The 56440-nt window shown below is 44.8% G+C and carries 59 protein-coding genes, 2 pseudogenes and 1 riboswitch (1 of these 62 cut by a window edge); of the genes and pseudogenes, 37 read left to right on the top strand and 24 right to left on the bottom strand.

Annotated elements, in window-relative coordinates; genetic code table 11:
* Positions 1-160 precede the first annotated feature (160 nt).
* The 7 genes from ACKA06_RS16540 to ACKA06_RS16570 all read left to right on the top strand — a co-directional run bounded on the left by ACKA06_RS16540 (position 161) and on the right by ACKA06_RS16570 (position 8701).
* Positions 161-1759, top strand: a complete 1599-nt coding sequence (locus ACKA06_RS16540) for a sensor histidine kinase (protein WP_214873711.1) — start codon at positions 161-163, stop codon at positions 1757-1759.
* 2 nt (positions 1760-1761) lie between these two features.
* Positions 1762-2457, top strand: a complete 696-nt coding sequence (locus ACKA06_RS16545) for a response regulator (protein WP_198258558.1) — start codon at positions 1762-1764, stop codon at positions 2455-2457.
* A gap of 252 nt (positions 2458-2709) precedes the next feature.
* Complete coding sequence (locus tag ACKA06_RS16550) at positions 2710-3687, top strand: tripartite tricarboxylate transporter substrate binding protein (protein ID WP_058298044.1); 978 nt, start codon at positions 2710-2712, stop codon at positions 3685-3687.
* Between the two features lie 69 nt (positions 3688-3756).
* Complete coding sequence (locus ACKA06_RS16555) at positions 3757-4203, top strand: tripartite tricarboxylate transporter TctB family protein (RefSeq protein ID WP_214873712.1); 447 nt, start codon at positions 3757-3759, stop codon at positions 4201-4203.
* A 12-nt stretch (positions 4204-4215) separates the two neighbouring features.
* Positions 4216-5730 (top strand): tripartite tricarboxylate transporter permease, encoded by a 1515-nt coding sequence (locus tag ACKA06_RS16560; protein WP_411160205.1) that lies wholly within the window; start codon positions 4216-4218, stop codon positions 5728-5730.
* Between the two features lie 18 nt (positions 5731-5748).
* Positions 5749-7263, top strand: a complete 1515-nt coding sequence (gene tcuA, locus ACKA06_RS16565) for an FAD-dependent tricarballylate dehydrogenase TcuA (protein WP_214873715.1) — start codon at positions 5749-5751, stop codon at positions 7261-7263.
* 76 nt (positions 7264-7339) lie between these two features.
* Positions 7340-8701, top strand: a complete 1362-nt coding sequence (locus ACKA06_RS16570; RefSeq protein WP_198258555.1) for an SLC13 family permease — start codon at positions 7340-7342, stop codon at positions 8699-8701.
* 491 nt (positions 8702-9192) lie between these two features.
* Here ACKA06_RS16570 and ACKA06_RS16575 read toward each other — a convergent pair whose 3' ends face one another.
* The gene (locus tag ACKA06_RS16575) at positions 9193-9666 is read right to left on the bottom strand and encodes an acyl-CoA thioesterase (protein ID WP_198258554.1); all 474 of its coding nucleotides are present in this window, start codon (positions 9664-9666) and stop codon (positions 9193-9195) included.
* 147 nt (positions 9667-9813) lie between these two features.
* Positions 9814-10009, bottom strand: a riboswitch (cobalamin riboswitch).
* Between the two features lie 181 nt (positions 10010-10190).
* Between ACKA06_RS16575 and ACKA06_RS16580 the strand changes: the two genes are divergently transcribed.
* From ACKA06_RS16580 to ACKA06_RS16610, 7 genes are all read left to right on the top strand, one after another.
* A complete protein-coding gene (locus ACKA06_RS16580) occupies positions 10191-11720 on the top strand; it encodes a flotillin family protein (protein WP_411160206.1) in 1530 nt (509 codons plus the stop codon).
* Between the two features lie 413 nt (positions 11721-12133).
* A complete protein-coding gene (locus ACKA06_RS16585) occupies positions 12134-12469 on the top strand; it encodes a DUF4397 domain-containing protein (protein ID WP_411160207.1) in 336 nt (111 codons plus the stop codon).
* 39 nt (positions 12470-12508) lie between these two features.
* Complete coding sequence (locus ACKA06_RS16590) at positions 12509-12751, top strand: DUF4397 domain-containing protein (RefSeq protein ID WP_411160208.1); 243 nt, start codon at positions 12509-12511, stop codon at positions 12749-12751.
* Positions 12684-12929 (top strand): hypothetical protein, encoded by a 246-nt coding sequence (locus tag ACKA06_RS16595; protein ID WP_411160209.1) that lies wholly within the window; start codon positions 12684-12686, stop codon positions 12927-12929. The genes ACKA06_RS16590 and ACKA06_RS16595 overlap by 68 nt, the downstream gene beginning before the upstream one ends.
* Entirely contained in the window at positions 12929-13561 is a 633-nt protein-coding gene (locus ACKA06_RS16600; protein ID WP_032086263.1) for a class F sortase, read from the top strand. The genes ACKA06_RS16595 and ACKA06_RS16600 overlap by 1 nt, the downstream gene beginning before the upstream one ends.
* A 135-nt stretch (positions 13562-13696) precedes the next feature.
* Positions 13697-15085 carry a bifunctional metallophosphatase/5'-nucleotidase gene (locus ACKA06_RS16605; protein ID WP_411160210.1) on the top strand — a complete coding sequence of 463 codons (1389 nt, stop codon included), beginning with the start codon at positions 13697-13699 and terminating at the stop codon, positions 15083-15085.
* Between the two features lie 289 nt (positions 15086-15374).
* Entirely contained in the window at positions 15375-16340 is a 966-nt protein-coding gene (locus tag ACKA06_RS16610; RefSeq protein WP_032086265.1) for an alpha/beta hydrolase, read from the top strand.
* A gap of 43 nt (positions 16341-16383) precedes the next feature.
* Here the strand turns inward: ACKA06_RS16610 and ACKA06_RS16615 are convergent, their stop codons facing one another.
* The gene (locus ACKA06_RS16615; protein WP_032086266.1) at positions 16384-16647 is read right to left on the bottom strand and encodes a hypothetical protein; all 264 of its coding nucleotides are present in this window, start codon (positions 16645-16647) and stop codon (positions 16384-16386) included.
* A 165-nt stretch (positions 16648-16812) separates the two neighbouring features.
* Between ACKA06_RS16615 and ACKA06_RS16620 the strand changes: the two genes are divergently transcribed.
* Both ACKA06_RS16620 and ACKA06_RS16625 read left to right on the top strand, forming a co-directional pair.
* Positions 16813-18210, top strand: coding sequence for an FAD-binding oxidoreductase (locus ACKA06_RS16620; protein ID WP_411160211.1), 1398 nt, complete (start codon positions 16813-16815; stop codon positions 18208-18210).
* On the top strand, positions 18207-19190 hold the full coding sequence (locus ACKA06_RS16625; RefSeq protein ID WP_411160212.1) for a bile acid:sodium symporter family protein: 984 nt from the start codon (positions 18207-18209) through the stop codon (positions 19188-19190). Before ACKA06_RS16620 ends, ACKA06_RS16625 begins: the two co-directional genes overlap by 4 nt.
* Positions 19191-19413: 223 nt before the next feature.
* Here the strand turns inward: ACKA06_RS16625 and ACKA06_RS16630 are convergent, their stop codons facing one another.
* The 5 genes from ACKA06_RS16630 to ACKA06_RS16650 all read right to left on the bottom strand — a co-directional run bounded on the left by ACKA06_RS16630 (position 19414) and on the right by ACKA06_RS16650 (position 24686).
* On the bottom strand, positions 19414-20727 hold the full coding sequence (locus tag ACKA06_RS16630) for a short-chain fatty acid transporter (protein WP_411160213.1): 1314 nt from the start codon (positions 20725-20727) through the stop codon (positions 19414-19416).
* A gap of 149 nt (positions 20728-20876) precedes the next feature.
* Complete coding sequence (locus ACKA06_RS16635) at positions 20877-21884, bottom strand: FecCD family ABC transporter permease (protein ID WP_411160214.1); 1008 nt, start codon at positions 21882-21884, stop codon at positions 20877-20879.
* Positions 21884-22891 (bottom strand): FecCD family ABC transporter permease, encoded by a 1008-nt coding sequence (locus ACKA06_RS16640; protein ID WP_411160215.1) that lies wholly within the window; start codon positions 22889-22891, stop codon positions 21884-21886. Before ACKA06_RS16640 ends, ACKA06_RS16635 begins: the two co-directional genes overlap by 1 nt.
* Positions 22892-22963: 72 nt before the next feature.
* Positions 22964-23890, bottom strand: a complete 927-nt coding sequence (locus ACKA06_RS16645) for an iron-hydroxamate ABC transporter substrate-binding protein (RefSeq protein WP_411160216.1) — start codon at positions 23888-23890, stop codon at positions 22964-22966.
* The gene (locus ACKA06_RS16650; protein ID WP_214873729.1) at positions 23841-24686 is read right to left on the bottom strand and encodes an ABC transporter ATP-binding protein; all 846 of its coding nucleotides are present in this window, start codon (positions 24684-24686) and stop codon (positions 23841-23843) included. The genes ACKA06_RS16645 and ACKA06_RS16650 overlap by 50 nt, the downstream gene beginning before the upstream one ends.
* Positions 24687-24865: 179 nt before the next feature.
* Here ACKA06_RS16650 and ACKA06_RS16655 point away from each other — a divergent pair, with 179 nt between their 5' ends.
* The gene (locus tag ACKA06_RS16655) at positions 24866-25915 is read left to right on the top strand and encodes an NAD(P)/FAD-dependent oxidoreductase (RefSeq protein ID WP_032086274.1); all 1050 of its coding nucleotides are present in this window, start codon (positions 24866-24868) and stop codon (positions 25913-25915) included.
* 69 nt (positions 25916-25984) lie between these two features.
* Here ACKA06_RS16655 and ACKA06_RS16660 read toward each other — a convergent pair whose 3' ends face one another.
* Positions 25985-26710, bottom strand: a complete 726-nt coding sequence (locus tag ACKA06_RS16660) for a TerC family protein (protein ID WP_032086275.1) — start codon at positions 26708-26710, stop codon at positions 25985-25987.
* A 174-nt stretch (positions 26711-26884) separates the two neighbouring features.
* On the opposite strand from ACKA06_RS16660, the gene ACKA06_RS16665 reads away from it, so the two are divergent.
* Positions 26885-27283: an ion channel gene (locus tag ACKA06_RS16665; protein WP_032086276.1), complete on the top strand. Its 399-nt coding sequence runs from the start codon at positions 26885-26887 to the stop codon at positions 27281-27283.
* A gap of 135 nt (positions 27284-27418) precedes the next feature.
* The gene (locus ACKA06_RS16670; RefSeq protein ID WP_032086277.1) at positions 27419-27802 is read left to right on the top strand and encodes a YbaN family protein; all 384 of its coding nucleotides are present in this window, start codon (positions 27419-27421) and stop codon (positions 27800-27802) included.
* An 82-nt stretch (positions 27803-27884) separates the two neighbouring features.
* Here the strand turns inward: ACKA06_RS16670 and ACKA06_RS16675 are convergent, their stop codons facing one another.
* Together ACKA06_RS16675 and ACKA06_RS16680 are read right to left on the bottom strand one after the other, a co-directional pair.
* Positions 27885-28325 carry a hypothetical protein gene (locus ACKA06_RS16675; protein WP_214873735.1) on the bottom strand — a complete coding sequence of 147 codons (441 nt, stop codon included), beginning with the start codon at positions 28323-28325 and terminating at the stop codon, positions 27885-27887.
* Between the two features lie 10 nt (positions 28326-28335).
* The gene (locus tag ACKA06_RS16680; RefSeq protein WP_064566458.1) at positions 28336-28674 is read right to left on the bottom strand and encodes an ASCH domain-containing protein; all 339 of its coding nucleotides are present in this window, start codon (positions 28672-28674) and stop codon (positions 28336-28338) included.
* A gap of 229 nt (positions 28675-28903) precedes the next feature.
* Here ACKA06_RS16680 and ACKA06_RS16685 point away from each other — a divergent pair, with 229 nt between their 5' ends.
* From ACKA06_RS16685 to ACKA06_RS16700, 4 genes and pseudogenes are all read left to right on the top strand, one after another.
* Positions 28904-29845: a DMT family transporter gene (locus ACKA06_RS16685; protein WP_411160236.1), complete on the top strand. Its 942-nt coding sequence runs from the start codon at positions 28904-28906 to the stop codon at positions 29843-29845.
* 49 nt (positions 29846-29894) lie between these two features.
* Positions 29895-30338 (top strand): annotated as a pseudogene (locus tag ACKA06_RS16690) (ferritin); the annotation flags it as partial.
* A 313-nt stretch (positions 30339-30651) separates the two neighbouring features.
* A complete protein-coding gene (locus tag ACKA06_RS16695; protein WP_197670553.1) occupies positions 30652-30795 on the top strand; it encodes a hypothetical protein in 144 nt (47 codons plus the stop codon).
* 287 nt (positions 30796-31082) lie between these two features.
* A complete protein-coding gene (locus ACKA06_RS16700) occupies positions 31083-31718 on the top strand; it encodes an FMN-dependent NADH-azoreductase (RefSeq protein WP_058297006.1) in 636 nt (211 codons plus the stop codon).
* A 50-nt stretch (positions 31719-31768) separates the two neighbouring features.
* On the opposite strand, the gene ACKA06_RS16705 is transcribed toward ACKA06_RS16700, so the two are convergent.
* Positions 31769-33043 (bottom strand): MFS transporter, encoded by a 1275-nt coding sequence (locus tag ACKA06_RS16705; protein ID WP_214873737.1) that lies wholly within the window; start codon positions 33041-33043, stop codon positions 31769-31771.
* A 40-nt stretch (positions 33044-33083) separates the two neighbouring features.
* Entirely contained in the window at positions 33084-34382 is a 1299-nt protein-coding gene (locus tag ACKA06_RS16710) for an alkaline phosphatase family protein (RefSeq protein ID WP_198258538.1), read from the bottom strand.
* 350 nt (positions 34383-34732) lie between these two features.
* On the opposite strand from ACKA06_RS16710, the gene ACKA06_RS16715 reads away from it, so the two are divergent.
* From ACKA06_RS16715 to ACKA06_RS16725, 3 genes are read left to right on the top strand one after another with little or no spacing between them, the layout of a single operon-like run.
* A complete protein-coding gene (locus tag ACKA06_RS16715) occupies positions 34733-35353 on the top strand; it encodes a polysaccharide deacetylase family protein (protein ID WP_098151180.1) in 621 nt (206 codons plus the stop codon).
* Positions 35354-35366: 13 nt separating this feature from the next.
* Positions 35367-35969 carry a DedA family protein gene (locus ACKA06_RS16720; RefSeq protein ID WP_198258537.1) on the top strand — a complete coding sequence of 201 codons (603 nt, stop codon included), beginning with the start codon at positions 35367-35369 and terminating at the stop codon, positions 35967-35969.
* Positions 35966-37135: an MGDG synthase family glycosyltransferase gene (locus ACKA06_RS16725; RefSeq protein ID WP_411160217.1), complete on the top strand. Its 1170-nt coding sequence runs from the start codon at positions 35966-35968 to the stop codon at positions 37133-37135. The genes ACKA06_RS16720 and ACKA06_RS16725 overlap by 4 nt, the downstream gene beginning before the upstream one ends.
* Before the next feature lie 51 nt (positions 37136-37186).
* Here the strand turns inward: ACKA06_RS16725 and ACKA06_RS16730 are convergent, their stop codons facing one another.
* The 3 genes from ACKA06_RS16730 to ACKA06_RS16740 form a co-directional block, all read right to left on the bottom strand.
* A complete protein-coding gene (locus tag ACKA06_RS16730) occupies positions 37187-37978 on the bottom strand; it encodes a polymer-forming cytoskeletal protein (RefSeq protein ID WP_411160218.1) in 792 nt (263 codons plus the stop codon).
* Positions 37979-37994: 16 nt separating this feature from the next.
* The gene (locus tag ACKA06_RS16735; RefSeq protein ID WP_411160219.1) at positions 37995-38627 is read right to left on the bottom strand and encodes a DUF4004 family protein; all 633 of its coding nucleotides are present in this window, start codon (positions 38625-38627) and stop codon (positions 37995-37997) included.
* A 169-nt stretch (positions 38628-38796) separates the two neighbouring features.
* Positions 38797-39201 (bottom strand): HIT family protein, encoded by a 405-nt coding sequence (locus ACKA06_RS16740; RefSeq protein ID WP_411160220.1) that lies wholly within the window; start codon positions 39199-39201, stop codon positions 38797-38799.
* Between the two features lie 205 nt (positions 39202-39406).
* Between ACKA06_RS16740 and ACKA06_RS16745 the strand changes: the two genes are divergently transcribed.
* The 4 genes and pseudogenes from ACKA06_RS16745 (at position 39407) to ACKA06_RS16760 (ending at position 45092) form a co-directional block, all read left to right on the top strand.
* Positions 39407-41461 (top strand): catalase, encoded by a 2055-nt coding sequence (locus ACKA06_RS16745; RefSeq protein WP_058296997.1) that lies wholly within the window; start codon positions 39407-39409, stop codon positions 41459-41461.
* A gap of 388 nt (positions 41462-41849) precedes the next feature.
* A complete protein-coding gene (locus ACKA06_RS16750; protein ID WP_156416127.1) occupies positions 41850-42020 on the top strand; it encodes a hypothetical protein in 171 nt (56 codons plus the stop codon).
* Between the two features lie 83 nt (positions 42021-42103).
* Positions 42104-42724: a hypothetical protein gene (locus ACKA06_RS16755; protein ID WP_411160221.1), complete on the top strand. Its 621-nt coding sequence runs from the start codon at positions 42104-42106 to the stop codon at positions 42722-42724.
* Between the two features lie 234 nt (positions 42725-42958).
* Positions 42959-45092 (top strand): annotated as a pseudogene (locus ACKA06_RS16760) (AAA family ATPase).
* A 75-nt stretch (positions 45093-45167) separates the two neighbouring features.
* Here ACKA06_RS16760 and ACKA06_RS16765 read toward each other — a convergent pair.
* Positions 45168-45917, bottom strand: a complete 750-nt coding sequence (locus tag ACKA06_RS16765; RefSeq protein ID WP_032086291.1) for a Cof-type HAD-IIB family hydrolase — start codon at positions 45915-45917, stop codon at positions 45168-45170.
* Between the two features lie 219 nt (positions 45918-46136).
* Between ACKA06_RS16765 and ACKA06_RS16770 the strand changes: the two genes are divergently transcribed.
* Together ACKA06_RS16770 and ACKA06_RS16775 are read left to right on the top strand one after the other, a co-directional pair.
* Positions 46137-46385, top strand: coding sequence for an MGMT family protein (locus ACKA06_RS16770; RefSeq protein WP_052011374.1), 249 nt, complete (start codon positions 46137-46139; stop codon positions 46383-46385).
* A gap of 453 nt (positions 46386-46838) precedes the next feature.
* Positions 46839-47933, top strand: coding sequence for a diguanylate cyclase (locus ACKA06_RS16775; protein ID WP_411160222.1), 1095 nt, complete (start codon positions 46839-46841; stop codon positions 47931-47933).
* A 45-nt stretch (positions 47934-47978) separates the two neighbouring features.
* Here the strand turns inward: ACKA06_RS16775 and ACKA06_RS16780 are convergent, their stop codons facing one another.
* On the bottom strand, positions 47979-49595 hold the full coding sequence (locus ACKA06_RS16780; protein ID WP_411160223.1) for an ABC1 kinase family protein: 1617 nt from the start codon (positions 49593-49595) through the stop codon (positions 47979-47981).
* A 169-nt stretch (positions 49596-49764) separates the two neighbouring features.
* Here ACKA06_RS16780 and ACKA06_RS16785 point away from each other — a divergent pair, with 169 nt between their 5' ends.
* Both ACKA06_RS16785 and ACKA06_RS16790 read left to right on the top strand, forming a co-directional pair.
* Positions 49765-50919, top strand: coding sequence for a nucleotidyltransferase domain-containing protein (locus ACKA06_RS16785; protein WP_411160224.1), 1155 nt, complete (start codon positions 49765-49767; stop codon positions 50917-50919).
* A gap of 282 nt (positions 50920-51201) precedes the next feature.
* On the top strand, positions 51202-51705 hold the full coding sequence (locus ACKA06_RS16790; protein WP_032086295.1) for a DoxX family protein: 504 nt from the start codon (positions 51202-51204) through the stop codon (positions 51703-51705).
* Between the two features lie 85 nt (positions 51706-51790).
* Here the strand turns inward: ACKA06_RS16790 and ACKA06_RS16795 are convergent, their stop codons facing one another.
* From ACKA06_RS16795 to ACKA06_RS16805, 3 genes are all read right to left on the bottom strand, one after another.
* Positions 51791-51979: a YfhD family protein gene (locus tag ACKA06_RS16795; protein WP_032086296.1), complete on the bottom strand. Its 189-nt coding sequence runs from the start codon at positions 51977-51979 to the stop codon at positions 51791-51793.
* 113 nt (positions 51980-52092) lie between these two features.
* Entirely contained in the window at positions 52093-52218 is a 126-nt protein-coding gene (locus ACKA06_RS16800) for a YfhE family protein (protein WP_074439932.1), read from the bottom strand.
* 64 nt (positions 52219-52282) lie between these two features.
* Entirely contained in the window at positions 52283-53194 is a 912-nt protein-coding gene (locus tag ACKA06_RS16805; protein ID WP_411160225.1) for a TIGR01777 family oxidoreductase, read from the bottom strand.
* 90 nt (positions 53195-53284) lie between these two features.
* Between ACKA06_RS16805 and recX the strand changes: the two genes are divergently transcribed.
* Complete coding sequence (gene recX, locus ACKA06_RS16810; protein WP_411160226.1) at positions 53285-54088, top strand: recombination regulator RecX; 804 nt, start codon at positions 53285-53287, stop codon at positions 54086-54088.
* A gap of 42 nt (positions 54089-54130) precedes the next feature.
* On the opposite strand, the gene ACKA06_RS16815 is transcribed toward recX, so the two are convergent.
* Positions 54131-54802 (bottom strand): SDR family NAD(P)-dependent oxidoreductase, encoded by a 672-nt coding sequence (locus ACKA06_RS16815; protein WP_411160227.1) that lies wholly within the window; start codon positions 54800-54802, stop codon positions 54131-54133.
* Positions 54803-55119: 317 nt separating this feature from the next.
* On the opposite strand from ACKA06_RS16815, the gene ACKA06_RS16820 reads away from it, so the two are divergent.
* Complete coding sequence (locus tag ACKA06_RS16820) at positions 55120-55449, top strand: YfhH family protein (RefSeq protein ID WP_411160228.1); 330 nt, start codon at positions 55120-55122, stop codon at positions 55447-55449.
* 53 nt (positions 55450-55502) lie between these two features.
* Here the strand turns inward: ACKA06_RS16820 and ACKA06_RS16825 are convergent, their stop codons facing one another.
* Together ACKA06_RS16825 and ACKA06_RS16830 are read right to left on the bottom strand one after the other, a co-directional pair.
* Positions 55503-55661: a YpzG family protein gene (locus ACKA06_RS16825; RefSeq protein ID WP_071620246.1), complete on the bottom strand. Its 159-nt coding sequence runs from the start codon at positions 55659-55661 to the stop codon at positions 55503-55505.
* A gap of 30 nt (positions 55662-55691) precedes the next feature.
* Entirely contained in the window at positions 55692-55856 is a 165-nt protein-coding gene (locus ACKA06_RS16830; protein WP_032086301.1) for a small, acid-soluble spore protein K, read from the bottom strand.
* A gap of 135 nt (positions 55857-55991) precedes the next feature.
* Here ACKA06_RS16830 and ACKA06_RS16835 point away from each other — a divergent pair, with 135 nt between their 5' ends.
* Positions 55992-56270: a YfhJ family protein gene (locus ACKA06_RS16835; RefSeq protein ID WP_032086302.1), complete on the top strand. Its 279-nt coding sequence runs from the start codon at positions 55992-55994 to the stop codon at positions 56268-56270.
* A gap of 50 nt (positions 56271-56320) precedes the next feature.
* On the opposite strand, the gene ACKA06_RS16840 is transcribed toward ACKA06_RS16835, so the two are convergent.
* Positions 56321-56440 carry the end of a metal-dependent hydrolase gene (locus tag ACKA06_RS16840; RefSeq protein WP_411160229.1) on the bottom strand. The gene runs 867 nt beyond the window's last position, so 120 of the gene's 987 nt are visible here — the last part of the coding sequence; its start codon lies off the right edge, out of view; its stop codon occupies positions 56321-56323.

The raw sequence follows: 56440 nt of genomic DNA on the forward strand, positions 1-56440 counted from the left end.
ATGAAACCGCCGTATACGGAACCGTACGTACGGTGGTGTGAGAGGTCGGGGGTTAGTCACCCCCTCCTACTCGATTGTAAAGGTTTTTTAAGTTCCTCACCCTGCGAGGAGTATGATATATTAATATAATAGAAAATTCAGTATAATCAGGGGTATTTGGATGAATAGACTTCTTAGGGTCCCGCTTCAAATTAAAATATTGGGCTTGGTCATTTCGCTTCTGTTGATCGTGATAGGACTGCTTACATGGATGTTTGCATACCGGGAATCAGAGGAAGACGTTGAGCAGGCGGAAGATCTCGCGATGCAGACGGCCAAGACACTTTCTTATATGCCGGTGATTCAGGATTCTTTTAAGAATGAGGAGCCTGTAGGGGATTTAAGTGCGGTCACGGAACAGATCCGGGACCAGGTGGATGCTTCTGCTGTCCTCATTGAAAACAGGGACGGACAGATATTTAGTTTTGTCGGACAATCGATTGGGAATGGTGATCCCGCCGACCGTTATCGGGCACTGGTATTCGGAAGTAATAATCTAATCCATACCGGGGACGGCGACGAAGAAGTGTTAAAGGGGATTGTCCCGGTTATGATCAGGTACGACAATTACAAAAAAGTCGAAGGCACCGTAACGGTGGAGTTTGATATGAAAACCATAAGGAATAAGATCGCGTATGAAATCCGAACCATGCTTGCTCTTTCAGGGGGAGTGCTGATCCTCGGGGTGTTTGGCAGTCTATTTTTGGCCAGAAGTATCCGAAGGGATACACTCGGTCTCGAACCCTATCAGATCAGTGCGCTCTTCAGAGAAAGAAATGCGGTTCTGGAATCTGTAAGGGAAGGGATTTTAGCCATAGACACACAAGGTGTGATTACGATGATGAATCAATCCGCCCGTGAATTACTGGACATTGATGAAAAGATCGAGGGCAAATTCGTGACCGATGTCATTTCTTCTCAAACGATGTCCGAAATGCTGGCTTCTTCTTTGCATAATTCCAACATCGAACTTCAATATAAGAAAAAAACGATGATTGTAAATGCCCAGCCTATCATTGAAAATAACCAAAAGGCAGGCACTGTGTTCAGCTTCAGGGACCGGACAGAAATTAAACAAATGGTCGATGCCCTTTCGGAAGTACAGCAATATTCGCAGGATTTAAGGGCTCAAACGCACGAATTCAAAAACAAACTCCATGTCCTTCTAGGGCTGCTTCAGCTGCACAAATATGATAAAGCCATTGCCTTCCTCACAGAGGAATCGGATCTCCAGGAGTATCATTCGACGATATTTTTTCAAAGTATCCTGGATGAGAAAGTTCAAGCCATTCTATTAGGGAAGATTGCAAAAGCATCAGAAAAGAAAATTGATTTCCAAATCGACGGTGAAAGTTCACTTTCCCCGCTCCCTGGATTCATCGGTCTTTCACCCCTTATCGTCATATTGGGTAACTTGATTGATAATGCATTCGAAGCGGTAATGGACCAAAAGATCAAAGTTGTTTCTTTTTTCGTTACCGACATTGGCAGCGATATCATCTTTGAAATTGCAGATAACGGAAAAGGGATATCTGAAGAAGAAGAAGCACGTATCCTGCTGAAAGGAATCTCATCAAAAGGCGACCACCGCGGTTATGGACTAGCCAACGTCGAGGAAGAACTGTCCCAGCTGGGAGGGACAATCGAATGGGATTCCAAAAAGGATAAAGGGACGGTTTTCACTGTCATCCTGCCGAAATCACACACAAAAGGGGAATAGGTATGATTAAAGTTGTCATTGCCGAAGATGACTTTCGGATTGCACAGATACATGAAGAATTCTTGGCGAAAAATGAGCAGCTGACATTAGTCGGCAAAGCGATGAATGCGAAAGATACATTGACTATTCTTGATGAACATCATGTTGACCTGCTATTACTTGATGTATACATGCCTGATCAGCTTGGCACTGAATTATTGCATAATATCCGATCCGAGTATCCCTGCGTAGATATCATTATGATCACAGCTGCAAAAGATAAAGCCTTTTTAGAAAAGGCACTTCGTTATGGTGTCGAACACTACTTGATCAAACCGGTAACATTGGAGAAATTCCAAGAAGCAATCACGTCCTATCTTCAGAAAAAAGCGGCGCTTGATTCTGCCGAAGAGGTCAATCAACAGGTCCTGGATCAATTTTTTGGCAGAGAAAAAAAGAAAGCTGCCGAAAAAAGGTACGATCTTCCGCCGGGCATCGACTATTTGACTCTTCATAAAGTGACAGCGATCCTGCAAGAGGAAAAAGAAGGGATCACCTCTGAAAGAGTCGGCGAAAAAATGGGGGCGTCCCGGACCACCGCCAGGAGATATCTCGAATATCTGGTTGGGATAAAGGATGCCACGGTCGAGCATGTCTACGGGATAGTCGGGCGTCCCGAAAGAAGATACCGAATCGGAAGTGAGAATGCAGTGAAATAGTTCCCGGGAAAAATAGTGTCTGCCACCTAGGCTAAAGTGATCACTTTAACCTAGGTGGCAGACTTCTTTATTTAAAGCTGAAGAAACCGGTGAACAAAATGAACAAAATCCCCATAAGTTTTTTAAAACATAATATTTTGGAAACGTTTACATAGACTCGTTCGGCAACTAGGATTAGATTAACGTATTTCACCTTTTTGACAGGGGATGTTTCTGGTGAGTACAAACAAGATAAAAGGGGTGCAGAAAAATATGAAAAGGTTTGGCTTCGTATTGATTATTTGTGTAATGGCATTGATGACAGCTTGTTCAAGCTCTGCTTCGGGTGACAAGGAATTTCCGTCGAAGAATATCGAAATCATCGCACCGGCTTCTCCGGGCGGAGGCTGGGATTTAACGGCGCGTTCTGTCCAGAAGGTTTTGCGTGACAACGACATTGTGGATAAAAACATCAATGTCATCAATAAACCGGGCGGAGGCGGAGAAGCGGGATGGAAATATCTCGAGAAGAAGGATGCCCACCATCTTGCAATCAATTCAAGTCTGGTACTGACAAATAAATTATTGGGACAAAGCGATCTATCACATGAACAATTCACTCCGATTGCCACATTGGCAACAGAATGGCAGGCACTCGCGGTTCCTGTTGATTCAAAATATGAAACCGCTTCTGAACTGCTGGATCAGATGAAGAAAGATCCAAAGTCTCTCAAAATCGGAGTAGGTCCGGGACTCGGGAACGATGACCACCTGTCAATTGTACAGGCAGCAAGCGAGAAGGGAATCGATCCCACTAAACTCGACTTTCTTGTCTATGAAGGCGGCGGCGACGTCGTGACGGCGCTGCTCGGAGGACATGTTGATGCAGTGACGACATCCCTTTCAGAAGTGAAAGAGCAGCACTTGGCAGGGAAGCTGAAGATCCTTGCGGTATCTTCTGAAGAAAGGCTGGAAGGACTGGATGAAGTTCCAACCTGGACGGAAGAAGGAGTGGACATGGTCTTCCCTCACTGGAGAGGCATCATGGGCCCTGGGGATATGACTGAAGAAGAAATCGCTTATTGGGATGAAAAAATCGGTGAAATGGTCAAAACGGATGAATGGAAGAAGATGCTTGAAAACAATGACTGGGATGATTTTTACAAAGACAGCAAAGAAACAAAGGAATTCATGAAGGAGCAGGAAAAATTATATTCAGACCTTGTGGAAAGTTCCGGGCTGAAAAATTAATCTGACGGACGGGTGGGAGACTGATGAGAGTCTCCCGCCGGTCTACTGTCATAGAGGAGGTTGAAATGCATGAGAGCAATCAAACTCGGGATGCCCATTTTTTTAATTCTATTAAGCTTCTTTTTTTTAATAGCATCCATCAATTTGCCAAAGGCCAATCTCGGGAATCCAAACGGGCCGCTCTATTTTCCGGTCGGATTAAGTGTATTCATGCTGGTATTCAGCGTGGTTTACTTATTTCAAGAGTGGAAGAATCTTGATGTTCATAATGAAGATATCAAACTTCTGCTGAAAGGGAGAACACCGAAATTGATTGCCCTGACTGTTTTATACGGAGCTGTTTATGCGTTCATGTTTGAACGGATCGGGTTCTTATTTTCTACTATTTTATTTTTGGGTGCTTTGTTATTTACGGTCAACGGTAAAAAATATGTTGTTAATGTGATAGTGGCTGTCAGCTTTTCTTTTCTATCATGGTATGCATTCAGCATTTTATTAGGAGTCAGTCTTCCATAGGAGGTGCACTAGATGGATTTTAGCAATTTTATGCAGGGGTTAACAACTGCGTTGGAACCAATAAATATTATGTGGGTTGTCATCGGAGGATTCCTGGGAACGATCGTCGGGATGCTCCCCGGCCTGGGACCGGCAACAGCCGTAGCCGTATTGATCCCGATTACATTTGGCATGGAGCCCGTCAGTGCAATCATCCTGATGGCTGCCATCTATTACGGGGCGATGTACGGGGGATCAAGGAGTTCGATTCTATTAAATACGCCGGGTGACGGTTCTGCGATTGCCGCAACTTTCGACGGTTATCCAATGGCTCAGAAGGGTCAGGCAGGACAGGCCATGGCCATATCGGCAGTCGCCTCTTTCATCGGGGGAATGATGGCCGTCATCGGGTTTATCTTCCTTGCCGAGCCGCTTGCAAGCTTTGCATTGAAATTCGGCCCGGCTGAATACTTTTTATTAATGCTGCTGACTCTTTCGGCGATTGTTGCCCTGTCAGTAGGAAAAATGGTGAAGGGGTTCATTGCCATGTTTCTTGGGCTGATGCTAAGTACGGTGGGCATTGATACGCAAAGCGGAGTCTATCGCTTCACTTTCGGGAGTTCACATTTAAGTGAAGGGATCGATTTTCTAATCGTGATCATCGGCGTATATGCAGTAGGGGAAGTCCTTTACAATTATTTGACGATCGATCAGGAGAAAAGAGAGAAAAAGAAAGTCGGGAAGATCTGGTTTACGAAAAAGCAGTGGAAACGTTCACTGTGGCCGATTCTCAGAAGCGGTCCGCTTGGATTTGTAATCGGTGTCCTTCCGGGAGCCGGGGGATCGATCGCATCGATGATCAGTTACTCGACAGAGAAGCAAATCTCCAAAAAACCTGAAGAATTCGGGAAAGGTGCAGTAGAAGGGCTTGCAGCTCCTGAATCTGCCAATAATGCGGCTTCTGTCGGTGCGATGATCCCGTTATTGACGATGGGGATACCGGGCTCGGGCACCACCGCTGTCATGCTCGGAGCACTTGTCATGCTGGGTATGAAGCCGGGACCTCTTTTGTTTGAAAATGATCCCAATACGGTTTGGACACTGATCAATAGTATGTTCATCGGGAATATAGCACTTGTGATTATTAATATTTTACTTGTCGGGCTGTTAGTGAAGATTTTGGATACACCTGCAAAAGTGTTGTATCCGGTCATTGTGATCCTTGCTTTTATCGGAACCTACACGCTCAGTTACAGTGCAGTGGATTTCTTCCTGCTGTTAGTTTTCGGAGTATTCGGTTTATTCCTGAAGGTCATGGATTTTCCGATTGCACCGCTTGTACTGGCATTGATTGTCGGGGCGGATATGGAACAGAATTTCAGGATGGCCGTGCTTTCGTCAAATGGAAGCCTCGGTATCTTCTTTGAAACGCCGATTGCCATCGGATTAGCTGTACTGACGCTGTTATCACTGTTTTATCCATTGCTGATCAAAGCGCTCAAAAAGAAAGGGAAGAATCCTATCGACCCTATCTCAAAAGACATGTAATGAAGAGGAGGAAAATTGATGCCTAAGGTTAAATCGTATGATGTAGTTGTTGTCGGAGCGGGGAACGCGGCCTTGTGTGCGGCCATTTCAGCCCGCGAAGAAGGGGCGGAGGTACTGGTCCTCGAAAAAGGTCCTGAACATAAGAGAGGCGGAAATTCATTTTTCACCGATGGGGCGATCAGAGTGGCCTATCATGATTTCGCCGATATCCGAAAGGTTGTAACGGATCTCTCTGATGAAGAGGCAGATTCGATCGTCATGCCCGATTACAATGAGGAAGATTATTATGATGATATCATGCGCGTAACAGAGGGAAAGAGCCAGCCGGAGCTTGCCAGACAACTGGTGGACCGATCGTTTGAAACGCTCGTTTGGATGAAGGGGCATGGAGTGAAATTTGAACTCAATTATGATAATCAATCATATGAAAAGGATGGCAAGCGTCATTTCTGGGGCGGTCTTCCTGTCAAGACGGAAAACAAAGGAATCGGTTTGATGAAGCAGCTTTTTTCACGTGCAGGTGAACTGGGGATCGATATTTGGTATGAGGCTGCTGCAGTGGAACTTGTAAAAGAAGGCGGAAAGATAAGCGGTGTGGTAGTACAGAAAGACGATGAACGACTTAGAGTAGATTCCTCCGGGGTCATTCTTGCATGCGGGAGTTTTGAAGCGAATAAAAAAATGCGGAGTGAACATATCGGAGAAGAATGGGAAGCGGCAATCGTCCGTGGAACCGAATATAACACCGGCGACGGAATAACAATGGCGGTTGCTGCCGGGGCAGAGACATTCGGGGAATATTCCGGATGCCATTCAATCGGAACGGATTATCAAGCACCGAAAGTCGGTGATTTCAACAAGCCAGGTGACATCTTCAAGAAACATTCCTATCCTCTCAGCATCATGTTGAATAAAGATGGAAAACGATTTGTAGATGAAGGGGCGGACTTCCGGAATTATACGTACGCCAAATACGGAAGGGAAATCCTGAAACAACCGGATCACGTCGCCTATCAGATTTACGACTCCCAAGTCCGGCCGCTGCTGAGGAAGGAATATGATCTTGAGGAAGCGACTTGTTATAAGGGTGAAACCCTGGAGGAGCTTGTTAATCAGCTTTCCGTCGATAAGGAGCAATTCCTGAAGACGATTGAGGAGTATAATGGAGCCGTTCAAGACGGGGAATACAATCCTACGGAGAAAGACGGCAAAAAAACAACGGGGCTTACTCCTGATAAGACGAACTGGGCGTTGAAGGTCGAGAAGGGTCCATTCTATGCTTTCCCGGTTACGTGCGGGATTACATTTTCTTTCGGCGGGCTGCGTGTCAATCCATCAGGAGAAGTGTTAAAGACGGATGATGAACCATTATCCGGCCTGTTCGCTGCAGGAGAAATGGTCGGCGGGATTTTTTATCACAATTACCCTGGGGGATCCGGGTTGATGTCTGGGGCAGTTTATGGAAAAGCAGCCGGCTCTTCGGCTGCCCGGTATGCCCTCGGTAATAAGCGGGATTCTACGATCATTCACTGATACCGATTGATAAAAGGAAAAAGTCACCCCATTGCCGGTGGCTTTTTCCTTTGAATGAAAGATGGGAGTAATCGTCATGAAAAAACAACTGTTACTGGTTATCACTTTCCTATTATATATTTTATTTTTTCTCCCTTTTTTTGATTGGGATGAAACATGGAAGGCTATCGCTGCACTCATCATCATTCAAATCCTCTGGATCGGCAAAGTCTTTCCGCTTGCGTTCAGCTCGCTGCTGCTCATACTGCTGATTTCGTTTCATTTTTTCAGTTATGAACAGACTTTGAGTTATTTCAGCTCGGGTATCGTTTGGCTCTTGTTTTCCACATTCATTATCTCAGCTGCATTCATCAAAACGGGTCTGGCAAGCAGGGTATCGCTCTTTATGTTAAAGATGTCGGGAGGATCGGGCAAAGCATTGATCTTCATCTCGTTTTTGCTCATGATCGTCCTGTCTGTACTGATACCGTCGAATGTAGGGAAAGGCAGCCTGTTATCATCTGTACTGGACAGCCTGCTGAAAAGTCTGCGCAAATTAGGGGATGTCCATTATCTGGGCAAGTCACTGTTTATCGGGGTAGCGTATCTAGCTGCCATTTCAGGGGCATTTGTTGCGACAGGGGCAAGTTCCACAATCTACGCTTTCGGGATCCTGAGCGATGTTTCGAGCGATTTGAATTATATAAAATGGTTCCTGACTTTTGGAATACCGGTGCTGCTTTTTATCGTGATACTGTGGGGGATATTCTTACTAATTTTTCCACCTGAGAAGATTGACCGAAAGCTGTTATTAGCATTGATCGAAGAAAGAATCAGTGAGCTTGGGCCCGTGAGCATCAACGAAAAAAAGATCATGTGTATAATCGGTGGAACCTTGATCCTGTGGATTGCACAGCCTCTGCATGGTTATTCCATTCCTCAGATCGGCCTGCTGGGCGCATGTATAACCTTGATCCCTTTTGCAGGAGTATGGAAATGGGAAGAAGCAAGGAAATCGATTGATTGGGATCTGATGCTCTTTTTCGCCTCTACTTTAATGGTATCCGGGATGCTGATCCATACAGGCACGATTGAATGGATGGCAGAAGGTTTGGACTCACTGCTGACAGGCCGCCAATCCTGGGTGATCATTCTCTTTCTCATTTTATGCACCAGTATCATTCGTATCGTCTTTGTCAATATCCTGGGGTTTTTGACCATCATGCTCCCCCTCAGCATTACGATTGGACATACAATCCCGGATTTATCACCCATGCAAATTGCCATGCCCGTGTTTCTGGCATGCGTCCCGGGCTTCTTTCTTGTCACCCAGTCCCCGGTCCATCTGATCAGCTACTCTTACGGTTATTTTACTGACAAGGATTTAATGCGGGCAGGATTTTGGTCATCCGCCGCCTGGATAGCCGTCATTATCTGCTCGGTGTTCTTTTACTGGTAAGAGAATTTCTTTTTTGCAAGGGAGGGGGAGGGAATGCCTGGTCTAATGAAAATCAGAACGATCATTAGAAGTGTTTTTATTTTGAATTCATGTACGGTTTTTTAATATTTTGATGAAACTAAAGGGGATTTCTGTGTGGAAATGTGAAAAGAGGGCTGTAAAGGATGGATAGGGGAGAGTTATCTATTGATTGAGTTGGTGAAGTGATACGGTGTGGGGTGTTTATAATCCGTTTTCAGGATTTATGATCCATTCTGAAAATATATGATCCGTTTTCCGGAAATATGATCCATTTCAGAAATATATGATCCATTTTCACATTTTATGAGCTAATAAGAATCATTCTAAAATATCTGTCCATGTTCATCATCACCACCTAAAAAGATACCGCAGGTTAACCAAATGCGGCTCACGGCTAACCTGCGGAAAACAAACTCCTAATAACCCTAAATGGATATTTTATTTTGTTTTAATTACCCCAGCCCTCTTACTTATTTAATCAACGCCCGATTCTTCCGATGTTCCTTTCTCAGAACAGCGGTGGTGAACAATCTTATTTCCTCTTCCGTTTCCGGGATCACTTTCGGCACCGGCTTCGGATTCCCGTCTTCATCCACCGCGACCATGGTGAGGAATGACTCTGTCGTCAAGGTTTTGATACCGGTCAATAGATTCGCAGAGAAGACTTTTACATATACCTCCATCGAAGTCCTTCCGGTGGAAGTCACAATCGCCTCGAGGCTGAGTGCGTCCCCGACAGTTGCGGATGACAGGAAATCGACCGAATCGATCGAAGCCGTGACCACGGCCGAGCTCGAATGCTTCATGGCTGACAGCGCAGCGATTTCATCGATAAATGCCAATACCTTTCCGCCGAAGATGGTCTGCATATGGTTCGTATCAGGCGGCAATACCAATTTTGTCTGGATCGTACGTGAATGATCAACTGGATAAGCTTGTTCCATCATTTTCAACTCCCTGTCCGTTTTGAATTAAAAAATGCATCTCCCATTATAAGAAGATGCAGCTATTCCAATCGGACGATCATGATCCAATGAGATCTTGTATGTCGTTCCATCTGGCGCAACACCCTCCTATCTCCCGTAGGAACTATGTGTTCTTCCCGATTGGCAGGTCTCCTGGCTCAGCTTCGCCGATTTCTTATCCCTTCCCGCTTCGAAAAGAAACAGTGGGCCTATATAAAAAATCTCAGCTTTACAGTGGCGGGACCGCGCTGGATTTCCACCAGCTTCCCTTTTAAGAAGAGAATGGACTCTCATCCCCTTCACCAACGGGCAATAATGAAATTGTGAACGCTATTATTCTATCATATTCGACATACCGGAATCTCTGATTCTGTCGATAAATTGAAGGAATTTAATAAATTCCCATTTTTATGAAACCTTCAGGGCAGCTGCCCCGTAGATAGTCATATAACCTATTAAAACGCGGTATCTTCCGCAGAAAAATAAACAGGGGGTAGGTAAGAATGGGTTCATTGACTGTCATTGGTATTATGATGTTCCTTATTCCGGTATTGATCGTAGCGGCCATTGTGGGGATCGGGTATTATTTCTGGATGCGATTCCGCTACCGCACGGCCAAGTCAAACCAGGCATTGATCATCACAGGACCGAAACTCGGGGATCCTGAAAAAGAAACAAATATTTTCACCGATCAGGAAGGGCGTTCTATGAAGATCATCAGGGGTGGAGGATATCGTCTGAGACGGTTCCAGACAAGTACGCCTGTCAATCTGACATCTTTCCAATTGAAATTGTCGACTCCGCGTGTGTACACGAACGGCGGGGTGCCGATCGTGGCGGATGCGGTCGCGATGGTCAAAGTGGCAGATACGTTGAACGGGATTGCCAACTATGCGGAGCAGTTCCTTGGCAAAAATCAAAAAGAGATCGAAGATGAAATCATTGAGGTATTAGGAAGTAATCTTCGTGCCATTTTATCAAAAATGACCGTTGAGGATATCAACAGCAACCGGGAGAAGTTTAACGCCGACGTCTCGGAGATCGCGCAGAAACAGCTGGATCTTATGGGCTTCAAAATTACTTCCCTCGGTTTGACGGATATCCGTGATGCTGATGAAGAAAATGGATACTTGAAGAACCTGGGACGCCCTCGTATTGCGGAGGTCCGCAAGCAGGCTGAGATTGCCGAGGCCAATACTGAGCGAGAAACACGTATTCACCGTGCCCAGACGGATCAGGAAGCGAAGGAAGAAGAGTATAAGCGACAAATCTCCATTGCTGAATCCAAGAAGGAAAAAGACATCAAGGATGCGGCATTCAAAGAAGAAACAGAACGTGCCCGCGCGAAATCAGAACAATCCTATGAGCTGGAAAAAGCAAAGCTTTCCAAAGAGGTAAAAGAAGAAGAATTGACGCTTCAGTTCCTTGAGCGCGAGCGAGCGGTCAAACTTGAAGCGGAAGAATCTAAAGTCCGCCAGACTAAAGCGGACGCCGAATATTATGAAACGACCCGTAAAGCGGAAGCTGAAGCCCGCAAAGCGGAAATCGACGGGGAAGCGAAAGCGAAGATCCGCCGTGAAGAAGGATCTGCCGAAGCAGATGTCATCAGACAGCGCGGTAAAGCAGAAGCAGAATCACGTAAACTGCTTGCTGAAGCAATGGAAAAACACGGTGACGTCATCATAACGGAAAAACTGATCGAAATGCTGCCAGTCTTTGCAGAGAAGATTGCACAGCCGTTGAACAACATCGATTCTGTTAAAATCATTGATTCCGGAAACGGGCAGGGTGTCCCGTCATTCGGCAGGAGCATCACGAAAACGATGCTCGATATGCAAGAACCTTTGAAAGAAATGACCGGGATCGATGTGGGTCAATTACTCCGTTCGTATGCGGACAGAAAACCTGAAAAACCATACCAACCCGTCATTTCCCAAACAGGGGAAAAAGAAAGTGCGGCAGCACAGAACACGGATGAAGAAGACAGGGAAGAAGTGCAAAATCAGGAAAAAGAATCACAGGAAGTGAAGTAAGAAAATGGGAGGCTGGGACAAAAGTGTTTTAGTCTAAGTAAAACCCGAACTAATTTGCACAAGATGACGCAAATTAGTTCGGGTTTTTAATTTGTTCAAAGTTGTATTTAGAGGTTAGCCCTTTCTAGCGGTTGATTGGAGTGCAAGACGAAGACTCCTGCGGGAAGAGTAGCTTATGTGAGACCCCGCAGGCTTGCCGAGGGAGGCTCACGGGCTACCCGCGGAAAGCGTAGTCTTGCACGGAAATCAATAGCGGTAAAAGAACCTATACTGATTTTTTTCGACTTTGTATGGTAGGTTATTAGTTTTATCTGTTTATAGAAGTATAACCTTGAATAAATAAAGGGATTGTCATCTACATTATATTTACAAGTTTAATACAAAGCTTGAACAAAACAGAAGGAGTGAAATGAATGAAGAAAATTTTCTCGATTTTTGTGACTGCCATTCTCATGCTGACATTTACTGGAGGCGCGTTTGCTGCCGGGAATGATGCGATGGTGCGCATCATCCATGCTTCACCAGATGCACCTGCTGTAGATGTTTATGTGGACGGTAAAGCAGTCGTTGAAGGAGCCGAGTTCAAAGCTGCGACAGAATACATGAACCTGCCTGCAGGGGAACATAAGGTAGAGATCTATGCGGCCGGAACAATGGGCAGCGAAGATCCAGTCATTTCCCAGTCCCTTACTGTTGAAGAAGGGATGGCTTACACAGTTGCTGCTGCCAACACAGTGGATAACCTGTAACTCGTTGTTGCGCAGGACTCAATGGAAGTCACAGAAGGAATGACGAAAGTTCGTGTCGGCCACCTTTCACCTGATGCACCTGCAGTTGATGTGGGACCGATCGTCGGAGACGCATTATTCAGCGGGGCTGAGTTCAAAGCCATTACAGATTACAAGGAACTTGATCCAGGTACGTATGACCTTGAAATCAGAACACCTGAGGGAGAACAGGTACTTGATCTTTCTGGAACCATGCTGGAAAAAAAATACGGTATACAGCTTATTTGCCATCAATACAGCTGATTCTTTGGAAGTCCTTGTACTGAAAGACTACACCCTGATGCCTGGAAGCATGCCTGAAACAGGAATGGGAGGAGCTGCTGAAGAATCTTCTTCTACTGCGCTTCCGATCGTCCTTGCCTCTGCAGTATTGGGCGGAGCTGCGCTGGTATTCGCTGTACGCAGGAAACTTGTAAAATAATGAAACCTCTATTATTCATCCTTTTGACGGCTCTTCTGGCAGCTTGTTCTGCCGAAGAGCCTCAACTGTCAAAAGGAACTAAAGAAACAGAAGTATATGCCGAACAACCAGTCCAGCAGGCCGTAATTGCGGCCGGCAATAAAGGGACGATTGCCCCCGCCCATGAGCAATCAGGCATTACACCATCCTCACTTTCCATCCCTGCCATTGACCTCGAAGCACCGGTGAAAGATTTCGGTCTCGATGAAAATGGGAATATGGAACTGCCTGAAAACGGGAAAGATGTGGCGTGGTTTGAACCGGGTGTACAGCCCGGCGAAGCAGGGAACGCCGTGTTGGCCGGTCACGTGGATAATGAAAAAGCACCGGCTGTCTTCTTCAAATTGAAGGAATTGGAAAAAGGCGATGAAATCCATCTTTATGATGAAGATGGAAAGCATCTCACATTTGTGGTAAAAGACAAAATCGCCTATCAAAAAGATGACGCGCCGCTCAGGAAAATCTTCGGGCCAAGCGATAAACGGATGCTCAATCTTATTACATGCACCGGTTATTTTGACCGGGATATCCACAATTATGTTGAAAGACTTGTCGTCTACACAGAACTCGCCGAACAGCAGAATGAATCATAAAGAGCTTTGTTCCAAGGTCCGCTTGGGAGGGAGCTCTTTCTGTGTTTTTTCCAAAATAATCCTTTACACCTTCGTTATTTCAATTACTATTAGAGTAGGGAGTTTTCTGGAAAAAAGATGTAGACGGAGGTAATTATGAAACTGAAAATCATTCATACAAATGATCTGCACAGTCATTTTGAAGCTTTCTCTAAGGCTGTATCACTGATCAAGCAGTTCAAGGACGACAATACATTGATCCTCGATGGAGGGGACTTCGCAGATTTTAAAAGCATCGAACTGCAGGGGACAATGGGGATGGCTGCACTTGAGCTCCTGGATTATACCGGTTATGATGCGTTGACAATCGGGAATAATGAGATGTTCAACGGAATCGACACACTTGAACATATGGCGTCGAACAGCCCGGTACCTTTCATCAGTAATAATCTCTTGAAAAGCTGCCGGACAAAGATCGATGGCGTAGTATCCAGCACCCTTCTCGAGAAGAAAGGTTTACGCATCCTCATCACAGGATCATCACCTGACATGGACGTGTTCAGTGATGGATTGGGTGTACATATGACCGACTATAATAATGCGATTAAAGCTGAAGTGGCGAAGCATGCGGGGAACTATGACCTGTGCATACTCCTCAATCACCTGGGGACGTTTGCGGATGATGAGCTTGTGACGGAATTGGAGGGTGTAGACATCATATTATCCGCCCACGATCATAAACTTTATCCTCAGGCAAAAGTGGTGAACGGAACAATCATGAATAGTGCGGGCTGCTATGGGGAGTATATCGGAGTCATCGAAATTGAAGTCAGCGATTGCGGTGTGGACCTCTTGCATTCGCAAAATTTAGCGACGAAAGATGCACACAGGGATGAAGGGGTGCTTTCTATTCTAAAGAGAAATAAAGAAAAAGCGATAGAGGTATTGAGCGAGCCGCTGTACACGATTGAAACCCCTCTTTGGCATGATGTTCTGGAAGAAAACCCACTTACTAATTTAATTGCAGACGGGGTCAGGGATATGCTTGATTGCGATATCGGCCTGATGAACAGCGGGATTGTGAATGCGGGGCTCTTCGGTTATGTATCGAATAAGAAATTGATTGAGGTCTGCCCTTCTCCTTTGAATCCGACTTCTTTCGAGGTCCAGGGAAAAGACTTGAAGGAGGCTATAGGACAATCACTTGATGCCGGTATATGCCTGCATGACGGCAAAGGACCAGGATTCAGAGGCAGATTTGTCGGCAGGCTGCATGTGTCGGGGGCGGAGGTTATACATGATGGGAAAAGGATCCAGGAAATCTTCATCGGAGGCGAATCTCTGAATGATGAAAAGTGGTACAGTGTTGCTTCTTCTGATTATCTCCAGCGGGGGTCCGGTTACCCGGCACTTGCAAACAATCGCGGCGAAAAATACTTAGCAGAAGAAATCAAGGATGTCATCCGGATTTATGCCGAAAAAAATGAATTCCTCACGAAGTCCCGTATCAGTCGCTGGAAAGAGAATGTGGATATGAAAGTATAAATGAAATTGCACAATGAATGAAGAAAGGAGGAGTGTCCTAGTGGAAACCTTTTTGATATTCGCTTTTTCCATTGCAGTTGGTTCACTTGGGGTTGCAATCAGTGCATTATCGATTGCAGGAAAACTAGATAAAAGGGTAAAAGAATTAGAGAAAAAATGATATGGCCATGAAAAGCGTCCAAAGCCCGGGGCGCTTTTCTTATTTCCTCAAACTGACAGGTTTTCAGCGAAAAAGCCGGGGGTATGAACTTATAGAGTATATCATTTTAACATTGAAGGAGAATCCAATATGATAAAACGCATCGGCTATACTGTTTGTTGGCTGATCGTCCTTACGATGATTGTACTTTTCGGTGCTGCGAGTTATTTTTATAACCTCGCTATCAACCGGAGTGATGAAGCAATCAAGTTGTATGGTACTGAGGAAGCAGTCAAAGCTGTCAGTGCACTTGAAGAAGAACAGGAGCGGCTTCAGGAGCTCACAAGCTGGACAGAAAGTCAGGATTTTGAAGAAGTTGAAATAGAAAGTGATGATGGTCTTACCCTTAGTGCCGTTTACTTGAAAAATGATGCCCCGATCGGCAAGACGGTGATATTGGCCCACGGCTATAAAGGGAATAACGAACAGCTTCCGGAAGTGACAAGGTATTATTATGATAAAGGATACGATATATTGAAGCCTGACGCCCGCGGCCATGGAAAGAGTGAAGGGGATTATATAGGCATGGGGTGGGATGACAGGAATGATATGCGAAAATGGATTGACTATCTCATAGAAGAGAAGAATGAAAAGGCCATTTTCCTTCACGGCTTTTCAATGGGAGCCTCGACCGTACTGATGACCAGCGGTGAAGATCTTCCGAATCAAGTGAAGGGAATCATTGCAGACAGCGGGTACACATCTGTAGAGGAAGAAATGGCTCATCAGCTGAAGCATCTTTACAATCTCCCGTCTTTCCCGCTGATTGACATCACGAGCAAGGTCACAGAAAGCAAGGCAGGATACTCATTCGATGAAGCATCAGCGCTTGATCAAGTGAAGAAAAAGAAGGATGACCTGCCTCTCTTTATCATCCATGGTGACAAGGATGAACTGGTGCCTTCGGAAATGGCCCAGCGTCTCTATGAGAATGCACCAGGCATGAAAGAGCTGTGGATCATCCCGGGTGTAGGACATACGCAGGGCTTTTTGGATGAGGGAGAAGAATACAAGCGCCGGCTGAATGGTTTCATCGAAGAAGCGATGAAACAATAATATGGGAGAAAAAGGACAAGGGCACGAAGCCCTTGTCCTTTTCCTATTTATCTTTATTCGGGTATCCGCTCGAGTCCGGTGATACCATTCCGCCGGCACCCGTGGAATTGACATCCGGCTCGGCGAAGTCAGGCTGGTTCGGCAGGGAAGAATGCATCTTATCAAAAGAAGAATCAGTATCCCCGCCTGCATCGAAAGAAACAACCTTTAACCCGGAATTTTCCAGGGATTTCTTTATTTTATTTTTTGCTTCATCTGCAGACAGCGAATCAGGGGAGTACTCCAGTTCAACCTTTATTGTATTCAACTTTGGTTCCTCCTTTTAAAAATGAATTAATGTCTTGTTTCCCTTTATGTTTTTTCCTAAACGTTACTGAGTTTAAAAATAAAAATGACTTCAGTTCTATTGAAAAATTCAGATAATTATGTATAATTGCATACATTATACATTTTGCCAAAGGAGGAGAATCGGATGACCGTTAAAGAGAAAGAGCTGCTTCATGAATTGAGAGAAGCCCTTAAAAGTCATCAAGTGACTACAAATGCAACTGTACTGGAACAACACGGAAAGGATGAATCCTATCACCATCCGTTCTCTCCTGATATTGTCGTATTCCCGGAGAATGCTGAAGAAGTAAGCAAAATTGTCAAATTGGCAGGGGCTTATAATACTCCCATTATACCCTTTGGATTGGGGACAAGCCTGGAGGGGCACGTCATTCCTTATGAAAAAGGAATCAGCATTGATTTTTCGCAAATGAACAAAATCCTAGATATAAGGGAAAAGGATTTCCTTGTCAGGGTGCAGCCTGGCGTGACCAGGTCGCAGCTTAACAAAGAATTAAAGAAATACGGGTTGTTTTTCTCAGTCGATCCCGGTGCGGATGCAACACTTGGGGGAATGGCTGCAACGAATGCGAGCGGGACCACATCGGTGAAATACGGTGTGATGAGAGATCAGGTCAGAAATCTGGAAGTGGTGCTTGCTTCCGGGGAGATCATCCATACGGGGAATCTTGCACAGAAATCATCATCAGGATATAACCTGAACCATTTATTCGTCGGGTCTGAAGGAACGCTTGGATGCTTTACGGAGTTGACATTGAGAGTATATGGAATACCTGAACATATTCTTGCTGCAAGGGCATCTTTCCCTCATATTGATGATGCAGTTGAAGCGGTTGTATCGATTCTTCAGGCCGGGATACCCGTTGCCAGGGTGGAGCTTGTCGATGATGCATCAATGAAGCAGGTGAACTTGTTCAGCGATACAGATTACATAGAGAAGCCGACCTTGTTTCTCGAGTTTCATGGAAACGAAGCAGGGCTGAAACAGGATGTGGCATTCATGGAGGAAATCGTTTCAGATCATGGATGCGAGGCGATCCATTTCGAGGAAGACCAGGCAGCCAGGAATAAATTGTGGGATGCAAGGCATAACCTTGCCTATGCCTATATCCACGGGAATCCCGGTAAGAAAATGATGGTCACCGATGTATGTGTGCCCATCTCGGAATTATCCGGCGCCATCAGGGCTGCACGTCAAAAACTGGATGAGCTGAAACTGACCGGAGGCATTCTTGGGCATGTCGGAGACGGCAATTATCATGCACTAGTGATGCTCGATTTAACCGATAGGGAAGAAGTTCAAAAAGCTGAAGTGTTCAATGAACAGATTGTGGAATATGCCCTTGAGAGAAACGGTACCTGCACCGGTGAACACGGGGTCGGGTCTGGTAAAATGAAATACCAGGAAAGAGAACACGGAGGGGCGCTTCAGGTGATGAAAAACATAAAGGATGCCCTTGATCCATCGGGACTCCTGAACCCAAATAAATTGATCCAGAAAGCGAAGGGGGAAGAAGAATGAAACTACTGGAAACCATCAGCAATCTTGCAGGAAAGTACTTCGCCGTCTGGGTCATCCTTGTCGCGGCAGTCGCATATTCAATCCCGAAGCCCTTTTTACCATTGGGCAGCTATATCACGATCCTTCTCGGAGTTGTCATGTTCGGCATGGGACTGACCTTGAAGCCGGTTGATTTCAAACTGGTCCTTCAAAAACCGCTTCCAGTCATCACCGGGGTACTTGCCCAGTTCATCATCATGCCGCTCGGTGCTTTCGTGATCGCGTATGTGATGGGTCTGCCGAATGAACTGGCAGCCGGCCTGGTGCTGCTGGGATCGGTGCCTGGCGGGACAGCGTCCAATGTCATGGTGTATCTGGCGAAAGGAAATCTGGCCTTGTCGGTTGCGATGACATCGCTCTCCACATTGCTGGCGCCGCTTGCCACCCCGCTTATTTTATTGGCACTGGCAGGGCAGTGGCTTCCGGTTGATCCCTATGCGATGTTCCTTTCAATCGTGCAGGTCATCATCATTCCGATTACGCTTGGACTGGTACTCAAAAAGGTTTTCCCGGGTACGGTGGAAAAAAGCCTGAATGTCATCCCGTTGATTTCGGTGGCAGCGATCATCATCATTGTATCGGCTGTTGTTTCGGCAAATGTCGGGAATATCGCCACTTCGGGAATGCTGGTATTCTCAGCAGTGATTCTTCATAATATCCTTGGGTTGGCACTTGGATATGGGACCGGGGTCATGTTGAAATTGGATGAAAGCAAGCGCCGGGCCATTTCAATCGAAGTGGGGATGCAGAATTCAGGTCTGGGAGTGGCGCTTGCGACAGCCCATTTCGGACCGCTCGCAGCACTTCCCAGTGTCATCGCTGCCGTCTGGCACAACATCTCCGGGCCGATCATTGCTACCTACTGGAGTAAGAAGACAGTAAACGAGGAAGAAACTCAAATGACGGATGAAGGTCATGAACCGCAAGCGTCTGTCAGATAAAAAAAGCGGCACCTGGACTAATCCCCGGGTGCCGCTTCCTGTTTAATATAAGGCTGTTTTCTAAAAGATTGTTGCTTTTCGTAAATAGTCCTGTTGCCTGAATAGTGCTTGAGGACGTGCTCTTTTCGAACTCAAACTTCAACAACCGACGGACGGACAAGCCGAAAATACCCAAGTTCCGGTATTTTCTTGTGAGTAAAGCAACAAAGTATGCGAAAAGAGCCTAATACAAGAAGAATAATAGAATAGTGGTAACTGCACCTACCCATATCGCTAGTAAGAAGCAATAGCCCATGATATGTCTAATATGAAGGCCTACGATGCTAAGGATAGGCAATGCCCAAAATGGTTGTATAAGATTTGTCCATGCGTCTCCCCATCCTACAGCCATGGCGATCGTTGCCGGGTCCACTCCCAGCTTCACGCCGGCCGGAACCTGGAGCGGTCCCTGCAGCGCCCATTGTCCGCCGCCCGATGGAGCCAGGATATTCACTATACCTGCCGACCAATAGGTAAATACATCAAATGTTTCTTTATTGGCAACCGAAGCCATCGCGTCGATGATTGCCTGACCCAGTCCTGAACTTGAAAGAACGGCTATAATGCCCGCATAGAAAGGGAACTGCAAAATAATCGGCGAAGTGGAACCCACTGCTTCCTTAAATGCATTTCCATACTGTCCGAGAGAACGATGCATGATGAGACCGAGTGAAAGGAATAATAGATTAATAATATTCAGGTCTAAATCTTTTCCATTGATAAATTCATTGACTACATAAATCAACCCGACCGCACCGGTGACAATGCCCAATATCGGGGTTTGCTCCAACTTCAGGGCAGGTGTATCAGCTTTTTGCAAAGACGCTTCACTTTTAGATGTGAATTCTTTTACTTGGTAAGGTTTTATATTTTTTTTAGGTGCCATCAGACAAATGACGATTGGCATGGTAATGAATAAAACGGCAAAAATGATAAGGGTGGAAGGATGAAAGATGGTTTGTGAAGTAGGTATGATTCCCATAATGTCAGCCAGGAAATGGTCTTGGGTTGCGACGGTCAATCCGATTGAGCTTGATAAGCCCGCAGTATAAAGAACGGTTGGAGAGTAGGCAGCTGCGACTAACAAAGGAAAATGTGCCTGCTGGTTCCGCTTCCCCACTTCCCGGACGAAAATCGCTCCGACAACAACGGCAAGCCCCCAGTTAATATAATAAGCTAAAGCTGAGACCACAAATGTAAGTACATAAGCTTTCGCCGGAGTATTGGCGAGGCCGGCGATGGATTCAAGCCCCCTTTTGACTACAGGGACAGCTGCCAGGACCATTCCCGTTAATAACAGGAGGACCATCTGCATAGTGAAAGCAAGGTATACCCAAAAACCGTCCCCAAATGATTTGAAAAGTGTGATCGGTTCCTGGGGATTCATCACAAACCCGGCTATGAAAACAAATAAAGTAAGGAGGACTGCAATGACAAAGGCATCTGGGAGGTAACGCTGTACAACCCTTGAAACTCGGTCTGCTATTGAAGATAACATCATAACAACTCCTTTCAGTAGTTGTTATTAATATATTTGTGCAGCTATGTTTTCATGTCCACATTCGTTGAACAAGGTGTGGGAAATAGTTGCATGAAATAAAAAACGCTGGCACGAAGGCCAGCGGAAACGTCTTACAAACAATCATTCTATTTCTTCAACAACAAATACATAAAATAAGGCGCCCCGATCAATGCAATCATGATGCCGGCAGGGATACCGTCCGGCTCCAGGATGTTCCTGCCGATCGTATCGGCAAGCATCAAGAGCCAGCCGCCCAGCAAAATGGCAACAGGGATGAACATTTGGGAGCGGGGGCCGACCAGAGCTTTTGCCATATGAGGAGCCATCAAGCCGATAAAAGCAATCCCTCCTGTAACCGATACTGCAGAAGCGGCCAGTGCCACGGCTACAATCAGCATAAGGAAACGTTCCCGGTTAACGGAGATCCCGACACCGATTGAGACAGGTTCACTCAGACCCAGAAGATTCAACATCTGAGACTTATAAAGTGTCAGCGGGATCAGAACGACAAGCCAAGGGACGATTGCCCAAATGAACGGCCAGTCGGTACCCCAGATGCTTCCTGCAAGCCACTTGGCAATGAAGTCCACTTTCTGACGCTCAGCGGCAGAAATCAGGATGATCATCAGTCCCGAGAAAGCCATCGAGAAACCGACCCCGACCAGCACAAGGCGCACAGGCTGGATGCCGTTTCGTTTACTGTAAGAAAACAAGTAGATCAAGCATGCTGTGAGCAGGGCTCCCACGAAAGCAACGATCGGCAGCAGATAGGCAAAAGAAGCGGCATCAATCGGGAAAAACAGAAAGAATACGGCAATTGATACTCCCGCCCCTGAATTGATGCCGATGATGCCCGGGTCTGCCAGGTTGTTACGGGTGATTCCCTGCAGGATCGAACCGGATAAGGCAAGGGCCATCCCCGCCAGTACGGTAATGATGATCCTTGGGAGCCTGATTGAAAACAGGATGAATTCTTCTTTTAAGCTTCCATTTCCAAACAGGACAGGAAGCAGACGGTCATAGGATACCGACGAGTAACCCAATCCGATACCGATAAAGGCAGTTAAAAGGATCAGGACAGAAAGCATTATAAGGAGCAGTCTTTGTTTTTTGATTAAATCTGGATGTATCATCAGAAACCTTTCCCTCCTTTATAGACGATGAACAGGAAGAAAGGCAGTCCCATTATTGCAACGATCGCCGCCACAGGGGTTTCATAAGGGGCATGAATGGTGCGCCCAAGCGTATCTGCCAGCAGCAGGAATGATGCCCCAAGCAGGGTGGAGACAGGGATGATGAATCGGTAATCCGTACCGGTGATCACGCGTACGATATGAGGGACCATCAGTCCGATGAACACCATATTCCCCACAAGTGCAACAGCCGCCCCCGCCAATATAATTATGACGATAAAAAGGATCGTCTTGATAAAAGCGGTCCGCTGTCCCAATCCCACGGCAACTTCTTCATTCAGGCTGAGAATGGTAAGCTGCCTCGACAGAATAATCGAAAGGATGATTCCTGCCGCTATGAACGGGCCAATCATCTTCAGCTGTCCCCATGTAGTCCCGATCAATCCTCCTGCAGTCCACATCGATACATCTTTTGAAAGCTTGAAGAACAGGCCGGTACCTTCAGCTATTGCGAATAAGAAAGCAGACACGGCTGCTCCTGCCAATACAATCCGAAGAGGCGAGAAGCCGCCTCTTTTCAAGGAACTGATCCCGAACACCATAAGGGCCCCGGCCCCGGCGCCGATAAAACAGGCGATCATGATCCCGAAGGAATGAACAGAAGGGATGAAGGCAAGGGTGACGGCCAGCGCCGCATTCGCCCCGGCTGTCAGTCCCAAGAGACCCGGGTCTGCAAGCGGATTTCGGGTCATTCCCTGCATGATGGCACCTGAAACCGAAAGGGCAGCACCGACAAAGATGGCAGCCACTGCACGGGGAAACCGGATTTCCTGAAGGATGGCTGTTTTTTCATTTTCGCTGAAAGAAAAGAGGGCGGACCACACATCTCTTATAGTTGTATCTGCTGCACCAAACACCACCGAAATGAGAAAGCAGGCGGAAAAAATCACCAATGAAACTATTAATTTTGTGATAAATGGAATATATCGCTGATTAGAAGTGGTCATTATTCATCATCATTTCTTTTTGGAGTATAAAGGAAGAGGAGTCCTTGTGATAAGAATTCCTCTTTGAAAAGATTAATTGCTTAAGAATTTTTCCTTGAAGAAGTCAAGCTGATAATCAAGGGTAAGTGGATCGTTGAAATAGAATTCCATCATATTCACTTCAAATACCTGGTTATTCTTTACGGCAGGGATGTTTTTATATGTCTCTGTGTCCATGAAGGAATTATCCGCTTTCGGGTCTTTACTAAGAATGATATAATCTCCAGCAAATTCAGGAAGTACTTCTGTTGAAAGGGCGAAGTATCCAGGTTTCAACGCTTCTTCTTTTACTTTTTCAGGCATCTTCAGATTCATTTCCTGATACAGGATCTCAGTGCCGCGTCCCCAGTTGTTTCCGTAAACGTAAAGTTGCTTGTTGAAACTTTCAATAACAGACACAGTCGCATCTTCACCGATTTTCGCTTTGATGTCATCTCCTGCTGTTTGGGCACGCTTCTTGAAGTCATCCACCCAGGCCTGAGCTTCTTTTTCTTTGTTTAATAGTTTACCAATTTCGATATGCTGTGTGAGATAGTCTGCTTTTCCATATGTAAATGTGACGGTAGGGGCGATTTCGTTTAGTTTATCAACATTTTTGATATTGGACAGGCCGATGATAAGATCTGGATTAAGCTCAATGATTTTCTCCAGGCTTTCATCCGTGACTTCTTCAACGCCCTTTAAATCATCTTCCCAGCGCGGGTTCATTTTCGACCAGGAGTCGACACCGACAAGGTTCACATCAAGAGCCATTACATTTCCTGCAAAAGAGGAAAGGACAACGACACGCTGTGGATCTGCAGGAACTTCAACCGGTCCGTTTTCTGATTCGTATGTGATTGTTTCGGTTTTATTGTCTTTTTTCTCTTTATCATCTTCTTTTTCCGATGATGAGCCATTGCCGCAGGCACTAACCAATAGCACCAACAGCAGCGTAAGCGGAAGCATCCATTTTTTCATGTTGATCTTCTCCTTTGAGTAAATTGTATGTGATACACATTGGCTTATTTGTTCGAGGGTCTCTGCCGATTGCAGCGTCAATATTGAACACTTTTTTTAACACTTCATGGGTGATGACTTCTTCACAATTACCGGCTTTCACGATTTCTCCTTCTTTCAGTGCGACGATATAATCGGCAAAGCGTGCAGCCTGATTCAGATCATGAAGCACCATGACGATGGTACGCTCCTGTTCGACATTTAATTTCTGCAGCAGCTCCAGTACTTCGAGCTGGTGGGCCATGTCCAGGTATGTAGTCGGTTCGTCAAGGAAGATGATGTCCGTTTCCTGGGCCAGGGCCATCGCAATCCAAACCCGCTGCCGCTGGCCGCCGGATAGAGCGTCGACTTGTCTGTATTTAAAATCAGTGATACCCGTCACCTCAAGCGCCCAATTGATGACCTCGTAGTCTTTCTTGGACAAGCGGCCCATTCCTTTTTGATGAGGGAAGCGTCCATAGGAAACCAATTCTCCGACCGTCAATCCGCTGGCGCTTTCGGGAGTCTGGGGAAGGATCGCCATTTTTTTGGCCAGTTCCTTCGTATTACCTTTTGAAATATCTTCGCCGTCCAACAGGACATTGCCGGACTGATGAGAGATGATGCGGGTAATCGCTTTCAATAAAGTCGATTTTCCACAGCCGTTTGATCCGATGATCGTAGTGATTTTCTTATCAGGGATTTCAACGCTGAGATCCTTGACAATCAGTTGGTCACCATAGCCAATGTTGATTTCATTTGTATATAGGCGAACCATGTTGAGCCCTCCGTTTATAGTGGATTGAATGATAACGATTCTCATTCTCGAACAATATCCATACTATAATTCTTTTTTCCTTATGTCAATAGAATGATTGTTGTATCTTGGAAGAAAAAGATGTAGTATGTAATTGAGAATGATAATCAATAGTGATTGATTACGGGGAGTGGACGGAAATGAAAGAGCAGGATATTTATGATGTGACGATTATTGGAGGAGGTCCGGCTGGGCTTTACTCTGCTTTTTACAGCGGGCTAAGGGAAATGAAGACGAAAATCATCGAGTATCAGCCTATGCTGGGCGGAAAGGTGCATGTATATCCTGAGAAAATGATTTGGGATGTAGGGGGACTGACGCCCACACCTGGAGCTGAATTGATCAAGCGGCTCGTCCAGCAGGGATTGACTTTCGATCCCGAAGTCGTACTGAATGAGAAAGTTGAGAGCATCACACGTAACGGGGATGGACTGTTCATTCTGGAGGGGGCATCGGGCAGGAAACATTACTCCAGGACTGTGATTGTGGCAGTGGGAAGCGGCATCATCAACCCACAAAAGCTTGATATTGAGGGAGCGGAACGGTTTGAAATTTCCAACCTCCATTATACGGTGAAATCGCTGACGAGCTTCAAAGACAAGACCGTGGTCATATCCGGCGGGGGCAACTCTGCAGTCGATTGGGCAAATGAGTTGGAGCCGATTGCGAAAAAAGTGTATGTCACCTACCGCAAAGAAGCCCTGAATGGTCATGAAGCTCAGTGTGCCCAATTGATGAACAGCACTGCAGCCTGTATCTTCCACACTTCCATCACTAAACTGATGGCCGGGGATGATCACGAACGCATCGAAAGGGTTCAGCTGACGAATCACCAGACAGGCGAGGTTTCGTACCTTGAAATTGATGATGTGATCATCAATCATGGATATGAAATTGATTCGTCCCTGTTGAAGAACAGCACCCTTGACATCAAGATGGCAAATGATTTCTATATTGAGGGCAACTCCGTCAGCGAGTCTTCGGTAGACGGTTTATATGCAGCGGGGGATATCCTGATGCATGAAGGAAAAGTCAATTTGATCGCGGGTGCTTTCCAGGATGCCGCTAATGCAGTCAATAAGGCGAAGACATTCATCCAGCCGAAAGCGGAAGAAAGGGCGATGGTTTCTTCACACAATGAGGTATTCAAACAGAGGAATAGAGAGCTGGTCCGGCAAATGGTGAAATGACCTAAAAATCGGCCCAGTACATAAAGAAAAGATGCCGTCCCTGAATCGACGGCATCTTTTTTATATCCTTTAATTTACTTGATGCACTCTGTGTTCCTGTTTATCTTCTGATCCTCTCTTGTTCACGAGGAAACCGATCAACAGGACTGCAGCAGTGAGTCCGATGGTAATGAGGTAGGTGAAAGGACCTTCATGGATGTTCAAAAGGTCCATGAATTGATGGTCGCTTACAATCATCTCTCCGGCAGTATACGCGAGGATCCCTGATCCGATATAGGCGATCCAGCGGTACTTCTCAAGGACTTTTACAATCAATTTGGAACCGAAGATCATGATCGGGATCGAAATGAACACCCCGAGGGCGATCATGCCGATATGACCATGGGCAGCACCTGCAACGGCCACCACATTATCAAGACTCATGACGGCATCAGCCAGGATGATGGTACCGATTGCTTGTCCGAGTCCTGTATGGGCCTTGATATCGGCTTCCCCTTCTTCCTCTACCAATACCTTATAAGCAATCCATAGAAGCAAAATGCCCCCAATCAAATGGACATATGGAATTTTTAATAAGTATACAATGATCGCGGCGAACAGAATCCGCAGTATGACCGCACCTGCAGTGCCCCAGAAAATGGCTTTATTCTGAAGGTCCTTTGGCAGGCTTCTCGTCGCCATCGCGATGACGACCGCATTATCCCCCGATAGTATGATATCAATGGCTATGATCTTTAACAGCGCAATGATGGCACCTGAAGATATGGCAAGTCCCAGTGGAAATAGAAAATCCATCATGGTTCCTCCTCTTAAGTTGAAATCTATCAATAAAACGCAACTTATTCATTTTAACATAAAAGTAGAATGATAGAAGGTACAGCCGTTTTATCCGGGAGGAAATCGGGTGTTTTAATAAGCAGGGAAGTGGTTAAACAATTAGTACTATTTAATCAAGGAGGACGTTTCACTTTGGCTAATATACTTGTATTGGGAGCCATCCTGTTTATATTTTTCAACTTAATCTATTTTTTCAAAAACAAAGAATTCCAATATAGTTACTTCAGCAAGAAAATGTTCTATAAATTATTTTTTGTGCTCGCCGGAATCACGGTTGCCTTTGCGGTGCTATATTACGGACTTGGGGCAAACGGCACTGTATTAAAGTACAGCCTGCCGGATGGCCAGGCCGTCCCGCATCAATTCACCAACTATTTATATTTCAGCGGGGTAACGATTCTATCGGTGGGATATGGTGACTACTTGCCGGTCGGGCATCTGCGGTTCTTCGCCCTTATCGAAGCGGCGATCGGTCTCCTGCTGCCATCCGCCTATTTCATGAAAATGCTGAATTCCAAAAACGGAGGATAATCGAGGTCCGTCCCTCACTGATCTTTTCGCAAGGGGACGGACCTTTTAATATGTTGAATAATTGTCACTTGTGATAGGGCATTGAGATACATACAATAAGAGGAGAAAGTTGTTCGGAAAGGGGGAGAGGGCGGCATGAAGAACATTCAGAAAGTCATCTGCATTGCACTCGGATTTATTTTCATGGGACTTGGCATCATCGGGATCGTGCTCCCGCTCATCCCGACCACACCGTTCTTATTACTGGCTTCTTATTTTTTTGTGAAAGGGTCGAAGCGTTTTGAAGTCTGGTTCAAGGGGACGGCTGTGTATAAAAAGCATTTAGAAGGATTTGTGCAGAATCGTTCAATGACATTCCGTCAAAAGGCCATTCTCATGGTGTTTTCCGATGTGATGATTTTGCTGCCGTTTTTCATGACGGATAAATTAATCGTCAAGGTCATCCTGAGCTTGATCATAGTGTATAAATATTATTATTTTATCTTCAAGATAAAGACGGTTAAAGTGCGGAGTTATTGATGAGTGAAGAAATGTTAAAGGCGATGCCGCCTGGAATGGTCCCCGGGCGGCATCGCCTTTTTTGTAACTTTTCTCACGCCAATTACCAAAGTACCGGTTTAACGACCATGAACCACAGCATGGCGAGAAGGAGGATGAGGTAGGTCCAAATGGTCCGCTTCAACTTTGCGGTCAATGGTTCGCGCTCCTCACCGGGATCATTAAATCTTTTGAGCGTAGGGGAAAAAGCCCTGGCTAGGAAGAAAAGCGAGCAAAACATGATGAAGAGGGTCATCAAGATCCACGGGGTCCCCCATGTCCATGGCCCCATCAAGACCAATAAGACGCCCGAACCGACGAGCACATGACCGGCATGTTTTGACAGCCGCACTGTGAAACGGAAGGTGTCCAGATATGGATTCAATTCTTCTCCTGAAGCGGCCTTAAGCTTCTTGATCATCGGGAGCAAAATAAAAAATGGCCCGATGGACGCCACCACGCTCAGAACGTGAAGATAGATGATAAAACGATACACTAAATCCATCTTCGTCGTCCTATTTGTTCACAGGACTGAATTCATGCACCCATACACGCATTTTGGGATGCCACGGCATACCGGGATGGTAAGAGAGGATGGTTTCTTTATATTCTTCTACGGTTTGAAAGCCTTCCTGCTTGGCATGTTCGTCTGTCAATTCACCAAGTGCCTGGGAATAAACTTTATCCACTATGTATTTTTCCCCTTTAAGCTCCATGATTTCGCCTTCATCGGCATAACGGCCATTGCGGCGTGTTGCTGTTTTTTTACCCTGAAGCACCAAATCCACATCTTCCTCTTTCGTAACGAGACGCTCGATGCTGCATGTCTTAGGCGGTAATTCTTGTTTATTCATCGTAATCGCTCCTTTCGCTCTTAACTATAGCACATAATTATCAGAGATATTAGCAGCACTTGGGTTTTCTCTTGTCTGTAATAAGGAAGGACAGTATAAGATCTATTTGTAATTACTTTCAAAGAATTTCGCGATTCACCGTAGTAAAGAAGAATAAGGGGTGATATGATGGAATGAAATGCAGCGAAGACAGAAACTGCAAATTTTTACGGAAAAGGTCTTGAGTAGAGTGAAAAAGTGGCAGACTTACTTAGTGTTGGTGTTCATTATGATGATTTGGGGATTCAATGTCCCGGCATTGAAAACCCTGGTCACGGAATTCTCTCCAGTGACCATTACATCCCTTAGGATTTACACGGCAGGAATCACTGTATTTGTCATCTTGGGAATCATGAAAAAAATACGGAAACCGACCAGGCGGGAGGGCGTCTTCATCATCGGCGGAGGACTGCTGAATGTCGTGAGCCATCATTATTTTCTTTCAGTTGGTCTTACACATACGACTTCCACCAATGGAGGACTGATACTCGGAACGGGCCCGCTGCTGACGGCACTACTGGCTTCCATTATTCTAAGGAACCGGCCGACCGTCATAAAAGTGATTGGCTTCCTCCTTGGCGGAATCGGGGTATCGATCATTGTCCTGTCGGGGGGAGAAGGGCTCGGCAATCTGAACAGCGGGGATGCCATGGTGTTCATTTCAATTTTTTCACAGGCACTCAGCTTCATCATCATCAGCCGTGCTGCCAAGACATTGGATCCACGGCTTTTGACTGGGTATATGCTTGTGTTTGGGTCGGTGATTTTATTTATCATTGGGCTGATAACAGAGCCAGGGGAAATTTCTCAACTGGATAAAGCCTCCATTGGGATATGGGTGCTTTTCCTCGCTTCCGCCATGTTCGCAACGGCCGTCGGACACATGCTCTACAATCATTCAATCGGAAAGCTCGGTGCGGCCGAGACGTCGATCTTCCTTAATCTCAACACTTTTTTCTCATTGGTTGGGGCGGCACTGTTTTTAGGAGAAAAAATCACTTCCTACCATTTACTTGGCCTGGTGTTCATTATCCTCGGAGTCATATGCGGGGCGGGAACGCTGGAAGAACTCATCATTAAACGTAAACGGCAAAGGTTCTATGCTAAAAAACAACATAAGCATCATTTTTAACCAAGACATGCCACTTAAAGGCATATTATCCCGTCCTGTTCAATAGTATACCTTATACTTAGCTATGTCCGCATATATGGCCAATCAGAATTATACCGGGATGGCAAGCTGGCTTAGGCTGCAATCGGAAGAAGAACGCACTCATATGCTCACGTTGATTGATTATTTGACGGATAAAGACGGCATTGTGGAAATACAGGAACTGCCGGCGCAGCCAAAAGAGTTTGGTACGCCCCTTGATACATTCAAGAAGGTGTTAAGCCATGAACAATTCGTTACAAATTCATACAGACAGGCATACAATTATGCCCTTCAAAACGATCCGCAGACAGCCTTGATCATCCAAGATTTCTTAAGGGAGCAGATAGATGAAGAGGCCCAGGCCAAAACAATCGTTGACCGGTTGACTCTGGCAGGCGATAATCCGGCTGCCATTCTTGTCTTGGATCAAGAGCTTGGTCAGCGTAAAGCAGCCCCTGCGGCAGGGGGATGAGCAATTCGGTTGGGAGAAGCCGGACAATCATTTCGAACTCTTTTAAAGAAGAATTCAAATGAGTGTTCGGCTTTTTTGTTGTCTGTGAATTTATTAATGGGTCAGTTCCATCCGATCTTTACGATATTTATGTATATTCCAAGAAAAATAAAGGGTTTTTCTTTAGGAGTAATGAATTATAACTATATCCATAATATAGTGATAAAGTCACTTACTCTTTGAACGTTCCTGGACATTGTGGTACTTATGTCACGGTAGAATAAAATCAATCGGAGGGGACACACTATATATACTTTTACGGAGGTGTTGAGTGATGGAAAACAAACCAAATCACTACGATGGAAGCAGCCACACGGCCAGCGGCGCACCAACAGAAAACGAACCATTCGAATTGACTGAAGAAATGAGAAAAAACATCGGAGCCAACCCGTTTGGAGCGGCTGCAGAAGAAGAGTAAGAAAAGATGCTGTCTTAAGTGGCAGCATCTTTTTTTATTAAGCTCTTTTCGTATACTTTGTTGCTTAACACACACAAGAAAATACCGGAACTTGGGTATTTTCTGATTTACTTCTACCTGTGGTTTAAACTTGAATTCGAAAAGAGCACGTCCACAAGAAGCATTCAGGCTACTAGGCATTACGAAAAGCATTAATCTTTTAGAAAACAGCCTCTTATTGAGAATAGAAAATCAATTTTTCCACAAAATGAATAAGACGAAAAAATTGATGATGAGGAAGGGTTAATATGACAAAAGTATTATATATCACCGCACATCCGCATGATGATACCATGTCCTACAGCATGGCGGCGGCAAAAGCTTTCATCGACACCTATAAAGAAGTGAACCCGGAACACGAGGTTGTACATATCGATCTGTACAAGGAGCATATCCCGCATATCGACGCCGATGTCTTCAGCGGCTGGGGGAAATTGCAGTCAGGAAAAGGGTTTGAAGAATTGTCCCCGGATGAAAAACAGAAAGTACAGCGTTTGAACGAACTTTCCGATCAATTTGTAAAAGCTGATAAATATGTGTTTGTTACTCCTCTATGGAATTTCTCCTTCCCGCCTCTCATGAAGGCATACATCGATTCGGTGGCGGTTGCAGGTAAAAGCTTCAAATATACTGCCGAAGGACCGGTCGGGCTGTTGACCGATAAAAAAGCCCTTCACATCCAGGCCCGCGGAGGTATCTATTCAGAAGGTCCCGCTGCCTCCATGGAAATGGGTCACCGCTACCTCGATATCATCATGCAATTCTTCGGGGTACCGTCGTTCCAGGGATTATTCATTGAAGGCCATGCAGCCATGCCTGACAAAGCAGATGAAATCAAAGCAGACGGCATTGCGCGCGCAAAAGATCTGGCACATAGTTTCTGACAAAAGAAAGCACCCTCGCCTTATAATGAAAAGGCTGAAGGTGCTTTTTCTTATATAATCGCTTTTTTGTCAAGCTCTCCGGCCTTCGGTTCCGGTACAAAAGCAAGGATGGTCAAACCGATGATGAATAGAATGACAAGGCTGAATACCCCGCTGCTTGAATCACCTGTCACCTGTGCGGTCACACCGACAAGGAGGGGGCCGAGGATGGATGCAAACTTTCCAAAAATATTATAGAAACCAAAAAACTCATTGGAATTTTTCTTTGGAATCAACTTGGCAAAATATGCGCGGCTGAGCGCCTGGATCCCGCCCTGTGAAGAAGCGACAAGCATCGCGAGAATCCAGAAATCCAGGGTTGTCTCAAGGAAATATGCATAAATACATACAATGATATAAACACAGATCCCGACGTAAAGCATCTTTTTACCTGTAAAACGCTCCGCAAGGCGTCCATATAAGATGGCGAATGGACCTGCAACCACCTGTGTCACAAACAGGATAATCAGAAGATTTGTCGCCGTAATGCCAAGGTCGGTCCCATAAGCGGTCGACATTGTAATGATTGTTCCGACTCCATCGATATAGAAGAAGTAGGCAAGAAGAAACAGGAACAGGGCGCGGTACTGCCTGATTTCTCTCAATGTTTTTCCCAAACGCCTGAAACTGTTCGCGACAGGCTTTTGTTCACGCTCGATGAAATAGCGCTGATGGACATTTTTTATAAGGGGGATTGAAAACAGCCCCCACCAGACAGCGGTAATCATGAATGCGATTTTACTGGCAAAGGTGGTTGAAAGCGGAATGATGCCATTTTGTGAAAGCACAATGATTGCAATGCTGATGATGAACGGAATGGTACTCCCGATATAACCGAAACCGAATCCACGTGAGGAGACTTTGTTCATTCGCTCTTCAGTCGTTACATCTGTCAGGAAAGCGTCGTAGAAGACGTTTGATCCTGCCGACCCTATCGCTGCAACGGTGTAGAAGATGAGGAGCAGAAGCCAATTGTCGCTGGGTATAAAGGCAAGTGACGCCGTGAAGATGATCCCGAGGGCAAAAAAGAACGTAAAGAACTTCTTTTTATACCCCTGGTAATCGGCAATCGTCCCGAGGATCGGACTCAGCATGGCGAGAATGAATGTGGCGATGGCAACGGTATAACCCAGATAGGCAGTCGAATCAGAAGGGCTCACGCCGGCATTTGTTGCAGCGGCCTTATAAAATAATGGGAAAACCGCCGTTGAAATAATGATTGAATAAGCGGAATTGGCCCAGTCATAAAAAATCCAGCTGTTTTCTTCCTTGGAAAATCGCTTCATAAACTATTCCTCCCCGGGAACATATTCGTTTTATTAATCTTTATTCATCTATAAGTTCTTGAAGTACTTTCCCGTCCGTACTTCCAAGGTCGAGACCCAAAAGCCTTGCAAATGTGGGGCCTTCGTCAACAAGGTGCATACCTGGCAGTTCTTTATGAGGAACAATCCCTTTTCCCCATGCCATAAAAATCGTATGATAGTTTTCTTTTTTTGGAGAGTAGCCGTGCGAGCCCCATGTGTACCGTTTTTCTTTTACATCTTCAGGCGTAATGGTATGGATTAAATCTCCTTCCAGAACATCTTTGAAGTAGTAGCCGAGCTCGGCTTCCAGCATGAACGCACACGACGGATCTGCGCCCATTGCCCCGGCTTCTTCACCTGTGTAAATTTGTTGAATTCCATTCGAACGGGACCGATGCAGTTCATATAGGAGATGTTTCACCTCATCGTTAATGGATGGGTCTCTTATATAGACATAGGCAGAACCATCGCAGCCTTTACAATAAGCTTTCCAGTCGATTACCTTTCCTTTGGGGTCCAGGGAGATGAATCCTTTTTTCTTAAACAAACTGTTTAGTTGAATGGCCTTTGTTTCATCAAGTGCGCTGTGATCACCAAGCGCAATGACAGTAGATTTATGAAAGATTCCCGTTTCTTTTAGAGCAGAGATTATCCTGCCGAGACGGTCGTCATGGCGGCGGATGGCGGCATCTGCTTCCTGAGATGAAAATCCATGGTAATGCCTCTGTGTATCTAGGTCTGTAAAATGGACTAGAAGCAGTTCCGGCTTCTTATCTTTGATGGTCGCAACAGTCGATTCGAGGACGAAATCATCAAGTTCAGGCTGATTGAGCCCTTTTCTGATGTGACCAAAACGGCGGTTCATCTCCAACTGATAAAGAGGGGTGCCGTTGAATAAGGAAACCAGGATCTGGTTGTGCCAGGGGCGGTTGGCGAAAATCTCCGGCATATTATAATCGATTTCCGCTTTTGCAGTGACAGGCCACAAAAGGGCAGCAGTCTTCATGCCCGCTTTCTTTGCTTCATCATAGAGGGTTGTTCCCTTTATATGACGGCGGTGCCAGTACCAGTCGGGAGAGATTCTGCCCGGCTGAATGAAGGTATTATTTATGATGCCGTGCCGGTTCGGAAAATTGCCGGTTAGAATCGTAGTATGACACGGGTAGGTCACGGTCGGATAGATCGATTCAACATTTTTACACAGTGAGCCTGTGGAAAGAAGTTCTTTGAAGTGAGGGAGATCCTTAAGTTTGGAATAATCCAGGGCCGATAAACAGTCAAATGAGATGACGATCAAGTGATCGGTAAGACGAGTCATAAAGTCCTCCATCATTGTAGATAAGTTTGCACTATATACCTATTAATATAACAGAAGATTCAGAATAGGGAAGTGGTTTTTCCAACTTGGACAGATGGTGGATAAATACGCTGGGGCTGGCAAAAGTTTCGTATGGAATAAAGGGTTGGCTCCTGAGTGAAAAGGGTAAGGAACAATGATAATCTCATAAAAGCATTATATGATGACAAAGGGCGGAGGATGGATGCCCGTCCTGGTCATAAATTCAACACTGGGAGTGTAACTGCACATTGAGCGGTTTATTCATTTTGATTTTTATCATAGTCACTTTTTTTATCTATTCAATTATAAGTACGATTGTCATAAGGAAAATGGATATTAAGATCATCAGAAGGGTCCCCCATGAGAGGACGATTGCGCTGACATTTGATGACGGGCCTCACCCCTTGCATACAAGTGCACTGTTGGAGATCCTCAAAAGACACGGGGTCAAAGCAACGTTCTTTGTTGTAGGGGAGAATGCAGAACAGAACCCCGGACTGATCAAAAGGATGGTGGATGAGGGACATTCTCTTGGCGTTCACCATTACAGGCATATTTCCAGCTGGTTCCTGACTCCATGGGGGTTAAAGAAGCAATTGGAGAGGACAAATGAAGTATTAAAAAGGATTACCGGCGAAGGGACATATTTATACCGTCCGCCTTGGGGACATCTCAATTTTTCCTCATTGATGTTCGCCAACCGATACCGGATCATCATATGGTCACATATTTTCAAGGATTGGAAAGTGAAGGAATGCAAGGAACATCTGAGCCGCCGTTTGAACCATTCGGATTCTGAAGGGGCAGTGTTTGTGCTTCATGACAATGGAGCGACGCTGGGTGCCGATGAGGATGCGCCGAAATATATGGTAGAATGCGTGGATGCATTCATAAAAGATGCACTGGAGAGGGACATCCGGTTCATTTCTCTTGACGAAGCATTCCAGTAGAAGGGATATAGGCATGGGCAGTGAACAAATCATTCAATATATTCAGGAATACAGTTATTTCATCATTTTTATATTTTTATTCTTTGGCATTGTAGGAATACCTTCTCCGGAAGAATCGCTGCTGTTTTTGGTCGGGGTCTTAGCGGCACATGGTCAATTGTCCATGTCATGGGGCATCCTGTTCGCATTCCTGGGAACGTTTGCCGGAATGCTGGCGGGATACTATGCAGGTAAATATGTCGGTTATCCAATCATTAATAAGTATGGGAAGTGGGTTGGATTGACAGAAGAGAAGGCAGTCAAATTTGAGGCGCAGTTCACTATGAATTCACCGAAGACCCTGATCATCGGTTTTTTTATGCCTGGACTGCGCCAGGTCGCTCCTTATCTGTCCGGGATTTTTTCACTGAACATACTGAGATATATGTTGATCACTGGAGCGGGATCGCTTCTTTGGAGCATTTCATACATCCTTCTGGGATGGGGGCTCGGCAGCACGTTCCCTATCAATCCTAATTACGTCCCTTATTTAGGGGTGGGACTCCTTGTCATTGTTATTTTGACGACGTTGATCCAGTATGTAAGGAAGAAAAGGAAAGAGAGGGGAAAGATATGAAAATCATCCTATTATCCATGTTCAGTGTACCTACTGGACATGTCAAAGTAGCAGAAGTCATGCAGCAGAAGATAAAAGACAAACATCCGGATGCAGAAGTAAAAATCGTTGATTTCTTGTCTTACTCAAATCAATGGCTCGAAAATGCAGTCTCAGGATTCTATATGAAGTGGATCAAGGCTTTCCCGGAGAGTTATAAAAGGTTTTATGCGCAGTTGATGATGAGCGAAGAATATACGGGTATGTTAAAGAGCTTTTCCGTATTCTCCATCTATTTCGAAATGAAGTTGAAAAAGTTGGTGGAGGAAGAGCAGCCGTCCCATATCATCTGCACTCATTCATTTCCATCCAGGATTCTTGGGAAACTGAAGAAAAAATCCCCGTCCTTTTCAACGAAAACAATAAATGTATATACTGATTTCTTCATCAATGGAGTGTGGGATAAAGAGAATATAGATTTTCATATGGTGCCAAGCAGTGAAGCAAAGGACGAATTAATCCGGCAGTATTCAATACCGTCAGATCGAATCTTTAACACAGGGGTGCCGGTTTCCAATATCTATAAAGACAAGACCGGGAAATCAAAAAACACATCCTTAGGAAGAAAACATCTCCTGGTTGCAGGCGGGAATAATGGCTTATGTGTCTTGAACGAATTTATGATGAATCCTTCCGGGGCAGAACATTTTACTTATACTGTCCTTTGCGGGCATAACAAGGAGTTATTCGATAAATTATCGGGTTTACCTAATATCACCCCATTAATGTATATCGATGATCGTGAAGAGCTGAATGCCATTTATGATTCAGTTGATGCCATCATTACAAAGCCTGGCGGAGTAACGATTACGGAAGTATTAAATAAAAGGATACCGATCTTTATACATGATTATTTGCCGGGACAGGAAGAGGTCAATTTGGAATTCCTAAAGGAAAAGAAACTCGTCTACTTATTGAATAGTGAGGATCCGCTGGAGATCATCACGAATGTCCTTAAGGATAAACGGGAAATGAATGATTATCTTGTTCGGCTGCAGCAGTATCTGTCTTCGATTTCCACTTGTGTGGATGAAAGCTTGAATACGCTGCTGAAGGTGAATCAGGAAGACTCGTTGGTGAAGCCTTCTCTTAATAAGACAGGCGTTACGAAAACCATATTAAATTAATAAATGCCCGTCTCTGACAATGAGGGACGGGCATTTGCTTTCTACATTTAATTAGTATTTGATTGTGTTTCCTACTTTGCTGCCGTCTTTTATGTCAATGGTGCCTGAGTATTCGACTGTGTCGATTTCGCAGTTTTCCCCGATGACTATGTTTTTTCCTCTTACCAGCTTTGCCCTGGTGTGTTCAAGGTAGATTTCGTCTCCTTCGATTAAATCCGATCGGAGGTAGTCGTCACGCTGCATGAAAAAATTCACTACCTGTTTGATCAGAGTGGAGGAGTGCTCGTTTTTCACCTCAATGATTTCGCCGCCGATTTCCTTGATGAACGATTCATGGCTTAGTTTAATATTAACCTTATCTGCACTGAGCAAACCGTTGATTGTCACTCCGCCTCTTGATATGAACGTTTCAACCTCACATTCTTTCTCTACTTTCAGTGCGCCGTGGGACCGGAGTTCTCCTCCGTGAACCTTCCCCTCTATTTTGGTAGAACCGCTTGAACTGAATTCCTTGCAGGTCAAATTCTCAGATATCCTGCTTGATCCGCTAACAGACATTTCCGCAGCCGTGACGGATCCTTCGATTTTTGTACTTCCGCTGACTGTGATTTCCTTGGCCTGGATATTTCCTTCGACCTTCGAAGATCCGCTGCACTTAAATTCTTCAGAGGTGATGTCCCCGTTTATTTTTCCGGAACCGGATATTTTAAGGTCTCTGCATTCGATATCGCCTTGAATCGTTCCGCTGCCGCTGATTCTTACTGAGTTGAACTTACCGCCGCCCGACGTACCCGATCCGCTGATTTTTAAATCATACAATTCCTTTTTCTCAACTGTGCTCATACTGTATTCCTCCTGTTTATCCATTTATTTCATTCGTTAAAATGATTTTTAATTCTTCAACCATCTGGAGTAAATCAAGCTTCACAATCGTCTCAGCTGACTGGTCTGTCAAAATGCCGGTCTGCAGCGGAACTAACAGCCAAATGACGTTTTTCTGTTTCTTAAGTCCCCTGAGTTCAAATGAAGGACTGTTAAATGCATCGAAATCTTTCTGCAAAAAAAGAAAGAGGGTTTTTAAGTCGTCTTGGTCCAAGCGGCTCTGCACTTTTTCAAGTATGAACATATTCAAAATTTCGGGGAACTCTAATGCATTCCCGTCTTTTAAAAAGGGGGTGCAGAATGAAATCGTTTCTGTTCGAAGAATCTTTTGCAGCTTCAATGCATCCAGTGATAATTCAATCTTCGCTGGATTTGGTGAAAAGAAATCTGACAGTTCATCCAGGGAGTGGGTATCTTTCAGTTCTTTCACCTTTTTTATTCGTGCCAGCATCTTTTCTCTCGGAAAGTAAGTTTCCTGACCTGTGAAACTGGATTTCTTGATGAACCACTCTTCAGGAATAACATGTTTTCGTTTCCAGCGGTAGAGCTGACCATACGAAATCCCAGTCAGTTCCAACACTTCTTTTTTCGATATTAGATTGTCATCCAAGGAACAATCACCTCAATTCCTTTTGTAACAAAACATTGTTACGTTACTTTATATGAACTATAGCAGAACAATGTTACGGTTGTAAAGATGTTTTTTTCCAGTTTTTGTTTTCTGGTAAAAAGATAAAGCCCGTCCTGTCCTGCATAATGCAGGGGGACGAGTCTTCGTTTTATCTATTTGGGCGTTTGTTTTCAGGCTGTTTAAGCCAGTATCGGAGCCCTTTACCGGCAAGGGGCTCATCATTATAACGGGGAATGATGTGAAAATGGCTGTGGAAAATGAACTGATTTGAGACTTTTCCTGCATTCCATCCGAGGGTGTACCCGTCTGCTCCAAATCTCTCATCAAGATACATTTTAGCTTTTTGCAGAAGTTCATATGTATCATTCCACTCCTCTTTCGTAAGGGCGAACGCATCCTGCTGGTGTTTCTTTGGGACAATCACGCCGCATCCTTCAAGGACATCCTGCTGCTGATTGTGCTGAAGGAAGTAGCATGTGGCATTTTCAAATATGATGTTTTGATCGGAATCTTCATGCGGGTGGCAGAAGGGGCATTTGGTATCTTCTTTCATGAATGTCACTCCTAATTGTTTGAATATTTGTTCCATTTGAAGTATACCATGATTTCATACGGGAGCAGGTACCTAAGCGGACATTACTTCATGAGAGATGACAGAAACCTTAACATACCATTCATTCCAAGAAATGTTTAGACCGACAGACTGCGGGTATAGAATCACCATAGTATTTAACATAGTAAAAGAGAGGAATGAGGGAATGAGTAACGAGAAAAAAAGCAAAGTGAACGGCAACAGCAAAAATGAACAGCTTGAAGAGTATCGTGTAGATGACAGCGGGAAACATCTGACGACCAATCAAGGGTTGAAGGTATCAGAGGACGAGTTTTCGCTAAAAGCGGGCGAGCGCGGTCCCACATTGATGGAAGATTTCCATTTCCGTGAGAAGATGACACATTTCGACCATGAGCGTATCCCCGAGCGGATCGTCCATGCAAGGGGATTCGCAGCCCACGGTGAATTCGAAGTCTATGAATCTATGAAAGAATATACGAAAGCTGGATTTTTACAGGATCCTTCCAAGAAAACCCCTGTATTCGTCCGGTTTTCAACGGTGGCAGGAAACAGGGGGTCCGCCGAGACGGTCAGGGATGCCCGCGGATTCGCGACCAAATTCTATACGGAAGAAGGGAACTATGATTTGGTGGGGAATAATATTCCCGTTTTCTTCATCCAGGATGCGATCAAGTTCCCGGATCTGGTACATGCGATCAAGCCGGAACCACACAATGAGATGCCCCAGGCAGCAACAGCACATGATACATTCTGGGACTTCATCGCCAATAACCAGGAATCAGCCCATATGGTCATGTGGGCCATGTCCGACCGTGCGATACCGCGAAGCTTCCGCATGATGGAAGGATTCGGGGTTCACACTTTCCGGTTTGTGAATGAAGAAGGCAAAGCCCACTTCGTTAAATTCCATTGGAAACCGGTCCTTGGGACTCACTCCCTTGTCTGGGACGAAGCGCAAAAAATCAACGGTAAGGATCCGGACTTCCACCGCCGCGACCTGCATGAGTCGATCGAGAATGGAGACTACCCGGAATATGAGCTCGGCGTGCAGCTGATCAAGGAGGAAGACGAATTCAATTTCGACTTCGATGTACTGGATCCGACAAAGCTTTGGCCGGAAGAAGAAGTACCGGTTAAAATCATCGGGAAGATGACGTTGAACAGAAATGTGGATAATGTATTCGCAGAGACGGAACAGGCAGCTTTCCACCCTGGATCAGTCGTGCCTGGCATTGATTTTTCAAATGATCCTTTACTCCAGGGCCGCCTGTTCTCTTATACAGATACACAGCTTATCCGTCTTGGCGGACCGAACTTCCATGAGCTGCCGATCAACCGTCCTGTCTGTCCGTTCCATAATAATCAGCGTGACGGGTATTCCCGCCATACAATCAATAAAGGCCAGGTGAGCTACCATAAGAATTCCCTTGCTCAAAACACCCCGGCACCAGCAAGTGAAGAGGAAGGCGGCTATACCCATTACCAGGAAAAGGTGGAAGGCCGCAAAGTCCGTACAAGAAGTGAAAGCTTCAAAGATCATTTCTCCCAGGCCGCCATGTTCTGGAACAGCATGAGTGAAGCCGAGAAAGAACACATCATAGACGCCTTCAGCTTTGAACTCGGTAAAGTCATGAGCAAATCCGTCCAGCAGCAGGTAGTCGATATGTTCGCAAATGTGAGTCTTGAGATGGCAAAAGGATTTGCGGAAGCAATCGGGGCCAAGGTTCCAGAGGGTCCGGGCTCCACAGTGACAAAATCTTCTCCTGCTTTAAGTCAGGAGAATACGGTCAAGAGACCTCATACACGAAAAGTTGGAGTCATTGTCAAGAGCGGCTTCAGCGGCAGGGAAGTCAAAAGCGTGCTTAAAGAATTGAAAGAAGAAGGCCTTCAGCCGGAAATCATCAGCAGCAAACTTGGTATGCTGAAAAGCGGTGAAGGGGAAGAGCTGGAAGTGGATCATACGTTCTTGACATGTGATTCCGTTCTGTTTGACAGTATCTATGTTGTCGGCGGAAAAGAGCTTGATAAGAAGTTCAAACAGGATACTTCTTATTTTGTAAAAGAAGCCTTTGTACACTTCAAACCTATTGGTGCAACCCATGAAGGGGTCTCCTTATTGAAAGACATCGGGATCGGACAATGTGCAGGTGTTGTGACAGCTGAGAAAATAGACACATTTACATCCGATTTCATTGAAGCGATTGCAGCCCATCGTCACTGGAACCGAGAAATCGTCTGAATAAGAGGAATCTGAAATAAAGGCTGAGACAAAAGTGTTTTGTATAAGTGAAACCCGGACTGCTTTGCATTTTAGTTAGCAAAGCAGCCCGGGTTTTTTATTTGTTTAATTTTTTTGTTCTTTCCAGCGGTTGATGGGGGTGCAAGACGCAGAATTCTAAAAGAAATGACCTAAAGGGGCCACCCGAGGAAAGCGAAGTCTTGCACGGAAATCAAAAGCGGGTTTAGAACCTAAACTACCACTAGCCTCTTAATTCCCCGTTGAATTTATTTCAATGCCACCCTATCAATCCATTCACCCATTTTGCTAGATACTAGTTATCTATAACAAACACTTCCATATGGACAACCATAGTATATTAAAGAAATGAACAAGGAGGTGGATATTCATGCCAAAAGGTCCAGCTCATCATGCTGCTGCAGAGGAATTTGATTACTTTAAGCTTCTTCTTGTCTTGTTAGTAGTGGCCTTCCTGATCACATTAGGTGTTGCTCCGATCGCTGCATTAATTATCGGGATTGCTTTACTGATTATTTTAGTTATCAGCGCATTATTTTAAGAACAGGTGAAAGACGATGGAAAGCGGTTATAACAACCGCTTTCTATAAACTATCCATAATAATAGAAAGGAGGACCATATACATGGATAACAAAAATATGTTAGATGAGCTCTACAAACTTTTTCAGGAACAAGTCAAGAAAGAAGACGGGCAATTACCTATCGAGTCGGTTCTTGAAATGATGACTTCCGCGATTAAAGAGAATGAACTGAATAAAGAGATAAAGGGTCATTCCGATTCTCTAAAAACTCACCTTGAATCCATCATGCCGGAAAACCTTAAGGGAATGGAGCCACTGAAAGATAAAGCGGCAGCATTCTTGAAGGCGGATGCACTCAACACAGATACCCTTCAGCAACTGATGAATGGGATTCTAAACAATGATGTTTTTAAGCAGCAGCTCAGCCAATTGACGACTGGTAAAGAACTTGACGCGAAGTCGCTGATGAATGGCTTCAGTTCTATGCTTCAGGGGAATGGGGGAGCAGGGAATATCATCCCGATGAACCTATTGAACCTTGTCCAGGGCATGGATCTTATGAAACTGATTGATGGAGCAGCATCACGACGTAAAAATAAATCAAAAAATAATCAGGTTCAAAGCAATGACAGTAGAGAAGATTGTAAAAATGAAAACAACAAATCCAAAAATAACTCGTACAAAGTTGACTACGAATATGACGAATGTGATTTGTGGTATTAACAGGGGGGAAGCTGGCGAATTTCTAGCCAGCTTTTATATTTTTACATATAAGGGGTTAGAGTTTTAGCTAAAAATTTCCATAAGCAAAAACCTTGAAAGTCAAAAAAGGTCAAATTATAATGTAGTCATAAGGTCAAAGAAAGTCAAAGTCAAACAATGATCTCTTGACCTTCAACAAATTATTTAAACAAATGGTTACTATATAAAAACGAATTCAATAGGAGGTAATACTGTATGAAATGTCAGGTATGTCATCAGAACCAGGCAACAGTGGAAGTGTACAAAAGAGTCAACAACCATAAGACAAGAATGCAGATGTGTACGGAATGCTTCCAACAACAATCTAAAATGCCATCAGGATTAAATGGCGGTTTCCCGTTTGATGAATTGTTCAAAGGCATGAGTATGGGTGGAGCCCAGCCGCACGCATCCGGATCAAATCACCAGGAGCTTAAAACGGAAACTGGGGGCAATGGCGGCGGTATTCTTGATCAATTTGGCCGCAACGTAACCCATGCTGCCAGGGCGGGTCTGATCGATCCTGTTATCGGAAGGGATAAAGAGGTAGAGCGAGTCATTGAAATCCTGAACAGACGTAATAAGAACAACCCTGTACTCATCGGTGAACCGGGTGTCGGTAAAACTGCAATCGCGGAAAGGACTGGCACTGAAAATCGTTGATGGGGAGGTACCGTCCAAGCTGTTGAACAAAGAAGTGTATGTGATGGACGTAGCTTCATTGACCGCCGGTACCGGTGTCCGCGGGTCGTTTGAAGAAAGATTGAAATCCATCATCAGCGAGCTTCAAAACCGCAAGAATGTCATGTTATTCATCGACGAAATTCATCAGCTGGTCGGAGCAGGATCTGCCGAAGGTTCCATGGATGCAGGCAATATTTTAAAACCTGCACTTGCACGTGGTGAACTGCAGGTGATCGGGGCGACCACACTTAAGGAATATCGCCAAATCGAAAAGGACGCGGCTCTTGAACGCCGTTTCCAGCCGGTAATGGTGAATGAACCGACTCCCGAGCAGTCCATTGACATCTTAAAGGGGCTGCGCAGTAAGTATGAGGAGTATCATGGTGTCACTTTTACAGATGAAACCATCGAGGCATGCGTGAAATTGTCTCACCGTTATATCCAGGATCGTTTCCTTCCGGATAAAGCGATCGACTTGATGGACGAAGCGGGTGCGAAAATGAACCTTCAGTCAGAAGGGAAAGATACATCTGCACTTCATCAGAAATTGAATGAAATCCATGCAATGAAAGAGCAGGCTACCAAAGAAGAGCGTTACGAAGAAGCAGCAAAACTGCGTGACCAGGAACAAGAAATTGAAAAGCAGCTTGAGAACGGCGGTGTCAAGGGAAGAACTGAAGTAGGACCTGAGCTGATCCAGTCAATCATTGAAGCGAAGACGGGCATTCCGGTCGGCAAACTTCAAAGTGATGACAAGAAACGAATGAAAGAGCTTGAAATGAACCTTTCAAATAAAGTGATTGGGCAGGCAGAGGCGGTGAAAAAGGTGGCGAAAGCGATCCGACGCAGCCGGGCAGGCTTGAAGGCGAAACACCGCCCAATCGGTACATTCTTATTCGTGGGACCGACTGGCGTCGGTAAGACCGAATTGACGAAGACGCTGGCTGAGGAACTATTCGGTTCCAAAGACAGCATGCTCCGCCTGGACATGAGTGAATATATGGAGAAACATTCCGTATCCAAACTGATCGGTTCACCTCCGGGCTATGTAGGTCATGAAGAATCCGGGCAATTGACTGAAAAAGTAAGAAGGAACCCTTACTCAATCATTCTGCTGGACGAAATCGAGAAGGCTCATCCCGATGTTCAGCATATGTTCCTGCAAATCCTTGAAGACGGCCGTTTGACAGACAGCCAGGGAAGAACCGTAAGCTTCAAAGATACAGTCATCATCATGACAAGTAATGCAGGTGTGACGAATGTCAAGGAAGCAGTCGTAGGGTTTGCCACCGGGGGCACGGATGCCGTGAAGGAAACGAACATCCTTCAATCACTTGGTTCTTACTTCAAGCCGGAATTCTTGAATCGTTTTGATAGTATCATTGAATTCCAGTCACTTCATAAAGAAGAGCTTCTTCAAATACTTGATTTGATGCTTGAAGATCTTCAACAAGAATTGAATGATCAAAACATTACGGTCAGCTTTGAAAAAGAGGCAAAAGATAAGCTTGTTGAACTTGGCTATCACCCTGAATTCGGTGCCCGTCCGTTGCGCCGGGTAATCCAGGAAAGGGTAGAGGACAAAATCGCCGATCTGCTTCTGGAGGAAGAAGAAGTGAAACAAGTGACAGTGACTCTTGAAAATGATGAAATCACTGTTAAGTAATTCTACTATTAAAAAAGCGTGATCCCTTTTCAAAGGGATCACGCTTTTTATTATCAGCTTGCAGAAAAGTGCTTGTTATTTAGATTCGACAGCAGCAAGCACCTTGTCGATCGCCTGTGCTACTCCGTGATCTGTATTGATGCCTGTGACCCAGTCGGCAGCTTCCTTCACTGCTTCCTGTGCATTTCCCATTGCCACTCCAAAACCTGATTCCCGGATCATGGCTATATCATTCATACTGTCACCAACCGCCATGACTTCTTCCATGGACAAGTCCAGCCGTTCACATACCTTTACAAGTGCAGCCGCTTTGTTCACGCCAGCTGGATTGATTTCAATATTCGTCGGACTGGAATTGGTAATTTCGAGTGCTTCATTTTTCAACAATTCGTCCATCACCACTTTACGCACTTCATCGTCCTGGATATCGAAGCCGAACTTCAACCAATTATAAGCATCTATTTCCTGATCGAAAGGGTTTTGGGTATTGAATATGCCCTGTGTGGTCGATGACCAGAAGTATACATCATGTTTTTCCTTTAATGCCCACAGTGCTTTTACAAGTTTGGTATCCAGATGGGTACTGTCCACCAGATTATATCCATGATCGTAAATTTCGCCGCCATTCACCGTTATTAAATAAGATGAACGGCCAAGCTGGTCGGAAATATCCCTGCAGTTACGAAGAGAACGCCCTGTACTCAATACCACATGGATTCCCTTTTCTTTTGCCCTCTGGATGGCTTTTTCATTTTCCGGGGAAACCTCGCCCTCATGATTCACAAGCGTCCCGTCCATATCAAGCGCAATCAATTTAATTGTCATTACTTTCACGTCCTCTCAAATTTGCTACTGTTTAGTTTAATATAAAAGTATAGATTAGTGTAGGAAAGAGACTTTATCTGCATCTTTCTTTCATCCTCTATTACTATTGCATATAATCAGGAAGACTAAACATATCAATTGTGAAGGAGTAAAAATCATTTGGAACGTTTCACAGAAAAAGCGATAGACATCATAAAATCCATTCCTTCCGGGAAAGTCATGACCTACGGGCAGATAGCCGCATACGCCGGAAGTCCAAGAGGAGCCAGGCAAGTGGTAAGAATCCTCCATTCAATGAGCAGCAAACATGATCTCCCCTGGCACAGGGTCATCAACAGCAAAGGGGAAATCGGTTTCAAAGAAAAAGGACAATATAATTACCAACAACACCTCCTTCAATCAGAAGGTGTACTTTTAAATGATAAAGGTAAAGTAGATTTGGGACGATATCGACATCACCTGTTATGATGCCGGATGAATAGTAAGAGGTCATTAAGTGAGTTTAGTGAGATAAGAATATATAAGTCAAATTCAGCTTTTGAATGGAGTGCAAGACGAAGACTCCTTCGGGAGAAGTGGCCAATTCTTCTTATGCCACCCGCCTCTGAGCGAAGTCCCACCGCCCGCGGAAAGCGAAGTTTTGCACGGAATTAAATAGCGGCAATGTATGGAACCAAATAAGTAGAGAAGTCAAAAAGAGCTTGTCTATTTAAGATTGCCTAAAAACATAACCAAAATCTGTGTGGGTCAATTTTTTGGTGGTCTCGTTCATATCAGAAGGCTCACGGGTCACCCCCTGATAGCATAGTCTTGCACGGAAACCAAAAGCGGGATTAGAGTAAAATTTAAATAAAACGTGAAAACTCATACGGTAATACGGTATAATTTACCTATACAAAAAATGTGAGGAAAGATCCAGATATGATTAGTGATCTAGTAATAAATATTTCGCTCCTAATGTCGTTCACTTTTGTGTGGCATCAGCTGTTCAGGAAAAACAGGCTGACCATGAGTTCACCATTCTACATAAAAATAGTCGATGGTATACTGGCAGGTTTACTTGGTGTTATCCTTATGCACTACAGCATCGGTGTCAATAATATCACGATCCTTGATCTCAGGCACATCCCGGTCATCCTGGTAGCGTTTTATGGAGGATTCCTGCCGACGATCATTTCAGCTGTTGTCATCATAACGGGCCGTTTTCTGATCGACGTCAACTTCTCGTCTTATGTTGCGCTCTATATGATGCTTACCATTGCAGGTGGAGCAGGCTTGATCGTGAGGTATATGAAAGGAGGGCCCTGGAAAAGGTGGACCGCTCTGCTCCTGTACAGTCAATTGATTTTCTCTGCTGCGCTTTATATCGTCGTTGAAGATTACAGCACCGTGCTTGATTATGCCTTGTTTCACATTGTCAGTACACTCATCGGGGGGTATCTGACACTGTATTTCGTTGATTATATTAGAAAAACGAGCGAACGCTATTATCAATATAAAGAAAATGCCCAGCGGGATGCGCTTACTGGCCTCTATAATGTCCGTTCGTTTGACACCCATTATAACCGTATTGTCAAAGAAGCGATCGAGGAAAATGAAACATGCGCAATATGCCTGATTGATGTTGATCATTTCAAGCAGATCAATGATACTTATGGTCATCAGGCGGGTGACGAAGTATTAAAACAACTTGCGGAATTATTGAGCAGATTGACAAGATCGGGAGACATTTTATCCCGGAATGGTGGAGAGGAATTTTCGCTTCTCCTTCCTAAATGTACGGTTGAAGATGCAAAAGAAATTGCCGGCAGGGTAAGGGAAGCGGTATTTAAACAAGGGTTTCTTCTGCCGGATCAGGGGAAACTCCAATTGTCTGTCTCCATAGGGGTTTCAGCGTTCAATCCTGTGGAAGAGAAAGAAGAGTCCCTTTTTCAAGATGCTGATGAAGCCCTCTACAAAGCCAAACAAAATGGCAGAAATATCGTATGTACGAGCTGGGAATGCTCGTACAGATAAAAAAAGCGTTACTTCACATCAAGAGAAGTAACGCTTTTTAGCGATTCAACTGCGATTTTTAATTTTCTTCAACCACTTTTTCTGTTTTATACCGGTAATGAGATAACCTGCCAGCCCAATTGCTGAAACTGCTGTGCCTCCTTGCCAAAGGATTTCTGTATCTGCTTGAAAGCCATAGCTGAAAAAGATCATTCCTGTGACAAAGAGGATAAAAGCATGCTTCTTTTGATTTTCGTAAAGTGTAAATCGGAAATTCTTTATCTGCTGATCATCCTTTTGTATAATCAATCGATCGGGAATTTCAATCAGTTGACGAACTTTATGGATTCCCTGGAATAAAGGTTGGGATCCTATCCATTTAAGGAGCAGGTCCCATTTACTGCGGTCAGTGGATTTTACCCATTTAAGAAAAGCGGGCTTCATGATATCGAGTGTTTCTTTTTCAGGGCAGAGGGTATAAACAAGCCCTTCCACCGTGGCAAACGAGCGGCCTAGGAAAATGAAGCGGGTCGGGACCTGTATGGGCAGGGTCTTCATCATATCGTTCATCTCTTTTTTTACAGAAATCAGATCCATCTGTTTGAATTGTTCCATGTCGATCGATACAAATTCCTCCAGCATTCTTTCAATGCTCTTAAGGTCTGCTTCCGGTAATAAGAACCCTAATTGCGAAAGGGCTTCTGCTGCTTTATGGTAGTCTTTCAACAAGATTCCTTCGAGCAGTTGTTGAAAATGAACAGAGTCGCGTTTCGTGATTTCACCGACCATTCCGAAGTCCAATAAAACAAAGGTCCCATCAGGCTGAATCAATATGTTCCCTGCATGAGGGTCTGCATGGAATGTACCGGCCTCAAGCCATTGTGGAAGGAAGAGCTGGAATAAACGCTGACCTAGTTTTTCGCCTTCCAGACCGTAACCTGAAATCCGGGCAGTGTCGTTAAGACGCACACCCTCCACCCATTCCATGACCAGTACTTTATCTGTACACAGTTCTGGATAGACATTCGGGATTTTAACACCCGGATGTTCACTGAATCTTTGTCTGAAGTTAATAGCCGTGTTCATTTCTTTATAGAAATCAAGCTCTTGTTCGATAACCTGTTTCAGTTCTATATAGAGCATCTTAAAATTGATAAATCCTTTTGGGATCGGTGCAAAGTGTCTCACAAACCACAGAATGATGGAAAGCGACCTGAAGTCGGTCTTGACCAGTGCAGGAATTTCAGGACGCTGAACTTTAACTGCCACCGGTGTCCCATCTGTAAGGCACGCTTTATACACTTCCCCTATTGATGCTGAAGCTACTGCGCTCTTATCGATCGTATCCAGTTTCGTTTTGGCAGGAGACTTCCACTCCGTTTCCAGTACCTTTTCTATTTCTTCCCATGGAGAAGGCGGGACATGGTCCACCAGATCTTTAATCTGATCAATAAAGCTTTTTGGCAGCAAGTCTTCTCGTATACTCATCAGCTGACCTACCTTGATCAGCACCCCGTTCAGTTCAAACAACGTTGATTTGAACTCATGCCCGATCCTTTCCCACAATCTGTCTTTCTCTGCTTCCGATTTTCCCCTCAGCTCATACCAATACGTCCTGAAGACAATCGAAACAGCAAGCGAAATGATTTTCCACATTCTCCAAAGCTTATTATGTGATTTCATGTCCCATCCTCCATACGAAATCTTCCGTTATCATTCAATATCCAAGTCTATTCTATTTACTCTTACAATAACTGAAATGAAAAGAAAGAGGAAGGTAATATGTGGTAAAATTCAGATAGTACTACTATCTATTTGCGTTAGTTGGCAGGGAGAGGATGGAGTTGAACAGATGTTTATTAAAGTCTATGAATATCATATCCAGCCGGATAAAGAAACAGAGTACTTGGAAATTCAAGAAAAGGCGGGGGAAATCTACAGCCGCCATATAGACTCCCATTCACTTCACCTTAAAAGCAGGGAGGACCCTTCGAAGTGGATGGAGATTACCCGCTATAGAAACGAAGAAGAGTATGAGAGCAGCATTCAGTTAATCAATCAAGATGAAGAAATCCAAGCCTTATTTAAACAATTTCAGGCTCTGCTTGTTTTTGAAAAAAATGAGATCAGGGAGGAGAACTTCCATATAGTGAAAGAGAGGGGCGAGGAAGTGAGTGTAGAAACGAATCACGAACAAAGAGATGCCAAATTAATCAGCGAACGGGACAAAATCAAGGAATCTATAAAAAAAGACCTGATAAATGATAAACATATACTCGCCTTTTTCTACGGCGGATCAATGGCAAGAGGCAATCACGATCGTTATTCCGATCTTGATTTACGGATTGTAGTTAACGATGAAATGTATGAAGAATACAGAAAGAACAAAAAGGCAAGGGCAGAGCGATGGGGAGATGTCTTATTTTACGAGGATTTTCCATGGGCGATGCACACGGTAGCACACTATAATAACTTTGTGAAGGTGGATGCTTTTTACTATAAGCAAGAAGATTTGAGGCCTTCCCTCTATCTAAAAGAAGAAACACAGATAGAATATGATCCAAATGGAACCGTCACTGCAGTCAGTGAACAATCAAGAGACCTTTATTATGAACCTTCGCTGATAGAATTCGAGGTGTGGAGAAGTAAATTCTTTGCCCATATGCATGAAGTCTACAGGAGGGTGATGAGGGGAGAACTTTATTATGCCTTGCACTCATTGGATATGATGAGGTGGTCGGTGGCCGCCGGATGGGATATGACAAGCGGCAGACAGCCGAATGCCCCGGGGGATTGGTCTAAGTATGAAGGGGAAAGGTCTCCCTTTGATCAGAGGGAGCAGGAACTTCTGGCAGGCTGGAACGCCGGAAGGGATCCAGAGGGAATTCTTGAAGTGATGAAGAATATCGCGATTGAATTCAAGGATGTACATAGCCGCCTCTCTGCATTGCTTGGATTAGATGAGCAGGCAGAGTGGGTGGAAGAGATTGTGAATATGGTAGTGTAAGCTTAACTTGAATTCAGGATCAGTTTTACTATAGAAGAAGGACTTTTCAAAAGCATGATGTTCAAATTTTGAAAAGTCCCATCACCTTTAGGTGAGAATTTTGACAGCTTTATGAACTGTACCAATGTCTATTGCAAGCAGGAGGTGGAAGGAGTATATTATAAGTGTAAAGTAAATGTGAAAAATTTCACAAACAAACCGCAATATCAGCTGATTGAATGAATTATTTTTTACTTATATTTGTGAAATATTTCACAATAAAACACAAGGAGATGAACCATCATGAAATGGTGGCATAATGAAAAAGTTAGTGTTGTATGGACAGTGTTCAGGATTTGGCTTGGTATTAAATGGCTTGAAGCAGGGTGGCATAAGATACAGGATGGATTTGACGCAAGCGGCTTCCTGCAGGGGGCGATTGCCAAGGCTGCAGGAGAAAATCCGGCGGTGCAGGGCTGGTATGCAGAGTTTCTAAAAGAATTTGCTGTACCGAATGTTGAATTATTCAATATTCTTATCCCTTGGGGAGAAGTCCTTGCAGGTTTAGGTTTGATTACCGGACTGATGACAATTCCTGCATTGGTCGCAGCGGCATTCATGAATCTGAACTTCCTTATGGCTGGCACAGTGAGCACGAATCCGATTCTACTGACTGTTGCAGTAATCCTTCTCTTTACCGGAAAAGGAGCATATTACTGGGGCGCAGATCATTGGGTGATGCCTTATTTGAAACAGAACCTCTTTCATAAAAAAGGCGGCCATCCTAAAAAAGCAATCGTCGTTTAAATAAAACGGAAAAAGCCACCCGGATTTGATTCCGGGCGGCTTCTTTTGAATTCCTCACGCCACTGATTTTAACCGTGAGGGGCTGCTATTGGTTTTTCTTTACACGTGCACGCTGGTTCGCAGCGTTAGCGCGGGCCTGTGCTTCCATATCAGCCTGATCGGCAAGCTCCCTTGAGAACTCTTCGTCCACACCGTCTGACTTTAACGCAGCCGGCGTCTGTGGAAGGCTGTTTTGGTTTTTATCGTGTTTTTTATGTCCTCGAGATCTGCCCAATACAAACATCCCCTTTTTGTCAGGTTAAAAACAAAGGTACAAGCATCACTTTGAAGTGAACTTGTACCTTTATTGTTTATCAAAAGAGGGACTTTTAGTTAGGTAATATTTGCTTACGTATGACGTTTGGGGCTGAATCCCGCTGCACGGTCAGCTCTTTTGAATTCCTTCGAATAAGTGACTTCCTGCATACTTGACAGTTTTGATCTGTCTTTGTCTTTTTTACGTTTATTATCCATTCTATGTACTTCCCTTCTTTCAAGATTTAGTATTTATTTTTACCTTGAAAAGAAGGGGGCATACCTATTTCGAATGATAAATATTGACGAGGGCGCTTTCAAGTTCAGGATATTCGAATTGAAAGCCGTTCTCTGAAAGGACGCTCGGCAGCACTTTCTGGCCTTCCAATACAAGCTGGCTCATTTCACCCATGGCAATCTTCAGTGCAAATGGAGGGACCGGTATCCAGTGGGGCCTCCCCAATACACTTCCAAGAGTGATCCCGAATTCTTTCATTCTGAGCGGTGTGGGGGCCGTAACATTTACCGGGCCAGAGATCTCCCCGTTTTCAGCAGAAAAGCGCAGCGCCCTCGCAACATCGTCAATATGAACCCAGGACATCCACTGATTACCCGGTAAAACCGTGCCTCCTGCAAATAATTTATAGGGAAGGGCCATGCGGGGAAGGGCGCCATCTTCTTCGCCGAGAATGATGCCAAATCGGGTATAGACGACCCTGAAACCTGCTTTTTCAGCTTTCGAAGCTTCATTTTCCCATATTTGAACCGTTTCCCCGAGAAAATCATCTGCTTTCTCAGCAGACGCTTCCGTGTACGTGTTTTCTGTAGAAGAAGGATAGAATCCGATTGCGCTTGCATTGATCAGACAGGAAGGCGGATCCGTCAGATTCTTCATGATACTGATGACTTCCTGCGTCGATGTAATACGGCTGTTTATGATCCGCTTCTTCCGTTCATCGGTCCATCTGCCGCTGTTGATCGATTCACCCGCAAGATTGATGAAAACTTCTGTACCTTCAAGTCCATCCTGTGGATGAGAGTCGTCTGTCAGCCATTTCACATAAGTGACTCCCCGTCTTTTTTCATATTTTTCAGGGCTCCTTGTCAATATGACAACTTCATGATTGTGGTCCAGCAGCTCACGGGTCACTGCCTGCCCGACAAACCCCGTTCCTCCGGTAATGGCAATTTTCATGATTATCCCTCCAGTTATAGTTATTATTTTACCTATTTGCAGAATTAAAAACATATTCGGATGTGTTACAGTAAGAAGGAGGTGGAAAATATGGGTGTCATTACGAAAATTACGAAGCAAGTGAAAAATGATGAAAGGTATAACTTATTTATAGACGGCAAGTATGCGTTCAGCGTTGATGAAGTGGTGCTAGCTAAATTCGGCCTGAGAAAAGGGCTTGAAGTGGATGAGCTGGAAATCTCTGAAGTGCAATATGACGATGATGTAAAAAAAGCATTGAACAAGGCGATTCACTTTTTGTCCTACAGAATGAGGACAGAAAAAGAAATCCGCGATCATTTGAAGGACAGTGAGTTAGACGGAGCCATTATCGGGGAAGTCATCCATAAACTAAAGGATATGAAGTATATTGATGATTTAGAATTCGCGAAGGCTTTCACAGGGACCCAGATCAATACTTCTGACAAAGGCCCGGGCTGGATAAGAGGGGAATTATACCGGAAAGGTGTCGATGATCCATATATTGAAGAGGCACTCGATGCTTTTACGTTTGAAATGCAGGTGGACAAAGCAGCAACCATTTCAGAAAAGCTCATGAAGAAGTACAGGAAAGATTCATTTATGATCGCCAAACAGAAAATCGAACAGAACCTGCAGCGCAAAGGCTATCCCGGCGCAGTGATGAAAATCGTTTGGGAGACAATCGATACAGATCGCGATACGGACGAACAGTGGGATGCCCTTTATCACCAGGGACAGAAAGCTCACAGAAGGCTGTCGTCCAAATATGAGGGCTATGAGTATGAACATAGAATGAAACAGACCTTGTACCGGAAAGGATTCGCGATCGAAAAGATCGAACGTCTCCTGGAAGTGTTAAAAGAAGAGGAATAGAAAACGGAAGAAAAGTCGAGGGGGCCCTCGACTTTTTTACGTTCACTTTTTTGACTCAATGGTGATTTCATCATTCGATTTGTATTTTTCCACGATGATTTCCGCAATTTCAACCGGAGAGCGCAATCGAGAGCGGTCGCTGATATGGTCACTTTCATCCCAGAAAGGTGTATTCATCCCGCCCATATAGGTATTGACGACCCTCAGGTTCGAATCTTCATATTCCTTTTGAAGGCTCTCACCGAACCCTCTCAGTGCGAATTTGCTCGCCACATAAAGCGATTCATTCTTCTTGCCTCTCAGCCCGGCAGTGGAGATGATATTGATAACAGTCGTTCCCACCTCTTCCAATTGCGGCAGAAGTGCTTTTGTTATACGGATAGGTCCGAGTACATTGGTTTCAAACATGGCCTCCAGTTCATCATCACCAGTGTTTGAAAATGGACCAAAATAGCCGACTCCTGCATTATGTATCAACAGTCCAAGGTCGTCTTGAAGGAGTTTTGTGGAGCAAACCTGTTCAATTTCAAGTGGTGAACGTACATCAAGAACCGCATAGGACACCTCGCCGCCAGCCTTTCTTATTTCCCCTGCAGCTTCTTCAAGCTTTTCCTTCGTACGTCCAAGCAGAACGATATGAAAGTCCTTTGAAAGCAGCTTTCCCAGTTCTTTCCCAAGACCGGTGCCGCCGCCTGTGATGATCGCTTTTTTCATGATGGATCGTCCTTTCTGATTCTGATTTATTTATGTTATTATGATGGCTGTTTACCGGCTCAAGCAGGTGATTGGAGTGCAAGACGAAGACTCCTATCAGAAAAGCCGAAGGGCTTTGGTCAGAGGCTTATGACATGTGCCTTTAAGCCCTGCAGCTGGACAGTGGATCCCTCAGGAATCTGAAGGAGGCTCACGGGTCACCCTCGGAAAGCGAAGACTTGCACGGAAATCAACTGCGTGATTAATCAAATCAGCCTATCCACTTTCCTTATTGTATCATTTTATCTATACTAATCAGTAGTAGAGGTGATGAGAACATGGAACAGCAAGAAAGAAGATACAGCGAAATGTCACAGCATGAATTGCAGCAGGAAATCGCAAACCTGAAAGAAAAGGCAAGAAAAGCAGAGCAGCTGGGAATCGTCAATGAATTCGCAGTACTTGAACGCAAAGCGCTCATGGCGCAGGCATATCTGAAGAACCCTGACGACTATGAGCCCGGCGGCATTTACCCGATTGAAGGGGATCCCGGTGTCTTCTTTAAGATTTACTATCTGAACGGAGTATTTGCCTGGGGTTACCGTTTGGGTGGAGATGGAAAGGAAGAGGCCCTGCCGATTTCCCTGTTGAAATCTGACAAAAAATAAAATCAAGACCCGTCTCCCGCCGCTTGAAGCGATGAGTGACGGGTCTTGACAGGTTATGAACGCTTACGTGTTTCAGCTTCCAGAATGATCATATTCTGGGTTTGCGTGGTTTGTCCATTTGCCTGTGAGTGGGCATGCTTCGGATTATAGAATGCCTTGTTAAATGGACTGCTGTACTTATTTCGGTTGAAATTATTTTTCATGTTTCCCATCGTGACTACCCCCTAAAAAAGTGAACTTCGTTAAATTGAGTCTTGCTTTCTTTTTCCTGAAGACGCCATGCGTTCTTGAGGATGGGTATTGATGGTGCCATTGGCCCTTTTGGATGCATATTCAGCTTTCGCTCTCGGCTCCCCTTCGAACTTATTATTGTTCATGTTCGGGAATCCTGTTGTTTTATTACGCATAATCTGCCTCCTAAAAGGTTTTATACTTTCACACCGTGAAAAAGCAAAGGCTTCCACTAAGCTTGGCCACGTACTAATAGTATGGTTTGAACGCTGTACTTTATCATAAAAACAAATGGAAAAGGAGGAGATGAAATGGAGTCGACATTCCACGAACTCACTGAATTGTTACTCGAAAAAAATGAAGAGCTTTCATATGAGAAGGCAAGAACCTGGGTTGAACTTGTATGGGAGGATTTTGAAACGACCTATGCAAAAGCAGGCTATGAATATCAAGGAAAAGAAATGACCGAAAAAGTGGTGCGCCAATGGATTACGAACTATGGTGCCCGTATCCATGAATTCGCCGCCAGGAATCCGAAATACAAACACCTTCTTGATCATGAAAGTAAAGACGGAGGTTTAACGCATTAAAATAATGAAGGACAGTCCTTTAAAATAATGAAGGACTGTCCTTTGACTCGTTAATCAATCAAAATGTCGATGTCTACCTTTTTACGGAGTTTTTCCTCGCTGAAGACCCAGCCTGTATAAGAGCTGACGACGTTCATGTCTTTGTCGAGCTGTACAAGTGCGACGAAAGG

Origin of the sequence: Rossellomorea oryzaecorticis, assembly GCF_045897515.1 — a bacterium.
In the GTDB taxonomy this organism is placed as follows: Bacteria; Bacillota; Bacilli; order Bacillales; family Bacillaceae_B; genus Rossellomorea; species Rossellomorea enclensis.

What these genes read in the sequence shown, in the direction of transcription:
- ACKA06_RS16680 (WP_064566458.1), bottom strand. Translation starts at nt 28,674, where the DNA reads ATGAATAAACAAGAATTACCGCCTAAGACATGCAGCATCGAGCGTCTC.
- ACKA06_RS16770 (WP_052011374.1), top strand. Translation starts at nt 46,137, where the DNA reads ATGACCTACGGGCAGATAGCCGCATACGCCGGAAGTCCAAGAGGAGCC.
- ACKA06_RS16830 (WP_032086301.1), bottom strand. Translation starts at nt 55,856, where the DNA reads ATGCGTAATAAAACAACAGGATTCCCGAACATGAACAATAATAAGTTC.
- ACKA06_RS16645 (WP_411160216.1), bottom strand. Translation starts at nt 23,890, where the DNA reads ATGAAAAAATGGATGCTTCCGCTTACGCTGCTGTTGGTGCTATTGGTT.
- ACKA06_RS16825 (WP_071620246.1), bottom strand. Translation starts at nt 55,661, where the DNA reads ATGGGAAACATGAAAAATAATTTCAACCGAAATAAGTACAGCAGTCCA.
- ACKA06_RS16700 (WP_058297006.1), top strand. Translation starts at nt 31,083, where the DNA reads ATGACAAAAGTATTATATATCACCGCACATCCGCATGATGATACCATG.
- ACKA06_RS16670 (WP_032086277.1), top strand. Translation starts at nt 27,419, where the DNA reads ATGAAGAACATTCAGAAAGTCATCTGCATTGCACTCGGATTTATTTTC.
- ACKA06_RS16675 (WP_214873735.1), bottom strand. Translation starts at nt 28,325, where the DNA reads ATGGATTTAGTGTATCGTTTTATCATCTATCTTCACGTTCTGAGCGTG.
- ACKA06_RS16545 (WP_198258558.1), top strand. Translation starts at nt 1,762, where the DNA reads ATGATTAAAGTTGTCATTGCCGAAGATGACTTTCGGATTGCACAGATA.
- ACKA06_RS16630 (WP_411160213.1), bottom strand. Translation starts at nt 20,727, where the DNA reads ATGTTATCTTCAATAGCAGACCGAGTTTCAAGGGTTGTACAGCGTTAC.
- ACKA06_RS16730 (WP_411160218.1), bottom strand. Translation starts at nt 37,978, where the DNA reads ATGAGCACAGTTGAGAAAAAGGAATTGTATGATTTAAAAATCAGCGGA.
- ACKA06_RS16745 (WP_058296997.1), top strand. Translation starts at nt 39,407, where the DNA reads ATGAGTAACGAGAAAAAAAGCAAAGTGAACGGCAACAGCAAAAATGAA.
- ACKA06_RS16620 (WP_411160211.1), top strand. Translation starts at nt 16,813, where the DNA reads ATGACCGTTAAAGAGAAAGAGCTGCTTCATGAATTGAGAGAAGCCCTT.
- tcuA (WP_214873715.1), top strand. Translation starts at nt 5,749, where the DNA reads ATGCCTAAGGTTAAATCGTATGATGTAGTTGTTGTCGGAGCGGGGAAC.
- ACKA06_RS16775 (WP_411160222.1), top strand. Translation starts at nt 46,839, where the DNA reads ATGATTAGTGATCTAGTAATAAATATTTCGCTCCTAATGTCGTTCACT.
- ACKA06_RS16815 (WP_411160227.1), bottom strand. Translation starts at nt 54,802, where the DNA reads ATGAAAAAAGCGATCATCACAGGCGGCGGCACCGGTCTTGGGAAAGAA.
- ACKA06_RS16805 (WP_411160225.1), bottom strand. Translation starts at nt 53,194, where the DNA reads ATGAAAATTGCCATTACCGGAGGAACGGGGTTTGTCGGGCAGGCAGTG.
- ACKA06_RS16820 (WP_411160228.1), top strand. Translation starts at nt 55,120, where the DNA reads ATGGAACAGCAAGAAAGAAGATACAGCGAAATGTCACAGCATGAATTG.
- ACKA06_RS16755 (WP_411160221.1), top strand. Translation starts at nt 42,104, where the DNA reads ATGGATAACAAAAATATGTTAGATGAGCTCTACAAACTTTTTCAGGAA.
- ACKA06_RS16585 (WP_411160207.1), top strand. Translation starts at nt 12,134, where the DNA reads ATGAAGAAAATTTTCTCGATTTTTGTGACTGCCATTCTCATGCTGACA.
- ACKA06_RS16720 (WP_198258537.1), top strand. Translation starts at nt 35,367, where the DNA reads ATGGGCAGTGAACAAATCATTCAATATATTCAGGAATACAGTTATTTC.
- ACKA06_RS16575 (WP_198258554.1), bottom strand. Translation starts at nt 9,666, where the DNA reads ATGGAACAAGCTTATCCAGTTGATCATTCACGTACGATCCAGACAAAA.
- ACKA06_RS16550 (WP_058298044.1), top strand. Translation starts at nt 2,710, where the DNA reads ATGAAAAGGTTTGGCTTCGTATTGATTATTTGTGTAATGGCATTGATG.
- ACKA06_RS16625 (WP_411160212.1), top strand. Translation starts at nt 18,207, where the DNA reads ATGAAACTACTGGAAACCATCAGCAATCTTGCAGGAAAGTACTTCGCC.
- ACKA06_RS16780 (WP_411160223.1), bottom strand. Translation starts at nt 49,595, where the DNA reads ATGAAATCACATAATAAGCTTTGGAGAATGTGGAAAATCATTTCGCTT.
- ACKA06_RS16785 (WP_411160224.1), top strand. Translation starts at nt 49,765, where the DNA reads ATGTTTATTAAAGTCTATGAATATCATATCCAGCCGGATAAAGAAACA.
- ACKA06_RS16650 (WP_214873729.1), bottom strand. Translation starts at nt 24,686, where the DNA reads ATGGTTCGCCTATATACAAATGAAATCAACATTGGCTATGGTGACCAA.
- ACKA06_RS16555 (WP_214873712.1), top strand. Translation starts at nt 3,757, where the DNA reads ATGAGAGCAATCAAACTCGGGATGCCCATTTTTTTAATTCTATTAAGC.
- ACKA06_RS16710 (WP_198258538.1), bottom strand. Translation starts at nt 34,382, where the DNA reads ATGACTCGTCTTACCGATCACTTGATCGTCATCTCATTTGACTGTTTA.
- ACKA06_RS16580 (WP_411160206.1), top strand. Translation starts at nt 10,191, where the DNA reads ATGGGTTCATTGACTGTCATTGGTATTATGATGTTCCTTATTCCGGTA.
- ACKA06_RS16715 (WP_098151180.1), top strand. Translation starts at nt 34,733, where the DNA reads ATGGATATTAAGATCATCAGAAGGGTCCCCCATGAGAGGACGATTGCG.
- ACKA06_RS16740 (WP_411160220.1), bottom strand. Translation starts at nt 39,201, where the DNA reads ATGAAAGAAGATACCAAATGCCCCTTCTGCCACCCGCATGAAGATTCC.
- ACKA06_RS16635 (WP_411160214.1), bottom strand. Translation starts at nt 21,884, where the DNA reads ATGATACATCCAGATTTAATCAAAAAACAAAGACTGCTCCTTATAATG.
- ACKA06_RS16570 (WP_198258555.1), top strand. Translation starts at nt 7,340, where the DNA reads ATGAAAAAACAACTGTTACTGGTTATCACTTTCCTATTATATATTTTA.
- ACKA06_RS16660 (WP_032086275.1), bottom strand. Translation starts at nt 26,710, where the DNA reads ATGGATTTTCTATTTCCACTGGGACTTGCCATATCTTCAGGTGCCATC.
- ACKA06_RS16605 (WP_411160210.1), top strand. Translation starts at nt 13,697, where the DNA reads ATGAAACTGAAAATCATTCATACAAATGATCTGCACAGTCATTTTGAA.
- ACKA06_RS16540 (WP_214873711.1), top strand. Translation starts at nt 161, where the DNA reads ATGAATAGACTTCTTAGGGTCCCGCTTCAAATTAAAATATTGGGCTTG.
- ACKA06_RS16560 (WP_411160205.1), top strand. Translation starts at nt 4,216, where the DNA reads ATGGATTTTAGCAATTTTATGCAGGGGTTAACAACTGCGTTGGAACCA.
- ACKA06_RS16705 (WP_214873737.1), bottom strand. Translation starts at nt 33,043, where the DNA reads ATGAAGCGATTTTCCAAGGAAGAAAACAGCTGGATTTTTTATGACTGG.
- ACKA06_RS16765 (WP_032086291.1), bottom strand. Translation starts at nt 45,917, where the DNA reads ATGACAATTAAATTGATTGCGCTTGATATGGACGGGACGCTTGTGAAT.
- ACKA06_RS16610 (WP_032086265.1), top strand. Translation starts at nt 15,375, where the DNA reads ATGATAAAACGCATCGGCTATACTGTTTGTTGGCTGATCGTCCTTACG.
- recX (WP_411160226.1), top strand. Translation starts at nt 53,285, where the DNA reads ATGGGTGTCATTACGAAAATTACGAAGCAAGTGAAAAATGATGAAAGG.
- ACKA06_RS16695 (WP_197670553.1), top strand. Translation starts at nt 30,652, where the DNA reads ATGGAAAACAAACCAAATCACTACGATGGAAGCAGCCACACGGCCAGC.
- ACKA06_RS16790 (WP_032086295.1), top strand. Translation starts at nt 51,202, where the DNA reads ATGAAATGGTGGCATAATGAAAAAGTTAGTGTTGTATGGACAGTGTTC.
- ACKA06_RS16600 (WP_032086263.1), top strand. Translation starts at nt 12,929, where the DNA reads ATGAAACCTCTATTATTCATCCTTTTGACGGCTCTTCTGGCAGCTTGT.
- ACKA06_RS16655 (WP_032086274.1), top strand. Translation starts at nt 24,866, where the DNA reads ATGAAAGAGCAGGATATTTATGATGTGACGATTATTGGAGGAGGTCCG.
- ACKA06_RS16640 (WP_411160215.1), bottom strand. Translation starts at nt 22,891, where the DNA reads ATGACCACTTCTAATCAGCGATATATTCCATTTATCACAAAATTAATA.
- ACKA06_RS16590 (WP_411160208.1), top strand. Translation starts at nt 12,509, where the DNA reads ATGACGAAAGTTCGTGTCGGCCACCTTTCACCTGATGCACCTGCAGTT.
- ACKA06_RS16800 (WP_074439932.1), bottom strand. Translation starts at nt 52,218, where the DNA reads ATGGATAATAAACGTAAAAAAGACAAAGACAGATCAAAACTGTCAAGT.
- ACKA06_RS16725 (WP_411160217.1), top strand. Translation starts at nt 35,966, where the DNA reads ATGAAAATCATCCTATTATCCATGTTCAGTGTACCTACTGGACATGTC.
- ACKA06_RS16835 (WP_032086302.1), top strand. Translation starts at nt 55,992, where the DNA reads ATGGAGTCGACATTCCACGAACTCACTGAATTGTTACTCGAAAAAAAT.
- ACKA06_RS16750 (WP_156416127.1), top strand. Translation starts at nt 41,850, where the DNA reads ATGCCAAAAGGTCCAGCTCATCATGCTGCTGCAGAGGAATTTGATTAC.